Source organism: Corallococcus sp. AB032C, from assembly GCF_003668935.1.
GTDB classification, from domain to species: domain Bacteria; phylum Myxococcota; class Myxococcia; order Myxococcales; family Myxococcaceae; genus Corallococcus; species Corallococcus exiguus.
The window spans coordinates 1-56,626 of sequence record NZ_RAWP01000047.1 but is presented as its reverse complement, the minus strand read 5'-3'; the positions used below and the strand labels follow the sequence as shown (position 1 = coordinate 56,626).

General features: G+C 70.5%; 44 protein-coding genes and 1 pseudogene (1 of these 45 cut by a window edge). 26 read left to right on the top strand and 19 right to left on the bottom strand.

The genetic code is table 11. The features are described 5' to 3' along the window. The 3 genes in view from D7X99_RS44690 to D7X99_RS21415 are tightly spaced (at most 33 nt apart) and all read right to left on the bottom strand, a layout consistent with a single transcriptional unit that may run on beyond the window. Positions 1–199: the 5' portion of a hypothetical protein gene (locus D7X99_RS44690; protein ID WP_368667780.1), read on the bottom strand. 158 nt of this gene lie to the left of the window's left edge; only the first 199 of its 357 coding nucleotides appear in the window; it begins with the start codon at positions 197–199; its stop codon lies off the left edge, out of view. A 33-nt stretch (positions 200–232) separates the two neighbouring features. Beyond that, positions 233–1,345 (bottom strand): hypothetical protein, encoded by a 1,113-nt coding sequence (locus D7X99_RS21420; RefSeq protein WP_121779401.1) that lies wholly within the window; start codon positions 1,343–1,345, stop codon positions 233–235. Further along, entirely contained in the window at positions 1,342–3,195 is a 1,854-nt protein-coding gene (locus tag D7X99_RS21415; RefSeq protein ID WP_121779400.1) for an HSP90 family protein, read from the bottom strand. Before D7X99_RS21415 ends, D7X99_RS21420 begins: the two co-directional genes overlap by 4 nt. A 210-nt stretch (positions 3,196–3,405) precedes the next feature. Between D7X99_RS21415 and D7X99_RS21410 the strand changes: the two genes are divergently transcribed. Together D7X99_RS21410 and D7X99_RS21405 are read left to right on the top strand one after the other, a co-directional pair. Next, positions 3,406–4,266 carry a metal-dependent hydrolase gene (locus D7X99_RS21410; protein WP_121779388.1) on the top strand — a complete coding sequence of 287 codons (861 nt, stop codon included), beginning with the start codon at positions 3,406–3,408 and terminating at the stop codon, positions 4,264–4,266. Positions 4,267–4,464: 198 nt separating this feature from the next. Next, positions 4,465–5,856 carry a TerB family tellurite resistance protein gene (locus tag D7X99_RS21405; RefSeq protein WP_233613586.1) on the top strand — a complete coding sequence of 464 codons (1,392 nt, stop codon included), beginning with the start codon at positions 4,465–4,467 and terminating at the stop codon, positions 5,854–5,856. Between the two features lie 26 nt (positions 5,857–5,882). Here the strand turns inward: D7X99_RS21405 and D7X99_RS21400 are convergent, their stop codons facing one another. Beyond that, positions 5,883–7,256 (bottom strand): spondin domain-containing protein, encoded by a 1,374-nt coding sequence (locus D7X99_RS21400; RefSeq protein ID WP_121779387.1) that lies wholly within the window; start codon positions 7,254–7,256, stop codon positions 5,883–5,885. 55 nt (positions 7,257–7,311) lie between these two features. Then, positions 7,312–8,907, bottom strand: coding sequence for an FAD-dependent oxidoreductase (locus tag D7X99_RS21395; RefSeq protein WP_121779386.1), 1,596 nt, complete (start codon positions 8,905–8,907; stop codon positions 7,312–7,314). Between the two features lie 94 nt (positions 8,908–9,001). Between D7X99_RS21395 and D7X99_RS42385 the strand changes: the two genes are divergently transcribed. From D7X99_RS42385 to D7X99_RS21375, 3 genes are all read left to right on the top strand, one after another. Continuing rightward, positions 9,002–9,598 (top strand): TetR/AcrR family transcriptional regulator, encoded by a 597-nt coding sequence (locus tag D7X99_RS42385; RefSeq protein WP_158620601.1) that lies wholly within the window; start codon positions 9,002–9,004, stop codon positions 9,596–9,598. Positions 9,599–9,766: 168 nt separating this feature from the next. Further along, the gene (locus D7X99_RS21380) at positions 9,767–10,453 is read left to right on the top strand and encodes a hypothetical protein (protein WP_233613585.1); all 687 of its coding nucleotides are present in this window, start codon (positions 9,767–9,769) and stop codon (positions 10,451–10,453) included. Positions 10,454–10,558: 105 nt separating this feature from the next. After that, positions 10,559–10,996 carry a hypothetical protein gene (locus D7X99_RS21375; RefSeq protein WP_120577742.1) on the top strand — a complete coding sequence of 146 codons (438 nt, stop codon included), beginning with the start codon at positions 10,559–10,561 and terminating at the stop codon, positions 10,994–10,996. A 66-nt stretch (positions 10,997–11,062) separates the two neighbouring features. On the opposite strand, the gene D7X99_RS21370 is transcribed toward D7X99_RS21375, so the two are convergent. The 4 genes from D7X99_RS21370 to D7X99_RS21355 all read right to left on the bottom strand — a co-directional run bounded on the left by D7X99_RS21370 (position 11,063) and on the right by D7X99_RS21355 (position 16,566). Beyond that, a complete protein-coding gene (locus D7X99_RS21370; RefSeq protein WP_121779384.1) occupies positions 11,063–11,941 on the bottom strand; it encodes an aldo/keto reductase in 879 nt (292 codons plus the stop codon). Between the two features lie 57 nt (positions 11,942–11,998). Further along, positions 11,999–12,778: an SDR family oxidoreductase gene (locus D7X99_RS21365; RefSeq protein WP_121779383.1), complete on the bottom strand. Its 780-nt coding sequence runs from the start codon at positions 12,776–12,778 to the stop codon at positions 11,999–12,001. 195 nt (positions 12,779–12,973) lie between these two features. Further along, the gene (locus D7X99_RS21360) at positions 12,974–14,788 is read right to left on the bottom strand and encodes an ABC transporter ATP-binding protein (protein WP_169830631.1); all 1,815 of its coding nucleotides are present in this window, start codon (positions 14,786–14,788) and stop codon (positions 12,974–12,976) included. Then, entirely contained in the window at positions 14,785–16,566 is a 1,782-nt protein-coding gene (locus tag D7X99_RS21355; protein WP_121779381.1) for an ABC transporter ATP-binding protein, read from the bottom strand. Before D7X99_RS21355 ends, D7X99_RS21360 begins: the two co-directional genes overlap by 4 nt. 165 nt (positions 16,567–16,731) lie before the next feature. Here D7X99_RS21355 and D7X99_RS21350 point away from each other — a divergent pair, with 165 nt between their 5' ends. Beyond that, complete coding sequence (locus D7X99_RS21350) at positions 16,732–17,766, top strand: aldo/keto reductase (protein WP_121779397.1); 1,035 nt, start codon at positions 16,732–16,734, stop codon at positions 17,764–17,766. A gap of 132 nt (positions 17,767–17,898) precedes the next feature. Continuing rightward, on the top strand, positions 17,899–20,253 hold the full coding sequence (locus D7X99_RS21345) for an arylsulfatase (RefSeq protein WP_121779396.1): 2,355 nt from the start codon (positions 17,899–17,901) through the stop codon (positions 20,251–20,253). Between the two features lie 59 nt (positions 20,254–20,312). Here the strand turns inward: D7X99_RS21345 and D7X99_RS21340 are convergent, their stop codons facing one another. Next, positions 20,313–22,112, bottom strand: coding sequence for a M4 family metallopeptidase (locus tag D7X99_RS21340; RefSeq protein ID WP_121779380.1), 1,800 nt, complete (start codon positions 22,110–22,112; stop codon positions 20,313–20,315). A 348-nt stretch (positions 22,113–22,460) separates the two neighbouring features. On the opposite strand from D7X99_RS21340, the gene rpsD reads away from it, so the two are divergent. Both rpsD and D7X99_RS21330 read left to right on the top strand, forming a co-directional pair. Further along, complete coding sequence (rpsD, locus tag D7X99_RS21335) at positions 22,461–23,093, top strand: 30S ribosomal protein S4 (protein ID WP_121779379.1); 633 nt, start codon at positions 22,461–22,463, stop codon at positions 23,091–23,093. A 115-nt stretch (positions 23,094–23,208) separates the two neighbouring features. Beyond that, on the top strand, positions 23,209–25,407 hold the full coding sequence (locus D7X99_RS21330; protein ID WP_121779378.1) for an FUSC family protein: 2,199 nt from the start codon (positions 23,209–23,211) through the stop codon (positions 25,405–25,407). Positions 25,408–25,481: 74 nt separating this feature from the next. On the opposite strand, the gene D7X99_RS21325 is transcribed toward D7X99_RS21330, so the two are convergent. Then, positions 25,482–27,077, bottom strand: coding sequence for a HEAT repeat domain-containing protein (locus D7X99_RS21325; protein WP_120577751.1), 1,596 nt, complete (start codon positions 27,075–27,077; stop codon positions 25,482–25,484). A gap of 103 nt (positions 27,078–27,180) precedes the next feature. Here D7X99_RS21325 and D7X99_RS21320 point away from each other — a divergent pair, with 103 nt between their 5' ends. The 4 genes from D7X99_RS21320 to rsmB are packed head-to-tail and all read left to right on the top strand — an operon-like array spanning position 27,181 to position 31,066. After that, complete coding sequence (locus D7X99_RS21320; RefSeq protein ID WP_121779377.1) at positions 27,181–27,771, top strand: signal protein; 591 nt, start codon at positions 27,181–27,183, stop codon at positions 27,769–27,771. Positions 27,772–27,805: 34 nt separating this feature from the next. Next, positions 27,806–28,744 carry a methionyl-tRNA formyltransferase gene (gene fmt, locus D7X99_RS21315; RefSeq protein WP_121779376.1) on the top strand — a complete coding sequence of 313 codons (939 nt, stop codon included), beginning with the start codon at positions 27,806–27,808 and terminating at the stop codon, positions 28,742–28,744. A gap of 49 nt (positions 28,745–28,793) precedes the next feature. Next, on the top strand, positions 28,794–29,753 hold the full coding sequence (locus D7X99_RS21310) for a type II 3-dehydroquinate dehydratase (RefSeq protein ID WP_169826659.1): 960 nt from the start codon (positions 28,794–28,796) through the stop codon (positions 29,751–29,753). After that, the gene (rsmB, locus tag D7X99_RS21305) at positions 29,750–31,066 is read left to right on the top strand and encodes a 16S rRNA (cytosine(967)-C(5))-methyltransferase RsmB (RefSeq protein WP_121779375.1); all 1,317 of its coding nucleotides are present in this window, start codon (positions 29,750–29,752) and stop codon (positions 31,064–31,066) included. The genes D7X99_RS21310 and rsmB overlap by 4 nt, the downstream gene beginning before the upstream one ends. 4 nt (positions 31,067–31,070) lie before the next feature. Here rsmB and D7X99_RS21300 read toward each other — a convergent pair whose 3' ends face one another. Next, positions 31,071–31,970 carry a LysR family transcriptional regulator gene (locus D7X99_RS21300; protein ID WP_120577755.1) on the bottom strand — a complete coding sequence of 300 codons (900 nt, stop codon included), beginning with the start codon at positions 31,968–31,970 and terminating at the stop codon, positions 31,071–31,073. Between the two features lie 129 nt (positions 31,971–32,099). Beyond that, positions 32,100–32,387, bottom strand: coding sequence for a hypothetical protein (locus D7X99_RS21295; protein WP_121779374.1), 288 nt, complete (start codon positions 32,385–32,387; stop codon positions 32,100–32,102). 73 nt (positions 32,388–32,460) lie between these two features. On the opposite strand from D7X99_RS21295, the gene D7X99_RS21290 reads away from it, so the two are divergent. Next, positions 32,461–33,570 (top strand): MJ1255/VC2487 family glycosyltransferase, encoded by a 1,110-nt coding sequence (locus D7X99_RS21290; protein WP_121779373.1) that lies wholly within the window; start codon positions 32,461–32,463, stop codon positions 33,568–33,570. A gap of 26 nt (positions 33,571–33,596) precedes the next feature. Here D7X99_RS21290 and D7X99_RS21285 read toward each other — a convergent pair whose 3' ends face one another. Both D7X99_RS21285 and D7X99_RS21280 read right to left on the bottom strand, forming a co-directional pair. Continuing rightward, complete coding sequence (locus D7X99_RS21285; RefSeq protein ID WP_121779372.1) at positions 33,597–34,637, bottom strand: SDR family oxidoreductase; 1,041 nt, start codon at positions 34,635–34,637, stop codon at positions 33,597–33,599. Positions 34,638–34,682: 45 nt separating this feature from the next. Continuing rightward, entirely contained in the window at positions 34,683–35,192 is a 510-nt protein-coding gene (locus tag D7X99_RS21280; protein ID WP_120577759.1) for a peroxiredoxin, read from the bottom strand. 162 nt (positions 35,193–35,354) lie between these two features. Here D7X99_RS21280 and D7X99_RS21275 point away from each other — a divergent pair, with 162 nt between their 5' ends. From D7X99_RS21275 to D7X99_RS21265, 3 genes are all read left to right on the top strand, one after another. Beyond that, positions 35,355–36,488: an aminotransferase class I/II-fold pyridoxal phosphate-dependent enzyme gene (locus D7X99_RS21275; RefSeq protein WP_121779371.1), complete on the top strand. Its 1,134-nt coding sequence runs from the start codon at positions 35,355–35,357 to the stop codon at positions 36,486–36,488. A 159-nt stretch (positions 36,489–36,647) separates the two neighbouring features. Next, the gene (locus D7X99_RS21270; protein WP_121779370.1) at positions 36,648–37,532 is read left to right on the top strand and encodes a hypothetical protein; all 885 of its coding nucleotides are present in this window, start codon (positions 36,648–36,650) and stop codon (positions 37,530–37,532) included. A gap of 39 nt (positions 37,533–37,571) precedes the next feature. Next, positions 37,572–38,861: a hypothetical protein gene (locus D7X99_RS21265; RefSeq protein ID WP_121779369.1), complete on the top strand. Its 1,290-nt coding sequence runs from the start codon at positions 37,572–37,574 to the stop codon at positions 38,859–38,861. A gap of 36 nt (positions 38,862–38,897) precedes the next feature. Here the strand turns inward: D7X99_RS21265 and D7X99_RS21260 are convergent, their stop codons facing one another. Beyond that, positions 38,898–39,914 (bottom strand): hypothetical protein, encoded by a 1,017-nt coding sequence (locus D7X99_RS21260; protein WP_121779368.1) that lies wholly within the window; start codon positions 39,912–39,914, stop codon positions 38,898–38,900. A gap of 408 nt (positions 39,915–40,322) precedes the next feature. On the opposite strand from D7X99_RS21260, the gene D7X99_RS21255 reads away from it, so the two are divergent. Beyond that, a complete protein-coding gene (locus D7X99_RS21255) occupies positions 40,323–41,063 on the top strand; it encodes a PP2C family serine/threonine-protein phosphatase (RefSeq protein WP_121779367.1) in 741 nt (246 codons plus the stop codon). Positions 41,064–41,263: 200 nt separating this feature from the next. Further along, entirely contained in the window at positions 41,264–43,087 is a 1,824-nt protein-coding gene (locus tag D7X99_RS21250; protein WP_121779366.1) for a methyl-accepting chemotaxis protein, read from the top strand. A 27-nt stretch (positions 43,088–43,114) separates the two neighbouring features. Here the strand turns inward: D7X99_RS21250 and D7X99_RS21245 are convergent, their stop codons facing one another. Continuing rightward, on the bottom strand, positions 43,115–43,879 hold the full coding sequence (locus tag D7X99_RS21245; RefSeq protein WP_121779365.1) for an SDR family NAD(P)-dependent oxidoreductase: 765 nt from the start codon (positions 43,877–43,879) through the stop codon (positions 43,115–43,117). A gap of 116 nt (positions 43,880–43,995) precedes the next feature. On the opposite strand from D7X99_RS21245, the gene D7X99_RS21240 reads away from it, so the two are divergent. Beyond that, positions 43,996–45,000 carry a DUF1028 domain-containing protein gene (locus D7X99_RS21240; protein ID WP_121779364.1) on the top strand — a complete coding sequence of 335 codons (1,005 nt, stop codon included), beginning with the start codon at positions 43,996–43,998 and terminating at the stop codon, positions 44,998–45,000. 49 nt (positions 45,001–45,049) lie between these two features. Continuing rightward, complete coding sequence (locus D7X99_RS21235; RefSeq protein ID WP_121779363.1) at positions 45,050–46,231, top strand: acyl-CoA dehydrogenase family protein; 1,182 nt, start codon at positions 45,050–45,052, stop codon at positions 46,229–46,231. A 79-nt stretch (positions 46,232–46,310) separates the two neighbouring features. Here the strand turns inward: D7X99_RS21235 and D7X99_RS43790 are convergent, their stop codons facing one another. Further along, complete coding sequence (locus tag D7X99_RS43790; protein ID WP_233613584.1) at positions 46,311–46,844, bottom strand: DUF2058 family protein; 534 nt, start codon at positions 46,842–46,844, stop codon at positions 46,311–46,313. Between the two features lie 459 nt (positions 46,845–47,303). Between D7X99_RS43790 and D7X99_RS21225 the strand changes: the two genes are divergently transcribed. The 3 genes from D7X99_RS21225 to D7X99_RS21215 all read left to right on the top strand — a co-directional run bounded on the left by D7X99_RS21225 (position 47,304) and on the right by D7X99_RS21215 (position 49,580). Next, positions 47,304–48,341: a hypothetical protein gene (locus tag D7X99_RS21225; RefSeq protein ID WP_121779362.1), complete on the top strand. Its 1,038-nt coding sequence runs from the start codon at positions 47,304–47,306 to the stop codon at positions 48,339–48,341. A 203-nt stretch (positions 48,342–48,544) separates the two neighbouring features. Beyond that, entirely contained in the window at positions 48,545–49,090 is a 546-nt protein-coding gene (locus D7X99_RS21220; protein WP_120575911.1) for a hypothetical protein, read from the top strand. A 154-nt stretch (positions 49,091–49,244) separates the two neighbouring features. Then, positions 49,245–49,580 carry a hypothetical protein gene (locus tag D7X99_RS21215; RefSeq protein WP_120575912.1) on the top strand — a complete coding sequence of 112 codons (336 nt, stop codon included), beginning with the start codon at positions 49,245–49,247 and terminating at the stop codon, positions 49,578–49,580. Positions 49,581–49,593: 13 nt separating this feature from the next. Here the strand turns inward: D7X99_RS21215 and D7X99_RS21210 are convergent, their stop codons facing one another. After that, a complete protein-coding gene (locus D7X99_RS21210; protein WP_121779361.1) occupies positions 49,594–51,114 on the bottom strand; it encodes a peptidase M3 in 1,521 nt (506 codons plus the stop codon). Between the two features lie 133 nt (positions 51,115–51,247). Here D7X99_RS21210 and D7X99_RS21205 point away from each other — a divergent pair, with 133 nt between their 5' ends. Further along, positions 51,248–52,186: an RluA family pseudouridine synthase gene (locus D7X99_RS21205; RefSeq protein WP_121779360.1), complete on the top strand. Its 939-nt coding sequence runs from the start codon at positions 51,248–51,250 to the stop codon at positions 52,184–52,186. 77 nt (positions 52,187–52,263) lie between these two features. Next, positions 52,264–56,626: pseudogene (locus D7X99_RS21200) on the top strand (hypothetical protein); the annotation flags it as partial.

Here is a 56,626-nt window from a genome sequence, read left to right as displayed (position 1 = left end):
AGCGATTCCATTGAACCGTCAAGTCCACGCAAGACATTGTTGCGTTACAGCTCATGCTCTGAGTCTTGCATGCCGTGCCAACTGCTTTGCTCAAGTCGCGCCAGACGTCTTTGGTGCAGTCTCCCGGAGGAGGTAGCTCTGTTTCTTCAGCCCGGCCTTGGGGCGCGAGAAGGAGGAACCAGGTGATGGCGACAGGCATCCAGCTTGAGCCCTTCATGCTGATGCGCTCCCTTCAATCCAACGGGAACAACCGCGCTTCCTTCGCCAGCACCTCATTGCGCGCCAGCAATCCTGAGAACCGCTTCGTTCCATTGCGCGCATCGAACCGCGCCGCGATGTCTCTCGCCTGCGACTCCAGCCAGTCCTTCAGAGCCCGCGTCCCATAGCCCCCGTCCACCGCGTGCAACGCGAACGCGCGCGGCAGTCGCAGGCTCACCTCATCCCGGCCGTCCGCGACCACCTGCCCCAGCAGGAACGACGACGCCGTGTAGAAGCTGAACCGGTCCCGGTAGCTGGAGTGCTCCAGCGCCCAGCCCAGGTGCTTCTCCAAGAGCGTCAGTCCGCGCGACAGGTTGCCCGTCAGCGCCAGGAACTCCAGGTGCTCGCCCACTGTGGCCAGGAACTCGCGGTTCTTCGCCACCATCGCGTAGCCGCGCATGTGGCAGTCCCGCGCTTCCTTCATCCGCTCCAGCTTGAAGAACGGATACAGCAGCGTGCCCAGCGTCAGGTGCGGGATCTCCGCGCAGGACTGGCGCCCGTCCAGGATGGGCTTCGCCTTCTGGATGGCCTGCTCCCACTCGCCCTTGTCCACGTGGTGGTCCAGTTCGTCGTCCAATTCGCAGACGCGGCAGTCCGTCAGGTGGTCCCTGGGCGTGACGAGCCACGCCTCCCACAGGCGCTCTGCCTCCGCCGTGTCCCCCATGTCCCGAGCCATCTGGTAGCGCAGCTTCAGTGCCGCCCGCTTGCCCGCGTCCAGCTTCGCGAAGCTCTGCTCCACGTCATCCAGCGCGTCGGCAATCTGCTTGCGGCTGATGTGCGGGAACTCGTCCAGCCGGCCCACCACCCACTTCTGCTTCCAGAGCATGTCCTCCGGGTCGAACCGCTGCGGGTCCTTCTTCTGCTGCCCCCGGCACCATGCGAACGCCACCAGCGCCTTGTCCGGATAGCCCCCGAACGTCGCCGCGTCGATGAGCGAGTCCCGCAGCTCGTACCCCAGCGGCACGTCGCCGTGCGCGTCCGTCAGCCGCACCGCCTCCTCCAGCGCGCGCACCTTCGCGTCGCCTTCCGGCAGCTCCTCCGCCTGTGCGCGCAGGGCCTCCACCTGCTGATGCCAGTCCACCATCAGTGCATCCCCCGCGAGCCCGGACCCGACGAACCGCCCCCGCCGCCGCCTTCGTCCAGCCGCGCCGAGATGAGCCCCAGCAGTCCCTGGTTCAGCAGCGCCATCTCCTGCGCGTTCAGCGGGTGCTGACCCAACAGCAGTGCCTGCACGTAGAGCATCTCCACCGACAGCTTCAGCAACTCCCGCCCCTCCACCGCGGCCAGCTTGCGCACCACCGGGTTGTGCAGGTTGAGGCAGAGCAACGCGCGGTCCTGTCCACCCGTGCCCGCCATCACTCCGTCCAGCACGCCCGCGTACAGGTCGTCCGACTCCTCCCGCGCCCGCTCCGCGTCCCGCTTGAACGCGCCTTCCGCGTCCGAGCTGTAGAGCGTGGGCACCTCCGCCGGGAAGAACTTCTTCACCTCCACCCCGCAGCGGAACGGCGCCAGCACCCGCTCGGCCAGACGCAGCAGCGGGTAGACGGCTTCGCGCTCGTCCAGCGTCAGCTCCTCGAAGCTCTGCGGCAGGTCCGCCGACGAGAACGGCGCCACCTGCGCCTCCGGCACCACGTGCGGCAGCTTCTCCAGCAGCGCAGTGTCGTGCGTGTACGCCGCGTTCAGCACGCACAGCCCCTGCGCCGCCGCCACCCGCGCCACCTGCCGGAACCCGTCCAGCGTCGGCGTGTAGCGCACCACCGGCCATGACCGCCGGTAGTCCGCCAACGTCATCACCCCGAGCGACGTCTCGAACGGCAGCCAGTGGATGACCAGCCGGTAGAAGTCATCGTCGTCCAGCGCCAGCCCCTTCACCGACAGCCCGTGCAACGCAATCAGCCGCTGTAGCGCCCGGGGATCGTCGTGCGCCAGGTCCATCAGGTACTTGCGCAGGGACTGTCCCAGCGCCTCGCGCGCCTTCGCCAGGACCGTGTCTTCGTAGAAGGACTCGCGGCTCGCGGTGGGCCTCAGGCCGTTCGCGTTCACCACGCACTTCACGAAGAACGCCCACTCTGGCAGCAGGTTCTCCGCGCTCTCCGACAGCAGCATCTGCTTCAGGTACACGCGGTGCTTCTGCTTCGCGTTGAAGTGCGGCGACGCCGGCAACACATACGCCACGCCGTCCACGTCTCCCGCCTCTGAGCGCAGCGGAATCACATCCAGGAAGTCCGTGCCGAACACCTCGCGCCCGTACGCGAGCAGCGCCTGCCGCCGGTCTCCCGCCGTCTCGTAGAAGCGGCGCCAGGGCGGACCGTCCGGGTTGAGCGACTCCGTCTGTCCATTCACCGTGAGCCGCACGGGGAAGGGCAACAGGCCGCCGTAGTGCTTCGCCAGCTGGCGCACCCGCTCCGGCGTGAACCACTCCACCATGTCCGCGCGGGCCACCAGGTAGACGTGCGTGCCGGGGGCGTCCAGCGGGTGCTCGGAGACGCGCACGTCGTACGTGCCGTCGTGCCGGCCCCGCCACTCCAGCGTCCGCCCGTCGCCCTTCGCCGAGCGCGTCACCACCAGCAGTTCGTCGCACACCATGAAGCACGACAAGAGGCCGATGCCGAACTGGCCGATGAAGTCGTTGCGGCGGGCCTCCAACTGCTCGCGCTTGGAGGACTCGCCGATGGTGGCCAGGAAGCGGTGGATCTCCTCCTCTGTCAGCCCCACGCCTTCATCCGTGAAGAGCAGGGTGGGTGGCCCGCCGTCCTGCTTCTCCCGCAGCTCCAGCCCCACGGCTCCGGTGGCCTGGGGCTCCAGCAACTGGCGGGCGCGGATGGCGTCCGTGGCGTTCTGGAGCAGCTCCCGCACGTAGACCCCGGGCGAGCTGTACAGGTGGTGGGACAGGAGGTCGATGACCCCGCGGAGGCTGACTTGGAATCGATGGTCCACGCGACCATCGAGCGTAGCGCGCTGCATCCTCCCCGGGGCCACAATCCCCCGCCGTGGGTGGATGAAGGCATGTGTCCTTCCCAAGGCAACCGGACGCGCCAGCCCCCTTCCGCCTCCCTGGTGGGGTGGTATGTCGCGCCACGGCCGTGCGGTGCCCCCGGGCGGCACGGCGACATGTCGTCTCTTTCCTTCCTCCTGGAGCGGACAACGATGGGCAACAAGCTGAAGGCAGTGGTGGTGGGTGCGGTGCTGGGCGTCGCGGGCGCGGCCTTCGCGCAGGGCACGCCGACGACGCCGGCGGCTCCCAAGGCCGACGTGAAGGTGGCGGCCAAGGCGGCGGCGGGCAAGGCTGCGGCCACGGCGGGCAAGACGGAGGTGACGTGGTGGGGCCACGCCGCCTTCGTGGTGAAGACGCCGGGCGGCGCGACCATCGCCATCGATCCGTGGTTCACCAACCCCAAGGCGCCGCAGGGTGCCACCTGGCCGGAGGCGGTGGACGCCATCCTCGTGTCCCACGGCCACTTCGACCACGTGGGTGAGACGAAGGCCCTGGCCCAGAAGACGAGCGCCAAGGTGTACGGCTCCTTCGAGCTGGTGAACCTCCTGGGCCTGCCGGAGGCGCAGGGCATGGGCGCCAACGCGGGCGGGACGTTCACGGTGAAGGACGCCACCATCCACCTGGTGGAGGCGGTCCACTCCAGCAGCTACCAGGCGGACCCGAAGGGCGCGTCGCAGTACGCCGGTGCGCCCCTGGGCTTCGTCATCGAAATCGCCAACGGCCCCACGCTGTACCACGCGGGTGACACCGGGGCCTTCAGCTCCATGGCCCTCATCGCCGAGCAGTTCAAGCCCACCGTGGCCCTGCTCCCCATTGGCGGCCACTTCACCATGGACCCCGCGCAGGCCTCCGTCGCCGCGAAGCTGCTGAAGGTGAAGACCGTGGTGCCAATGCACTACGGCACCTTCCCCGCCCTGTCCGGCACCCCGGACGCGCTCACCACCGAGCTGAAGAAGACCCGGGCCACCACCAAGGTGCTCGCCCTGGAGCCGGGCAAGGCCACCGCGCTGTAGGCCTTCCTGGCCAGGTGTCTCCGCGCGCTCGTCCGCCCTGGGTGGACGGGCGCGCTGTTTTTTCCACCAGGCATCAGCATCTGTTGCCGGACGCCGCCGTGGGCCTGGGGCCGGGTGGCATCGCGGATGCGACTGGGTTATTCCCCGCTTCGTGTGCTTCCGGCGGGGTCCGGCCGCACGCTTTTGAGGGGTGTACCGGTGTCGGTGCTGGTTTTTGGAAGGGGGACCTGGCTGGCCGCGCTCCTGACGGACGTGGTCGCCGCGCATGCGCGCTCCCCCGCGCCCGTCCCGACATCGTCGCTTCCGGAAACCTCCTCCGGCCGGGCCCGGGGCCGCGCCTTCCTGCGCCGCACGCTGCGGGCCTCGGGGCTCATCTACGGCACGCCCGTGCCGCTGCCCTCGCCGGTGGACGGTGGTGAGCCCTTCGATGTCCCGGCGCGCGCGGTGGAGGACGAGCTGTTCCACGCCGTGGTGCGCACGCTGGCGCGCATGGCGCTGGACCTGGCGCGGGTGATGGACGCGCCGGAGGGCCCGCGGGTGGAGCAGCTGCTGGTGCTCTTCGCGGTGCTGGCGGGCGAGCTGGACCTGGCGATGGCGCTGGACGCGCGGCTCGCGGCGGGGCTGCCGGTGCCTCGGCGGATGGTGGGCCGGGTGGAGGACGCGCTCGACAAGCGGGCGCCGTCGCTGGCCGGGGACCCGGTGTACGGGCTGGTGCTGCACAACGGCGCGCAGTACGCGGACGCGCAGCTGTTCTGCCGGCAGGCCATCGACTTGTTCTCGACCGGGCGGCTGTCGCGCGCGATGGCGGAGCGGCGGCGGGACTTCGCGGCGAAGCAGAAGGCGCTGCTCGTGGACGTGCTCACCGCTCTTGCGTGCGTGGACCGCGAACCCAGCGCGCCCGCGCGCCGCGCCATCCTCCGGCAGGTGGAGGGACTGAAGCTGCCGCACTCGCTGGAGGGCGAGGTGAAGGCCGCGGTGCGCCAGTCCTTCGAGCGCAAGCGCGACGTGCGAGACGTGGTGCGCCGCGTGCGCAGCGTGGACATGCGGCACCTGCTGCTGGAGCAGGCGCTGCTGGCGGCGCTGGTGGACGGCCGGCGGACGCGGCGGGAGCGGGCCTTCATCGACACGCTGGCGGGTGCGCTGCACGTGCCTCACGCGGAGCTGCGCCGTCTGGAATTGGAGATGGCGGAGTTCTACGCGCGGCACCGCTCGCTGGTGGATGTCTTCACCGTGTCGGACGCGGCGGGCGCCATGGGCGAGGAGCTCATGGGCGGCATGCAGGAGACGCTGGAGAAGAACTTCCATCGGCTCATGCAGGAGGCGCGCGAGACGGGCGACCTGGCGGTGCTGCTCACCAAGGCGGCGCGGCGCCAGAAGCTCACCGCCGACGAGCGCCAGCGCATGCGCGCGCAGCTCATCGACGTGGCGAAGGCCATCCCCGCGCTGGCCATCTTCGCCGCGCCGGGCGGCATCCTGCTGTTGGCGGCGCTGGCGAAGGTGCTGCCCTTCAGCCTGCTGCCCAGCGCCTTTCAGGACGAGCCCGCGGTGGACTCCGACGACGAGGACACGCTGGAGCGCGAAGCCGTCTGAAGTCCCCGTGTGAAGCGCGGCGCGAACTACTCCGCCGTGAGGGTGACGCGCAGGTGCTGGGACAGGGGCGTGCCGTAGCGCGACGGGGGCACCCGGCGCACGGTCTTGTCGGTGTCCACGGTCCATTCGGGGGCACCCTGGTGCGGGCCCACGGCGGGCTCCTCGTCCAGCTCCGTGCCCGCGTCCCACAGGTACACCTTGGACGTGATGTCGCCCGTCACGGGGGCGTTGGCCTTGTCGAACAGCGCGATGCCCTGCTCATCGGGGCCGAAGAACCAGTCGTTGGACTGGCCGAACATGGTCGCGAAAGTCAGCCGGTCACCGGGGCTGGCGTTGACGGTGAACTCGTAGGCTCGGCCCGGCAGGAGGGGACCGGGGACGGACGCGTCCACGGGCGTGTTGAAGGTGCCTGACTTGCTCACGCCCGCGGGCGGAGTCGAAGAGAGGGCGTTGGCCAGCCGCGAGGCATCGCCCGTCTCCGCGAGCGCTTCCAACCCCAGGCCCCGGTCCTGCGCGCCTTCCGTGAACAACGGCGAGGCGGCGTTGTGCAGGGCGAAGACGCCCGGTGACAGAGGCGTGGCCACGCCGTTCAGCGGCTTGAGCCAGGTGTCCAGGACGGTGGCGTCGCCGTTTTCCGCGAGCGCCTCCAGGCCCTGGCCCCGGTCCGGCTGCCCTTCAGTGAAGAGGGGCTCATTGCCTGCGCTCACCACCCAGACTCCCGGGGAGATGCGCACGGGCTTGATGCCTTCGGAGGTGCTGAGGGTGTTGCGGTCGTCGGAGACGTTCTCGATGCGCACGGTGAAGCGCTGCGTGGCCGCGTCGTGGGCCAACTGCACGCGGATCATCGTCGCGAGCGGGGGCAGGTTGAACGGCAGGCCGCTGCTGAGCACGGGCTGCGTGCCCACGCGCCGCACGTTGTTGGAGTTGAAGTCGTTGATGCCCGGGCCGTCCGTGGAGGTGGCCTGCTTCGGAGCGGTGTGCGCGCCCACGGCGGGCTCCTCGTTCACCTCCGTGCCCGCGTCCCAGAGAACCACCTGGGAGGTGACGTTGCCGGTCACCGGCTGCCCGTCGGCGGAGTAGAGCGGGATGCCATTGGGCTCGGTGCCGAAGAACCAGTCGTTGGATGCGCCGAACATGGCGGCGAAGGACAGACGGTGGTTGCGGCCCGCGGTGAAGCTGAACTCGTAGGTGTCGCCCGGGGCCAGCGGGCCCGGTGAAGTGCCGCTTATCTTCGTGTCGAACCGGCCGGACTTGAGGTTCTGGAAGGGCGCCACGTTCTCGATGCGCACGCGGAAGCGCCGGGCGGACGGGTCGGTGTCGTCGCCGGAGCCGCAGGCGGACAGCGTCAGGAGGCCGAGCGCTGCGCAGGCGGCGCTTCCACGGAAGGAGCGAATGGACATGGGAGGAGTCTCCATGGGCCTCGCGAAAATGCGAAGCCCTGCGGCGTTGCTCCTCCTACGCAGGAAGGTTCACGGCGGTTACGTACGGCCCGGCCCGGGTGGAAGGGCGGGGCAGGAGCGGCGTCATGAATTGCTCCAGGGCCAAGAGGTCGCCGGGCCGGGACGCGTGGCCCACGTAGCCATCCGGACGCACCAGGATGAGCGCACCCGCGTTCGGGGGCACGTCGTAGGCCCGGTGCGCATGGCCGTCGGTGTCGAGCAATGCGTCGGTGCTGACCGTCGAGCCCTTGGGGAGGACACGGGCGACGCGCACGGTGTCACCGGAGCGTGAGCGAGCCCAGGCATCGACCTCCTGGAGCGCGGATCCGAAGGCGAGCAGCGTCCAGTGGGGACCTCGAAACCTGTCCGACAGTCGGACAGGTTCGCCGTGGGCATCCACGCAGGGCGCGTCCGGGGCGCGGTCTCCGGCCTGCACCCGGGACGTGTCGCCGGGGAGTTCCGGGGCGAGGGGGCCTCCGCGATAGCTCAAGCCCAATTGCCGCTCCTCGTCGCCCCGTTTCATGGCCTTCATGCGTCCCTGCCGCATTCCTTCGTACAGCTTCGAGGACAGCCCGAGCACACGCGCGGCGACGGGCAGTCGCTCCGCCTCGTAGGTGTCGAGCAGGGCCGGATCCGCGCCCTGGTGCACGTGGCCCAGCTTCCAGCCCAGGTTGTAGGCGTCCTGCACGCCGGTGTTGAGTCCCTGGCCGCCGGTGGGCGGGTGCACGTGCGCGGCGTCGCCCGCGATGAAGACGCGGCCCACGCGGTAGCGGTCCACCATGCGCGTGCTGGGGCGATACAAGGACAGCCAGCTCGCGTCGTGCAGGCGCAGCCTGGAGCCGGGGCGCGCGGTCTCCTGGATGCGCTGGTGGAGCGCGGCCTCGGTGAGCTCCGGCACGGTGTCGCCGGGCTTCACCTGGAGGACGAGCTGGAAGCGGTCCGCGCCGGGGAGGGGACACAGCGCCACCATGCCGCGCTTCGCGAAGGGCCACACGTGCCAGTGCGTGTGTGCCAGGCCCTCCACGCGCACGTCGCCCACGACCATGCGCTCCTCCTCATGGGTGACGCCATGGAGGACCAGCCCCAGTTCCTTGCGCACGCGGCTGTGTCCTCCGTCCGCGCCGACGAGGTACTCCGCGCGGACGGTCTCCTCCGTGCCGTCACGCGAGAGGGTGGCGGAGACGCTGGTGCCGTCCTGGGTGAAGCCGGTGAGCGCGGTGCCGAACTCCACCGTGACGCCCAGCGACGCCAGCCGGTCGCGCAGGATGCCCTCGGTGCGGGCCTGGGGCACGAGCCATCCATTGGGGTAGGGCACGTCCGGGGTCGCGGCGCGGGGAGTCATCATGGTCCAGCGCCCCACGACGAAGCGCCGCCAGTGGATGCGCATGCGGGGGTAGGTGGTGCCCGCGGCGAGCACGGCATCGATCACGCCCAGGTCGTCCAGCACCTCCAGCGTGCGAGGCTGAAGCCCCTTGCCGCGAGAGCCGACGAAGGGCCGCGGGGCCGCGTCCACGATGCGCACGCGAACGCCCCGGCGAGCGAGGTCACACGCGAGCGTCAGGCCGGTGGGGCCGGCGCCAATGACGAGCACCGGCAGGATGGAATCGGGCATGGAAGGTCTCCTGTCGCGGACCAGCGGCGACGGAGACAAGAATGTAAGGAAGCGCTTATGTTGTCAGCTTGCGTTCCCGTCCCAGGAGTCCGGCATGCCGCGCGCGAAGCTTTCCCCGCGGAAGACACCCACGCAGGAGCGCTCGCGAGCGACGGTGGACGCGTTGGTGCAGGCGACTGCTGACATTCTGGTGCGCGACGGCTACGCGAAGCTGACGACGAACCGCATCGCGGAGCGAGCGGGCGTGAACGTGGCGTCGCTGTATCAGTTCTTCCCAGGCAAGGAGGCACTGGTTGCGGAGGTGTCGCGCCGGCACGTGAAGGAGCAGCGCGCCGCCGCGCGAGAGGTGCTGGCGACGCGGAAGTTCAACACGCTGGAGGACCTCATCCGGACGCTGGTGACGCTGGGCTTCGCGGCGCACGCGGTGAATCCGAAGCTGCACCACGCGCTGACGGAGGAGCTGCCATCACGTCCCGCCCGGAAGTGGGACCCGGACGACGCGCCCATGCTGGAGGCCCTGAGTAGATTCCGCACGGACGTGCCGGACCCGGAGCTGGCCCTGTGGCTCATCGACACGGTGTCCCACGCGGTCATCCACCGAGCCGTGGTGGAGCGCCCCGAGTCCCTGTCCCAGGGGCTGCTCCAGGAGGAGCTGGTGACGCTCCTCCTGCGTTACGTGAAGCGGAAGTGACGGGTGTCAGACGCGTGAGTAGGCTTCACGCCTCATGACAGCAGTAGAGCTGTCATCTCCCTTCGCGACATGCCGGCACTGTGTCGGTGGTGGGCGCCTTGAACCCATTCCACTCGGCTGTCGGGAGCCGTTTGCGGGGCAGGATGAGGTGCGCATAGCCTTCATTCCATGAAGACGACATGGGTGGGGGCTGTCGTTGTTGCCGGTTTCGCTTCCGGATGCGCCACGCCGTACCAGCGTATGGGGATCGCCGGGGGCTACCGGGATACCGAGGTTGCGCCGGGCGTCATTCGCATCGAGGTGCGCGGGAACGCCATGACGAGCGTCGACACGCTGGTGAGCTATTTCCACCGCCGCGCCGGCGAAATTTGCGCGCCTCGTGAGTACGACTTCCGGCTCGGCCTGGGCGCGACGCGGGATCCGAGTACCTTCACGGCGACGGAGCGGAACAGCTTCATGGGCAAGCAGGTCACCGTCACGGAGCAACCTGGCTATTCGAAGGGCTGGGTAACAGGACTCATCGCGTGCATGGCCACTCCCGATAAAGCCTCCACTGCCGTCGCCGCGCAGACCTCACCTGCGGCACCACCGGAGGTCCCGGCAGATCGCGTCCTGGCGATTGACGTCGAGACGGGCGAACTTGGCTCCGTCTCGGAGGCGTCCGCGGTGCGGCTCTCCGAATCACGGAAGCTCGCTCCTGTCACAGATGGCAAAGTGATAGCGCTGACGCCCGAGGGGGCTCGGGTGAAGGTGGATGCGGTGAAGGCGGAGGCCGCACTGACGCTTGGCTATCACATCCTGTCTGGAGCGGAGTTGGCTGCGGAGCAGCGCGCGGCGATGGGGCAAGTGGAGTAGGAGGTAACGCGCTGCCCGTTGATTCGTTTGAAAGCTCGTGGGGCACTATGACGTGCTCAACGGCCCTCCGCAGTCCATCACCACGGTGCAGCAGGGAGGTCGTGAGTGGCTTCGCCAACGCCTCGGTCTGTAGTCCTGCTGCCCATCCAGCCCCGGTATGCGACGCCCATCCTGGAAGGGCTCAAGCGCGTCGAGTTCCGCAAGCGCGCCTTCCGCAGGGAGGTCTCACACGTCGTCGTCTACTCCTCCAGCCCGGTGAAGCAGGTCGTCGGCTTCTTCGACATCCTGGGCATCGACGAGGCCGCTCCCGAGCAGCTCTGGCGCCGCTACTCGAGGGTGGGGGGCATCCTGAAGGAGGACTACGACCGCTACTTCTCGCGATGCGAGGGGGGCGTCGCGATCCAGGTGGGAAAGGTCCACGTCTTCGCGAAGCCCTTCCCGCTGGGAGATATCTCCCCGGAGCTGCGCGCACCCCAGAGCTATGCCTATCTGAGCTCGCACGCGTTCACGAAGATTCGTGGCCGGCGGACGCTCGCCACGTGAAGTGCCGCGAGCACCCCATCCGCCCGTGGGCCGGTGGGGTGCTTCAAGCGAACCAGGGCTGATGCTTCAGCGCCCCGACGCCTGCGCGTCCACGGCGGCCAGCTCGTCCTTGTTGAGCTTCACCTCCGCGCCCGCGACGTTCTCCTCCAGGTGCTTCACGGAGGACGTGCCCGGGATGGGCAGCATCACCGGCGAGCGCTCCAGCAGCCAGGAGAGGGCAATCTGCGCGGGCGTCGCGTTGTGCTTCTTCGCCACGGAGTCGAGCGTGCTCCCCGGCTTCGCCAGACCGCCCGTCGCCAGCGGGAACCACGGGATGAAACCCAGGTTCTCCTTCTCGCAGTAGTCCAGCACCTTCTCGTGCACGCGGTCGGTCAGGTTGTACCGGTTCTGCACCGACACGATGTCCACCACCTTGCGCGCCCGCTCAATCTCCTCCACCGACACCTCCGACAGGCCGATGTGGCGGATCTTCCCTTCCTTCTGCAGCGCCTTCAGCTCGCCCAGTGACTCCTCCACCGGGACCTTCGGGTCGATGCGGTGCAACTGGTACAGGTCGATGCGCTCCAGCTTCAGCCGGCGCAGCGACATCTCCAACTGCTGGCGCAGGTACTTCGGCGCGGCCACCGGGTGCCACTCGTTGGGACCCGTGCGCACCAGGCCTGCCTTCGTCGCCACCACCACGCCCTTGGCGTAGGGGTGCAGGGCCTCCGCGATGATCTCCTCGCTGATGTAGGGGCCGTAGGAGTCCGCCGTGTCGATGAAGTCCACGCCCAGCTCCAGCGCGCGGCGCAACACGCGCACCGCCTCCGCCCGGTCCTTGGGCGGGCCCCAGATGCCAGGGCCCGTGAGCTGCATGGCGCCGTAGCCCAGCCGGTGGACGGGCAAATCTCCGCCCAGCTTGAAGGTGCCGCTCTTCTCCGCGGGTCGCGTCGAGGTTCCGCTCATGAGTGCTTCCTCCGTGCAGATGAATGCCTGAATGGATGCATGTGCAGCAAATGCGTTTCAGGCCGTCCGGTACCGCCCGGCCAATGCATGGGTCGCCCCACGCAGCAGTCCTGCCTCCGCCTTCTCCAGGGCCACGAGGGCCTCCGCGGCCTCCAGTCCGGGGACGCAGACCGTCTCACCGCGCTCCAGCGCGACGAGCGACGCGGTGACGACGTCCTCCGGCGACATGGTGCCGGGATAGCCGCCGTTGAACTCCGTGAAGGTCATGCCCGGGCAGACGACCTGCGCCACCACGGGCGTGCCGCGCAGCTCTCCCGCGAGCGTGCGGGTGAAGTGGACGAGGAACGCCTTCGCGCCCGCGTAGGTGGCCCGGTGGGGCAGGGGGCCCGGTGGCATCGCGCCGGAGAAGGCGAGCAGGGAAGCGACGTTGATGATCGCGCCCTTTCCCCGCGCCAGCATGCCGGGTAGCGCCGCGCGCGTGGCCAGCATCGGCGCCATCATGTGCAGGTTCGCCAGGCCTTCCAGCGCCGCGGGCTCCACCTGCGCGAAGGGGCCATAGCCACCCACGCCCGCGTTGTTGATGACCAGGGTGAGGTCCTCGCCCGCCGCGCGCCCGGCCACCCGCTGGAGGTCCGCGTGCACCGTGAGGTCCGCCCGCAGCACCTCCGCGCGGATGCCATGCGCCGCCGTCAGCTCCGCCGCCATCGCCTTCAGCCGCTCCTCCCGCCGAGCGACCAGGACCAGGTCATACCCGAGCGCCGCCAGCCTCCGGGCATACACCGCGCCAATTCCCGCGGACGTGCCCGTCACCAACGCTGTCCCTCGACTGCCTGCCATGCCTGCTCCCGGAAGAGGTGGAAGGGGTGCGCGCCCGTCCCCGCCGCAATGAATGCTGGAGATGGGGGCCGCCGCCGCGAAGCGCATGCCGCCAACGCCGCACCCTCGGCCGCTGGGTAACGGCGGCCGAGCAACCATGCAAGCCCGATGCACTTCGCTCGGGAATCAAAGCGCCGGAGCCGGTCCGGCGCGCGCTCAGCCCAGCGCCTTGACCGTCGGCTCCGGCGCGTCGCGGAACTGCTGGTGGTACAGCTCCGCGTAGTGCCCGCCCTTCGCGAGCAGCTCTTCGTGGTTGCCGCGCTCCACCACGGTGCCGTGCTCCAGCACCAGGATGAGGTCCGCGTGGCGGATGGTGTTGAGCCGGTGCGCGATGACGATGCTCGTGCGGCCGGACAACAGCTGCCCCAGCGCCAGCTGGATGAGCGCCTCCGTGCGCGTGTCGATGTTCGCCGTCGCCTCGTCCAGGATGAGCACCCGCGGATTGGCGATGACCGCGCGAGCGAACGCGAGCAACTGCCGCTGCCCCTGACTGAGCGTCGCGCCGCCCTCGCCCAGCACGGTGTCGTAGCCCTGCGGCAGTTGGGTGATGAAGTCGTGCGCGTGCACCGCCTTCGCCGCCGCCTCTACGTCCTCGCGGGTGGCGTCCGCCTTCCCATAGGCGATGTTGTCCGCCACCTTGCCGCTGAAGAGGAACGGCTCCTGGAGCACCATGGCCATCTGCCGGCGCAGACTCGCGCGCGTCACCTGGCGCACGTCGTGCCCGTCCACGCGCACCGTGCCCCCCGTCACGTCGTAGAAGCGCGGCACCAGGCTGGCCACCGTCGTCTTGCCCGCGCCCGTGCGCCCCACCAGCGCCAGCGTCTGGCCGGGCTCCAGGTGGAAGGACACATCGCGCAGCACGGGCCGCGCGGCGTCGTAGCCGAAGGACACGCCCTCGAACACCACCTGGCCCTGGAGCGGCCCCAGCTCCATCGCGCCCGCCACGTCCGGCGGCTCCGTGGTCTCGTCGAGGATGGAGAAGATGCGCTCCGCCCCCGCCAGCGCGGACTGCATCAGCGCGGCCACGGACGCGGCCAGCTGCACCGGCCGGAAGAACTGCTGCACGTAGATGAGGAAGGCCGCCACGCCGCCCACCGTGAGCTGCCCGCTCAGCGCCAGCGCGCCGCCGTAGCCAATCACCAGCGCCGTGGACAGCGTGGAGAGCAGGTCGATGGCCGGCGAGAACGCGGACGTGATGCCCACCGCCGCCACGTTCGCGTCGCGGTTGGCCGCGTTCCGGTCGCGGAAGCGCTCGATGTTCTTCTCCGTGCGGTTGAAGGCCTGCGCCTGCCGCACGCCTCCAATCTCCTCCTGGAGGTTCGCCGTCACGTCGCCCACCGTCTGCCGCGTCTTGCGGTAGGCATTGCGCGCCCGCGACGCGAAGAACCACGTGGTGAGCACGATGGCGGGGATGAGGGAGAAGCACGCCAGCGCCAGGCGCCAGTTGAGCGCGAACATCGCGACGAGCACGCCCACCAGCCCCAGCAGCGACCCCAACAGCTGCGTCAGCCCCTGCGCGAAGAGCTGGTTGAGCGTGTCCACATCGCTGAGCATCCGGCTCATCAGGTCGCCCAGCGGCCGCCGGTCGAACCACGACAGCGGCAGCTGCTGGAGCCGCGCGAAGAGGCGCAGGCGCAGGTCCGACAGGACGTGCTGCCCCGTGTGGCCCACCCGCCGCGTCTGCGCCTGCTGCGTCAGCAAGCCCACGACGTAGACGACGAACAGCACCGCCAGCGTCCGCAACAGCCCCCAGCCGTCCCCCGAGCCGATGTCGTGGTCGATGGCCCGGCTCATCAGGTACGGCCCCAGCGCCTGGCACGCCGCGCCCACCAGGATGAAGGCCATCGCCACGGTGAGCGTGCCCGCGTGCGGACGCAGCTCGCCCAGCAGCCGGCGCAGCACCTTCCCGCGCTGCTTCGCGCGGCCCGTCTCCAGCTCCGCCATCGCCTCGATGCTTCCAGGCCGCCTCATGCCACCTCCTCCTGACGCGGCGGCTGCAGCTGCGACCCGAGGATGTCGTTGTACAGCTCGCTGGAGGCCTTCAGCTCCTCGTGGCGCCCCTTCGCGGCGATGCGCCCCTCGTCCAGCACCAGGATGAGGTCCGCGTCCCGCACGGTGCTGATGCGCTGGGCGATGACGATGGCCGTCCTGCGCTTGTCCCGCATCAGCGCGTCCAGCGCGCCCTGGATGGCGGTCTCCGTGCGCGCGTCCACCGCGGACGTGCTGTCGTCCAGGATGAGCAGCCGTGGATCCGTGAGCAGCGCCCGCGCGATGGCCAGCCGCTGCCGCTGCCCACCGGAGAGCCCCACGCCGCGCTCGCCCACCAGCGTGTCGTAGCCCTGGGGCAACTCGCGGATGAACTCCGCCGCCTGGGCCGCCTCCGCCGCGGCCTCCACCTGGGCCTGCGTCGCCTCCGGGCGCCCGTAGGCGATGTTCTCCCGCACCGTTCCGGAGAACAGCAGCGCGTCCTGGAGCACCACGCCCATCTGCGAGCGCAGGCTCGCGAGCGTCACGTCCCGCACGTCATGTCCGTCCAGCAGCACCGCGCCCCCGGTGACGTCGTAGAAGCGCGGCAGCAGGTTGATGAGCGTGCTCTTGCCGGAGCCGGTGGTGCCCAGCACCGCCACCAGCTGCCCGGGCTCCAACGTCACGCTCACGCCGCGCAGGATTTCGCGGTCGCTGCCCGCGTAGCGGAAGCGCACGTCGCGCAGCTCGATGCGGCCCTGCAATGGAGGCAGTAGCACCGCGCCCGGACGGTCCGCCACCTCCACCGCCGTGTCGAGCAGCTCGAAGAGGCGCTGCGCGGACGCGCTCGCTCGCGACATGCTGGCCGCGAAGAAGCCCAGCGTCATCAGGGGCATCAGCAGGAAGGCCAGGTAGCTGGTGAAGGCCACCAGCTCTCCCAGCGTCAGCTTCTGATGGAGGATGCGCCAGCCGCCCACGCCCACCACCATCAGCGTGCCCAGGTTGGCGAAGAAGGCGACGAGGGGGAAGTTGCCGGCCAGCGCGTCCACCACCCGCAGGTTCTTCTCCTTCAGCTCCGCGTTGGTCTTCCCGTAGCGCTCCAGCTCCCGCGCCTCGCCGGAGAAGGCGCGCACCACGCGCAGCCCGCGCAGGTCCTCCTGCAGCGTGGTGTTGAGCGAGCCCAGCAGCGCCTGCAGCTGGCCGAACAGCGGACGCATCCGCTGCATGAACCGGCGCAGCACCCACAGGATGGGCGGCACGGTGCTCAGCGCCGCCAGCGCCAGCACCGGATCCAGGTACAGCAGCAGCCCCGCGCAGCCCACCAGCATCGCCGCCGCCGCGGCGAACTGCACCACGCCGCTGCCCACGAAGGTGCGCACCGCCTCCACGTCGCTCGTCAGCCGCGTGAGCAGTTGCCCCGTCTGCGCCTGGTCGTAGTAGCTGAAGGACAGCCGCTGGATGCGCGCGAAGAGCGCGTCGCGCAGGTCGAACGCCACGCCCTGCGACGCGCGCTCCGCCAGGTAGCCCTGCAGGAAGTTGAACAGGCCGCGCCCCAGCGCGATGGCGACCAGCCCGCCCACCGCCAGCCACACAGGCCGTATCTCCCCGCGCGCGAGCCCGTGGTCGATGGCGATGCGGATCATCTGCGGCGCGCCCAGATTCGCCACGGAGACGAGCAGCAGGGACAGCAGCGCGCCCAGCGCCTCCAGGCGATAGCGGCGCAGATAGCCCAACGCCCGCAGGATGGGCGGACGGCCGGATGCGGGTGTCGCGGATGTGCTCACGTGGGACCTGGACCCCTGCCTCCCCGCCCGGGAAGGCGCGCGCATGATGGGCGCCCCCACGCGCCGCTTCAAGCATCACGCGCGTCGCGAAACGACGGTTGCGCGCCGCGCCACGGCCCGTTACGTGGGCCGCCTTTCCTCCCGCTTCGTCACGAGGTGAACGTCATGGAATACCGGCAGCTGGGTGGTTCTGGTTTCAAGGTCCCCGTCCTCAGCCTGGGCACGGGCACGTTCGGTGGCTCGGGTGATTTCTTCAAGGGCTTCGGCTCCAGCGACGTGAAGGAGGCCACGCGGCTCGTGGACATCGCGCTGGACGCGGGCGTGAACATGTTCGACTCCGCGGACGGCTACTCCGCGGGGCTCGCGGAAGAGATTCTCGGCAAGGCGCTGGAGGGCCGGCGCGACAAGGCCATCATCTCCACCAAGGCCACCTTCCGCGCGGGCGCGGGGCCCAATGACGTGGGCTCCTCGCGCTTCCACCTCACGCGCGCCGTGGAGGCCGCGCTGCGCCGGCTGAAGACGGACTACATCGACCTGTTCCAGCTCCACGCCTTCGACGCGGTGACGCCCGTGGAGGAGGTCCTCAACACGCTGGACGGCTTCGTGCGCGCGGGGAAGATCCGCTACATCGGCTGCTCCAACTTCTCCGGCTGGCACCTGATGAAGTCGCTGGCCGTGTCGGAGCGCTACAACCTGGCGCGCTACGTGGCCCACCAGGCCTACTACTCGCTCGTGGGCCGCGACTACGAGTGGGAGCTGATGCCGCTCGCGCAGGACCAGAAGGTGGGCGCGGTGGTGTGGAGCCCGCTGGGCTGGGGCCGGCTCACCGGCAAGCTGCGCCGGGGCGCGCCGAAGCCGGAGACCAGCCGCCTCAACAACCCCGCCACCGCGGCCGGCGGCCCGCAGGTGCCGGAGGAGTACCTCTTCCAGGTCGTGGACGCGCTCGACGCCGTGGCCCAGGAGACGGGCAAGACGGTGCCGCAGGTGGCGCTCAACTGGCTGCTCCAGCGGCCCACCGTGTCCAACGTCATCATCGGCGCGCGCACGGAGGAGCAGCTGCGCCAGAACCTGGGCGCCATCGGCTGGAACCTCACGCCCGCGCAGGTGGCCACGCTGGACGCCGCCAGCACCACGCCCTGGCCGTACCCGTACTTCCACCAGCGCCAGTTCCACGAACGCAACCCGTTCCCCGTGACGTGAGCAGGGTGTGAAGCAGGAGGCGGCCAGGGCCTGGGTCCGGCCGCCTCCGTCCTGGGGGCAGATTCGCTGCCTCCCGGGACGATGCACCTCACGCACGAGAACGTTCTGGTTCGCGTGGAGGCGCGCTCGCTCATGTCCCTCAAGGAATACAAGCCCGGCAGTCCCTTCCCTGGCGTCATCGGCCGCACCTGGGAGCAGTCGTCTCCTGCGTGGCCTTCGCCCCTGCGCTCGAAGCCCGGCGCGCCCAACGTCCTGTTCATCATCCTGGATGACATGGGCTTCGGGCACCTGGGCTGCTACGGCTCGCCCATCCGCACGCCGAACCTGGACCGGCTGGCGCAAGGCGGGCTGCTCTACAACAACATGCACACCACCGCGCTGTGCTCGCCCACGCGCTCGTGCGTCCTCACCGGCCGCAACCACCACTCCAACGGGATGGGCACCATCACCGAAACGTCGCTGGGCTACCCCGGCTACAACGGCACCATCCCCTTCGAGAACGGCTTCCTCTCCGAGATGCTGATGGAGGCCGGCTACAACACGTATGCCATTGGCAAGTGGCACCTGACCCCCGCGGAGCAGACGAGCGCCGCGGGGCCGTACTCGCGCTGGCCGCTGGGCCGCGGCTTCGAGCGCTTCTACGGCTTCCTGGGCGGGGACACGCACCAGTACTACCCGGACCTCGTTCACGACAACCACGCCATCCGCCCGCCCGGCACTCCCGAGGAGGGCTACCACCTCACCCCGGACCTGGTGGACCGCGCCATGGACTGCATCGCGGACACCAAGCAGGTCGCGCCGGACAAGCCCTTCTTCCTCTACTTCGCCACGGGCGCCATGCATGCGCCCCACCACGTCCCCCGCGAGTGGGCGGACGCCTACGCGGGCCAGTTCGACGACGGCTGGGACGCCTACCGCCAGAAGGTGTTCCAGAAGCAGCTGGAGCTGGGCGTGATTCCCCGGGGCACGCAGCTGTCCCGGCATGACCCGGACGTGCAGGACTGGGGCTCGCTGCCGCCGGAGGAGAAGCACCTCTACTCACGCATGATGGAGGTCTTCGCGGGCTTCCTGGAGCACACGGACCACCACATCGGCCGGCTGCTGAAGTTCCTGGAGGACACCGGCGAGTTGGACAACACGCTCATCATGGTGCTGTCCGACAACGGGGCCAGCGCGGAGGGCGGACCGCACGGCTCCGTGAACGAGCTGAAGTTCTTCAACAACGCTCCGGAGTCCCTGGAGCAGAACCTGGCGGCGCTGGAGGACCTGGGCGGCCCGAAGCACTTCAACCACTACCCGTGGGGCTGGGCCTGGGCGGGGGACACGCCGTTCCGCCGCTGGAAGCGGGAGACGTACCGCGGCGGCACCACCGATCCGTTCCTCGTCCACTGGCCCCAGGGCATCCAGGCGAAGGGCGAGGTGCGCACGCAGTACGCGCACGCCATCGACATGGTGCCCACGGTGCTGGACTGCCTGGGGCTGGAGCCGCTGGCGGAGATCCGCGGCGTCACCCAGTCACCCATTGAAGGCGTCAGCTTCAAGCACACGTTCAACGACGGGAACGCGCCTGGCCGACACCGCACGCAGTACTTCGAGATGTTCAGCTCGCGCGCCATCTACCACGACGGCTGGCGCGCGGTGTGCCCGTTCCCCGGCCCGTCCTTCGCGGAGGCCGGAGAGGGCTTCGGTGAGTCGCTGCTCGACGAGGACCGGCTGCGCGAGCTGGATGCGCACGGCTGGGAGCTGTACCACGTGGCGGAGGACTGCTCCGAGACGCGGAACGTGGCGGAAGAGAACCGGGGCAAGCTCATCGAGATGATCGCCCTCTGGTACGCGGAAGCCGGGCGCTACCAGGTGCTGCCGCTCGCGTCGCCCACCCGCGCGGTGTTCGCCCTGGAGCGCCCGCAGCTCACGAAGGACCGCACGCGCTACGTGTACCGCCCGCACACGTCGCCCGCGCCGGAGAACGCGGCGGTGCACGTGCTCAACCGGCCCCACACCATCACCGCGGACGCGGAGGTGACGCGGGACACGGAGGGCGTGCTGCTCAGCCACGGCGGCCTCACCGGCGGCTACTCACTCTTCATCCAGGACCACAAGCTGCACTACGCCTACAACTACCTCGGCGAGCAGGAGTTCCACATCGAGTCGGCGGTGGATGTGCCGGAGGGGCGCTCGCAGCTGAGGTTCGAGTTCGAGCCCACCGGCAAGCCAGACCTGAAGGTGGGGCGGGGCACTCCCGGTCGCGGCCGGCTCTACATCAACGGCGACCTGGTGGCGCAGAGCACCATCGACGCGACCATGCCGGTGGCCATCAGCCTGGGAGAGGGGCTCACCTGCGGCCGGGACGAGAACTCGCCCGTCAGCCAGCGCTACACCGCGCCCTTCGAGTTCACCGGCACGCTCCACGAGGTGACGGTCGACGTCTCCGGGGAGCACGTCCGGGATACCGCGGGCGAACAGAAGGCCGCCATGGCGAAGCAGTGAAATGAAAAAGGCCCGGACGGGAGCGCAGGGCTCCCATCCGGGCCTGGAACCTCAAGCGACTACTTGGTCACGCCGACGGCGGTCCAGGCCTCGGCGACCTTCTTCGCCTCGGTGGAGTCCTTGCCGTACAGGTCCGTGGCGGCCTTGATGGTGGCGGCGCGGGCCTGGGAGAAGTTCGTCTGCGGCGTCATGTACGTGGTGAGCGCGCGGCCGAAGACCTTCAGGCTCTTCTCCATGCCAATGCCGTCCTTCACCTCGATGCCGGACGTCTTGTTCTTGCCGCCCTCGGTGAGGAGGAAGAAGGCGTTGTTCGCGATGCCGCTGGAGCCGTGAACCTCCGTCATCTTCGGGAAGTTCTTGTAGTTGTCGATGGAGTAGCCGTCCGCCGTCGGGTCGTTCATGTAGCGGAGGGCGTCCGTGTTGTCGCCGTTCTTGGGCGTCCACGCGTCCTCGCCCACGGCCCAGTCGAACTTCACCGCGCTGTTCTTCTGGCTGGCGAACCACTCCACGCCGGTGCCCATGATGTCGCTGAAGGACTCGTTGAGGCCGCCGGACTCGCCCTCGTACTCCAGGCCCGCGGTGCGCTCCGTGAGGCCGTGGGTGATTTCGTGGCCGGCGATGTCCAGCGTGGTGAGCGGGCCGGAGTCCTTCCCGTCGCCGTCGCCGTACTGCATCTTCTCGCCGTCCCAGAACGCGTTCACCAGGTTCACGTCGGTGTGCACGTAGGAGACCAGCTTCTCACCCTTGCCGTCGATGGAGTCGCGGCCGAGGATCTCCTTGTAGAAGTCGTAGGTCATCTCCGCGCCGTAGTGCGCGTCCACCGCGGTGGCGGCGCGCGACGGGTCGGTCTTCTCGCCCCAGACGTCGTTGTTGTCGGTGAAGCCCGTGGTGCCGGACGCTTCCTCGCGGTTCTTCGCGTCGTACGTCACGATGCCCTTGCCGCGCGTCTTGTCGTCCAGGGAGAACGTGCCGTCCTTGTTCTTCGTGGTCTGGATGTCGACCTTGCCGCTGTACATCGTCTGGTCGTCCGCCACGCGGCCCGTGCCCGTGCCCGGAGTCGTGGGCGTCGTCGGGGTGGTGGGCGTCTGCGCGGGCGTGCCCGAGGTGCCATCGGCGCGCCTGGCGTTGGTCGTGCGGTCCAGGTGGCTCAGCGTGTTGTACTGCTTGAGGGACTCGCCGGTGTTCGCGTCGATGAAGTAGTTCATCGAGCGCGGGTCCTTGCCGCTGGACACCTTCGTGTCGGTGAGCGTCACGTGGTAGGCGGCGTGGTACTGGCCGTCCTTGCCCTTGACGATGACCTTCTCCGCGGTGGGCGCCTTGGACGTCTCGCCGTTGAAGTCCTTCTGCGCCACGGCCAGCGCGTCCTTCGCGGTCAGCTTCGTGGGCGCCTTGCCAATGCCCACCGGGATGTTGGACACGTCGCCCGTCAGGCTGTCGAACTGACCCTTCGCGTCCAGGTGGCCGATGATCTGCTCACCGGCGACCTTCACGCCCTCGTGCATGCGGTCCATGCGCACGTGCGTCATGCCCAGCTGGTCGCGCTCCACCGAGCGCGGCGAGAACGACGTGCCGCCCGTGATGCCGCTCAGCTGCGGGTTCTTCTGGTTCACGTACGACACCGTCTGCTGCACGGCCTGCTGCGCCTGGGGGCTGGTGAGGTCCACCGGGCCCGGCGTCAGCTTCTGGCCCACGCCGTTCAGCGCCACCGTGGCCTTCGCCTTGGAGGGCGCGCCCGTGCTGAAGCTGGACTGCGAGCTCATGCCCACCGGGCCCTGGGGCTTCACGGTGTTCGCCGGCTTCGTGTCGGTGCGGTTCTGGGTGGCGACAACGGGCTTCGACAGGTCGGTGCGCAGGGCCATGGGGGCGGGCTTTCGGGGGGCAGGTGAAGCGGACAAATTGATTCTCGTGTCAGCCGTTCCAATGTTGCGTGTGGGCTGTTGCTTACACGGTCATGAGTGGGTCCAAGCTCATGAATTCACAGGTGAAGTTTTCGTCCTACATCCGCCCCAAAAGCACATTCCGACCGGTAGGTAAGCCGGCGCGCGGGGTTGTATTTCCGTTCATTTTCACCCTGCCTGTGCCCGGCCGTCCACCCACACCCCGTGTCTGGAAGCTTGACCGGCCGCTCCCTTTGTGGGTATTGAAATTGATAGTGATTATCAACTTCAACTTGGCTCGACTCAACAGGAAGGCCGGAGGAACGCACCGTGGCTCGTGAACTGGGACCTCGTGGAAAGATGTGTCGGCGGCTTGGCATCCCCCTGTCGCGCATCACCGCGAAGGACCCTGACAAGGATCCGGTGCTGCGCCGGCCGTATCCGCCGGGCCAGCACGGGGCGACGGCGCGCGTGTCGGTGAGCGACTTCGCGCAGCGGCTGCGGGAGAAGCAGAAGTTGAAGCTGTACTACGGCCTGCTGGAGAAGCAGTGCCGCAGCGCCTTCCTGGAAGCGCGCCGGTCGCCGGGCAACACGGGCAAGGTGTTGATGCAGTTGTTGGAGAGCCGGCTGGACGCGCTGGTGCTGCGCGCGGGGCTGGCCACGAGCATCCGCCAGGCGCGCCAGTTCGTGCGCCACGGCTACTTCCAGGTGAACGGCAAGCGCGCGGACATCCCGAGCATCCGGCTCAAGCCGGGCAACGAGGTGCGCTTCCATGCGGAGCACCTGAAGCTCGCGGCGGTGCAGGACGCCTTCGGACGGATGAAGTCCCGCCAGGTGCCCGCGTACGTGCAGGTCCTAGGGGCAGGGGAGGGCATGCGCTACGTGCGGCTGCCCGAGCGTGAGGAGATCCCCGTGGACGTGAACGAGCCGTTCATCGTCGAGTACTACGCGCAGCGCAGCTGACCGCCTGGCCGCCTTTTGCCCGTTCGCCGCGCATGCGAGCGGGCAGGGGCGGAATCCGGCGCTCGCGCACCCCATCTTCTTCCTCTGGGGACGTTCACCCGGGGAAGGAGCGGGGATGCGCGGGGACGGAGGCGAGACGGTGGCGGACGGCTGGGTGGCGCCCCGAGGGCGTGCGGCCCGGGGACACCTGCCCCGTCATGTCGCGGGCCTCTTCCGCTTCCAGCCGGGCCGGCCCGCGGTGTCGGCGGGGCTGCGCACGGGGCTGGCGCTGGGGGTTCCGCTGCTCATCTCCGCGCTCATGTCGCAGCCGGCGGTGTCGTGGGCGGGCATGGCCGGGCTCTTCGTCGCGCTGGTGGACAAGGGCGGGCCGTACCGCACGCGCGCTCGGGCCATGGGGGCGATGACGGTGCTGGGCGCGCTGGTGGGGTTCATCATCGCGCTGCCGAGTCCCTTCTGGGTGGACGTGGCGCTGACGTTCTTCTGGGTGACGGCGTGCGGCTTCGCGCGCAGCTTCGGGGACACGCCGGGCATCGTGGGCATGCTGCTGGCGAACCTGTTCGTGGTGTCGCTGGCCCTGCCGCAGCGTGGGCCGGAAGCCGTGCTGTCGCAGGCGGCGTACTTCGTCGCGGGCGGCCTGTGGTCCATGTTCCTGTCGCTGGTGCTGTGGCCGCTCAGGCCCTACCGCCCGGCGCGGCTGGCCATCGCGGCTTGTTACGAGGAGCTGGCGGACGTCGCGGACGCGGTCGCGGGCTGGCCCATGGAGGGGCCCTCGCGCGTGGGGACGTGGGAGGCGGTGCAGCGGGCCGCGCGCATGCGGCAGTCGCTGGAGACGGCGCGCGCGACGCTGGGTGCCACGCGCCAGGGACGGCAGGAGGAGAGTGGCCGGGGCGAGCACCTGCTGGTGCTGCTGGAGGACGCGGACGCGCTGTCGCTCCTGCTCACGGCGATGTCGGAGGCGCTGGACGAGGCGCCACGTCAGGGCGCGTGCCGCACGGCCCGCATCGAGGCGCAGCACGCGCTGGGCGCGTTGGCGGTGGACCTGCGGGGCGTGGTGGGCTCGCTGGTGCGGGGCACGGTGCCGGTGCCGTCGTCGTGGGACGCGGAGCGGGTGACGCGGGTGCTCCAGGCGGACGGGGGACTGCCGGAGCCGGCGCGCGCTCAGTACTCGCACGTGGCGGGGCTCCTGGGGCGGCTGCGGGAGTACAGCGCGGTGGCGCTGGATGTGGCGTCCCGGCTGGAGAGCGGCGAGCCGCTGCCGGAGCGGGACACGAAGCCGCTGGGGTTGGAGCCGGGGCGGACGCGCTCGTGGTGGAAGGTGCTGCGCGACCACCTGACGCCGGAGTCGGTGGTCTTCCGGCACGCGCTGCGGCTGGGGCTCACCGCGACGGTGGCGACGGCGCTGGCGGAGGGGCTGGGGCTCAATCACTGGTACTGGGTGACCATCACGGTGATTGTCGTGTTGCAGCCGTACTCGGGGCTCACCACGGAGAAGGGGCTGCAGCGTGTGGCGGGCACGTTCGTGGGCAGCGTGTTGGCCATGGGGCTGGTGCACGTGCTGCCAGCGCATGGGCTGATGCTCGCGGCCATCGTGCTGCTGGTCTGCGTGTCGGTGAGCGTGCGGCCGCTGAACTTCACGGTGTACCAGGTGCTGCTGGCGCCGGCGCTGGTGCTGCTCGCGGAGATGCAGACAGGGGACTGGCGGCTCGCGGGGGTGCGCATCCTCAACACGCTGATGGGAGGCGTGCTGGCGCTGGTGGGCATCCGGCTGCTCTGGCCGAGCCCCGAGCACGCGCGCTTCGCCGAGGAGGTGGCGTGCGTGCTGAAGGCGGACCAGCACTACCTGCGCGAGGTGTCGCGCACGCCTGTGTCCACGGAGGCGGCGCTGCGAGAGGCCCGGCGCAAGGTGGGCGTGGCGCTGTTGTCCGCGGAGGCGTCGTTCCAGCGGTTGCTGAGTGAGTGGAAGGGGCCGGCGAAGGAGCTGGAGCCGGGGATGGCGTTGATCACCTATGCGCGCCGCTTCACCGCGGCCGTGACGGCGTTGGCGGCGAGCCGCGCGTGGCATCAGGAGTCAGACCTGGGGCCGGTGGTGCGCTACGCGTCGGACGCGCTGGAGGAGTTGTCCTCGGCGCTGGTCGCTCGCCGCGTGCCGTCTGCGCTCAAGCGTGAGGCGCCGGGCCTGGAGGGCGCGGACGCGCTGGCTCGCACGCAGCTGTCGCGGCTGGTGCGTCAGTTGGGCGTGCTCCACCATGCGGTGGAGCGAATGCCGCCCGCGCTGCGTGCTTCGGAGGATGGGGCTACTCCCGTCCCCGCGTGACAAGTGACCTGCGGGGATACTGCCCGCGCGCGGAGGACCCAATGCGTGCCCTCCGCGCACTTTCAGGATGCGCGCTACGCCCGTTCCAGCTTGACCATCAGCCGGCGCAGGTCCTCGTTCACGCGCACGAAGTTGGAGTTGCCCTTCTCGTCCTCCAGCTGCTTCTTCAGCGCGGGCAGGGACGCCTCGCGCAGCTTCTTCGCCGCGCCGGGCGCGTCCGCCAGCCAGTCCACCGCCTGGATGACCGTGGCGCGCGCCTCGGTGTCGCGTTCGGTGAGCCGGGACGCCAGCGTCGGGCCCTGGTCCGCCGCCCCGGAGCGCCCCACCTCCAGCGCCGCGCGCTGCAACAGCACCGCGTCCGCCTTGGGCAGCCGCTGCGACCAGCAGCCCGCGTTGCCACTGCACGCCTGCGCCGCCTCCAGCACCGCCCCATACCCCTGCACCTGATCCGCGCGCTTCTTGCCCAGCGCCGCGGCATCCTGGCACCCGTCCTCGCCCGTCTCCTGGCAATCCGCCGCCGTGCGCGCGGGCTCCGCCGCCGCCAGCTTCGCGAGCATCGGCTGCTCCCGCGCATCCCCCAGCAGCGCGATGCCCTTCATGGCGATCTCCCTCGAGTACCAGTCCCCGGTGCCCGCCGCCTTCTCCAGCGCGGGGAGCGCGTCCCGGCTGCCCAGCAGCGCCAGCGCCCGCACATACGCATCCCGCACCGTCGGGTCCGGCTCACCCACGAGCCCCGCGAGCGGCTTCACCGCCTCCTGCGCACGCATCCTCCCGAGCGCGTCCGCCGCCTGCATCCGCACCAGCGCCTGAATCTGCGGATCCGAATGCGTGAACGACAGCTGCTTCAACAGCGTGGGCACCGCGCGCTTCTCCCGGAGGTCGCCCAGCACCTGCGCGGCCTTCATCGGGTAGCTGGCGGGGTTCACCCCTTGCGCCTTCGCCCACGTGAGCAGCTCCGCGTCCTTGCCCTCCAGCACCGGCAAGAGCGCGTCCGCCGCGGGCGCGCCCAGCTGGAACAGCGCGAAGCTGCTCTCCACGTAGAACGACATGCCCCGGCGCTCCTTGGTCAGCGTGCGCATCAGCGCCGGCACCGCGCGCGGATCCCCAATCTGCCCCAGCGCCTCGATGGCCTTCTTGTTGAGGAACGGCTCCGCGGACTCGTCCGTCGCCAGCTGGATGAGCGGCTCCACCGCCGGCTTCGCCTTCAGCGCGCCCAGCACCTGGATGGCCTCGATGCGCGTATAGTTGTCCTTGCTGCGCAACAGCGGGACCAGCGACGGCACCGCGCGCTCATCCCCAATCCGCCCCAGCGCGCCCACCACCGCCTTGTTCACCTGCTGCGCCGGCACATCCGAAGCCCCGGGGTCCAGCGCCGCCGTCAGCGGCTCCAGCGACGTCGGGTGGTGCAAATCCCCCAGCGTCCGGGCCACCGCCGCCTTCACCTCCGGCCGGCGCTCCGAGGACAGCCGCCCGTGCAGGAAGGGCAGGAACTGTTCATTGACGTTGCCCGACGTGCGCAGCGACTCAATCACTCGCACCTTGTCGTCGGGGCGTTTGGCCCCCTCCAGACTGGACTGCCAGTACTCCGGCGTCTTGGGGTCCTCCTTCTTGCAACCCCCCAGGGCAAGGCAGGAAACGGCCAGGGACAGGGCGACGAATGAGCGGGACATGGGGCTCCTTTACGTCCGAACGTCTGGGCTTCCGTCGGGTGTAGACCTGTCCTGACGAAGGACGCAAACCTCCCCCACCTCCTGGGGTACGCTGGTCAACGACATGCCCCATGCCGAAGACAGTCGTAACGCGTCGCGTCCGACCATCATCCGCCGGACGTACCTGCTCGACCGAGAATTCCAGCTCAAATACATCTTGCTGCTCACCGGCATGGGCGCCGGGAGCATGTTGCTGTTCGGCGTGCTCGCCCAGCAGGTGCACCGCATGTCCGCCGAAGGGGGCCTGTCCGGCGAGGAGACGCTCTGGTGGCTCACCGGCGTGGCCACCGTGGGCCTGGGCATCGCGCTCGGGTTGTTCGGGTTGCTCTTCACGCACCGTGTGGCGGGCCCCGTCCATGTCATGAGCCTCTACGTCGCGGCGCTCGCGGCGGGCCGCTATCCGCGCCTGCGTCCCCTGCGGCGCAAGGACGAGCTGCGCGCCTTCTTCGCGCGCTTCAGCGAAGCGGTGGACCGCATCCGTCAGCGCGAGGCGGACGAAGCATTCGCGCTGGAGAAGGCGCTGGACGCGCTCAAGGACGTGGCCACCACCCCGGAAACGCGCGAGGCCCTGTCCACGCTGGAGGCGCTGCGCGCGCGCAAGCGTCAGGCGGTGGACACCTCCGCGCCGCCCGCCGCCTTCAAGTCCGTGGCCTGACCCCATCCCTTTTTCCACACGAGATTTCCCTCACATGAGCAGCCGACCCCGCATCGTCTTCATGGGTACGCCCGAGTTCGCCGTGGCCTCGCTGGAGGCCTGCTTCGACGTGGGCGACGTCGTGGCCGTCGTCACCCAGCCGGACAAGCCCAAGGGCCGGGGCAACGCCGTCACCGCGCCGCCCGTGAAGGAGCGCGCGCTGGAGAAGGGCATCCCCGTGCTCCAGCCGCAGAAGCTGCGCACGCCGCCGTTCTCCGAGGAGCTGCGCCAGTACGCCCCCGACGTCTGCGTGGTGACGGCCTACGGAAAGATTCTCCCCAAGGACCTGCTGGCGCTTCCGGTGAAAGGCTGCGTGAACGTGCACGCGTCGCTGCTGCCTCGCTTCCGGGGCGCCGCGCCCATCCAGTGGGCCATCGAGCACGGCGACAGCGAGACGGGCGTGTCGCTGATGGTGATGGATGAAGGCCTGGACACCGGCCCCGTGCTGGCGATGAAGCGGCTGCCCATCGCGCCGGACGAGACGAGCGCCACGCTGCACGCGAAGCTGTCCGCGCTGGGCGGCGACATCCTGCGCGAGTCCCTGCCGCGCTACCTCCGCGGCGAGCTGACGCCCCAACCCCAGCCCTCCGAAGGCATGGTGCTGGCGCCCATCATCGACAAGGAGAACGGCAAGCTGGACTTCGCGAAGCCCGCGGTGGAGCTGGACCGCCGCCTGCGCGCCTTCACGCCGTGGCCCGGTGCGTACACGCTGCTGGGTGGCAAGGTCTTCAAGGTGCACCGGATGCGGCCCGCGGAAGGGAAGGGTGCACCCGGCACCGTGCTGTCCGCGGGGCCGGAGGGCATCGAGGTCGCTTGTGGAGAGGGCTCGCTCGTCCTCCTGGAGGTCCAGCCAGAGGGCAAGCGGGTGATGCGCGCGGCGGACTTCCTCTCTGGAAACAGATTGCAGCCGGGCAGTCAGCCGTTCACGTCTTGAGCGCGCCGCCGAGCGCCATGTGGAATTCTCGCGTCATGGAGTCGCACGGATGGGCATGAAGCTGCTGGTGTTGCACGGACCGAACCTCAACCTCCTGGGCGAGCGTGAGGACGTCGTGGGGGGCCGCCTGACGGACCTCGACGCGGCCCTGCGCGCGAAGGCGAAGGAGCTGGGACTGACGCTGACCATCGTCCAGTCCAACCACGAGGGCGTCCTCATCGACACGATCCACGCCGAGCGCAAGAACGTGGAGGGCATCCTCATCAACCCGGCGGGCTACTTCACGTCCTACGCGCTGAAGGAGGCGCTGGAGGCGGTGGGGCTGCCCGCCATCGAGGTGCTGCTCAAGCCGCCCGCCCGCGAGTCCATGGTGGCGGAGGCGTGCGCCATGCAGGTGCTGGGGCTGCACGGCTTCGACCCGTACATCCAGGCCCTGGAGACCTTCGCGAGCGGCATCTTCCACCCCGCCATCCCCGGGCCGGTGAAGTCGCTGGGCCGCCGCAAGAAGGGCGCCGGGCCCGAGGACGAAGACTCGCGTCCGAAGCCCAAGCTGGTGGGCCGCGTGCACCCGCTCAAGAAGGACGACGCGCCGGAGCTCACGCCGCTGGCCACGCCCGCGCGGTCGCTGCGGCGCACGGCGGAGGCCGGGGGCCCGCTGAAGACGCTGGGCCGCAAGTCCGTGCCCACGGTCGTGAAGACGGACGGCAAGCCGGGCAAGTCCCTGGGCCGCGCGGCGAGGGGTGGATCCACGCCCGCGTCGGACCTGCTCACCCGGGCGCTCGTGCGCCAGAAGATCGCGGACCGGCTGGCCGGACGGCTCAGTGAAGCGGAGCTGGCCACCTGGGCCCGCGCGAAGTATCAGCAGGTCCAACGTGGTGAACCGGCGGAGAGCGGCCACCGCGAGCTCCTGGAGGACAGCCTCCAGAGCCTCACCCTGTCCCATCTGCCCGCGACGCGGATGTCGGACGAGCAACTGGTGGACCTGATGACCCGGCTGGAAGAAGGATGAGCGCCCGTATCCTCGCCATCAACATCCTCGCGCGCGTGCGCGCGACGGATGCCTACCTCAACGTGGTGCTGGACACGGTCCTGTCGGAGACGCCTCCGAAGGACCCCCGCGACGCGGCGCTCGTCACCGAATTGACCTACGGCACGACCCGGCGGCAGCTCGCGCTGGACTACGCCATCACCCGCTTCGCGGACCGCAAGCTGGACGCGCTGGAGGACAAGGTCCTGGCCGCCCTGCGCGTGGGCGCCTACCAGCTCTTCCACACCCGCGTGCCCGCGCGCGCCGCCGTGGCGGAGACGGTCCAGGCCCTCAAGGACGTGGGGCTCGGGCGCGCGGCGGGCTTCACCAACGCCATCCTGCGCAAGCTGTCGGAGCTGCCCTCGCCGCCGCTGCCTTCGCAGAAGGACCCGGTGGAGTACCTGTCCGTGCGCGAGAGCCACCCGCGCTGGCTGGTGGAGCGGTGGATCCGCCAGTTCGGCCGCGAGCGCGCGGAGGCGATGCTCGTCGCCAACAACCTGCCGCCCGCCGTCGTCATCCGCGCCAACACCTCCAAGGTGACGCGCGACGCGCTGCTCGCGCAGCTGAAGGACGTGGGCGTGGAGGCGCGCGCCACGGAAGCCTCGCCCGTGGGCATCATCCTGCCGCCGGTGGGCCGCGTGGAGGACGTGTACGGCTACTCGGAAGGGCTGTGGCAGGTGCAGGACGAGGCCGCGCAGTTGGTGGGCGTCTACGGCGCCATCCCGGAGACCGCGCGCGTGCTGGACGCCTGCGCGGCGCCGGGCGGCAAGGCCTGTCACCAGGCGGAGACGCACGACGTCGTCGCGGTGGACCTGCACGCCAACAAGCTGCGGAAGATTGAAGCGGAGGCCCACCGCCTGGGGCTGTCCGGGCGCCTGAAGGCCTACGCGCACGACGCGTCCGAGCCGTTCCCCGAAAGCTGGGGCGAGTTCCACGCGCTGGTGGTGGACGCGCCTTGCACTGGACTGGGCACGCTGCGCCGGCACCCGGAGCTGCGCTACCGCCGCAAGGAGGAGGACGTGGCCCGGCTGGCGACGCTCCAGCGGCGCATCCTGGAGAACTGCCAGGAGGCGGTGCCGGCGGGCGGCCTGCTCGTCTATGCCGTCTGCACGCCGGAGCCGCAGGAGGGGCAGGACCAGGTGGACATGTTCCTGCGCAGCCACCCGGAGTGGACGGCCGAGCCGCCCGTGCTGCCCGGCCTCAAGCTGCCGCTCGCCCAGGCCTGGCTGCGCACGCTGCCCGGGCCGGAGGGCTACGACGGCTTCTTCGCGGCCCGGCTGCGCAAGCTCTACTGAGGCTTCAGTCGTCCTGCGGAAGCAGGGAGGCCTGCTTGAAGGCCTCCAGCACCGCGGCGGACGCGCGGTCCAGGTACTTGCCCTTGCGGATGAGCAGTCCAATGGGGCGCGACACCGGCCCCTCCGCGAAGGGCTTCGCCACCAGCGAGCTGTTCTTGATTTCGGCGTGGGCCGTGGCGAGCGGGAGGATGGCCACGCCCAGGCCCATCTCCACCGCGCGCTTGATGGTCTCCACGTTGTCCATCTCCATCACCGGATTGATGTCGATGTTCTTCTCGCGGAACAGGCGGTCCAATGCCTTGCGCGTGGGGGCCTCCCGGTCGAAGGCGATGAAGGGCACGCCTGACAGCGCGGTGACGCTCACCTTCGTCTTGCTGGCGAACGGGTGGTTGGGCGCGCAGACCACCGCCAGCTTGTCGTCGCGGAACGGCAGGATGTCCACGCCCGCGCGCGGCTGCGGATAGGCCACGATGCCAATCTCCGCGGCGCCCAGAATCACGTCGTCGTAGACCTGATCATTGCGCCGGTAGTTCAGGCGCATGTTGACCTTGGGGTGCGTCTTCAACAGCTGCTTCTGCACCACGTTCAGCTCGTGCAGACCCACCGAGTAGATGGTGGACACGGTGGTCGCGCCCTGGACCTCCGTGGCCTGCTCGCGGATCTCCTGCTCCACCTCCGCGAAGCGCGCCAGGATTTCCTTGCAGCCCCGGAACAGGCGCTCGCCCGCGGGCGTGGGCGTCACCTGCCGCGCGCTGCGCGAGAGCAGCTTCTGCTCGTAGCGGTTCTCCAGCGCGCGAATCTGCTGGCTCACCGCCGACTGCGTCACGTGATTGAGCTGCGCCGCGCGCGAGAACGAGCCTGTCTCGACCACGTCACAGAACATCTTCAACGATTCGAGCTGCATGGGCCGTCTCCTACCCTCAAACCTAATGGCCGGGCCAGTGGTAATTAGTTGACCTACCCCGCGCGCGAAAATGACCTACAGGCACAATGTGCCTGGCTGCTTGCGCGGCGCGGCGAAATCCTTGGGCTCTCAAACGTTGGAGTCATGGGGCGGGCGCGGGCGGGTGAGGGCAAAGAGGGCGGCGCCCAGGGCGACGAGCGCCCCGCCGGAGAGCGTCTGCACGCGGCCCAGGTCGCGGTCCGTCTCGTGGAGGAGCTGGCACTCCTGCGGGGACAGCCTGGCGCAGTCGGCGGGGGCGAAGACGGCCCTCACGCCCAGCCCGAGCAGCCCCACGCCGCCCAGCATGAGGCCGGCGATGCCCCCGAACGCCGCGGCGCGCAGGACAGAGGCACCCCGGGGCGAGGGCAGGGAGGTCATGGACCGGGAGGCGTAGCACCGTCCCGGGCCGGAAGGGACAGGGGAGGGTGTCCCGGGCGTATGCTTCCGGACCATGCGAATCCTGTATGGGGTCGTCGGCGAAGGGATGGGCCACGCCACGCGCTCGCGCGTGTTGCTGGAGGCGCTGACGAAGGAGCACGAGGTCCACATCGTGGTGTCCGGGCGGGCGCAGAACTACCTGGCCCAGCGCTTCCAGAACGTGCACGGCATCTGGGGGCTGACCATCGCCTACGAAGGCAACTCGGTGAAGAAGTGGCAGACGGTGCTGCAGAACCTGAAGGGCGCCGTGACGGGCTGGCCGCAGAACGTGCGCCAGTACTTCGACCTGGTGGAGGGCTTCAAGCCGGACGTGGTGGTGAGCGACTTCGAGACGTTCAGCTACCTGTTCGCGAAGAACCACCGGTTGCCCGTCATCAGCGTGGACAACATGCAGGTCATCAACCGCTGTCAGCACGACCCGGCGCTGCTCGCGGGCCACGAGGAGAGCTTCGAGGCCACGCGCGCCATCGTGAAGGCGAAGCTGCCCGGGGCCTTCCACTACCTGGCCACGACGTTCTTCTACCCGCCCGTGCGCAAGCGCCGCACCACGCTGGCGCCGTCCATCCTCCGGCCCGAAATCCTGGCGGCGAAGCCGGAGGCCGGTGAGCACCTGCTCGTGTACCAGACGTCGACGACGAACACGCAGCTGCCCGAAATCCTCAAGCAGTCCGGCGTGCCGTGCCGCGTGTATGGCCTGCGCCGTGACCTCAAGGAGGACGTGGTGGAGGGCAACCTCACCTACCGGCCCTTCAGCGAGGCGGGCTTCATCGACGACCTGCGCACCGCGCGCGCGGTGGTGGCGGGCGGCGGCTATACGCTGATGAGCGAGGCCGTGTACCTGCACAAACCGCTGCTCAGCATCCCCGTGGGAGGCCAGTTCGAACAGGTGCTCAATGCCCTCTACCTGGAGCGGCTGGGGTACGGGATGTATGTGAAGGAATTGAGCCTGGACGCGCTGAAGACGTTCCTCTCACGCGTGCCCGCCTGCGCGGAGTCCCTCAAGGGCTACGAGCAGGACGGGAACGTGAAGATTCTCGCCGCGCTGAATGATCAGCTGGCGCAGGCGTACGAGCACCGCGGCCACTGGCGCATGGAGCTGGCGGAGATGGACGGCAAGGTTTAAGCCCCCGTCCACCGGGTGTCCCCGCGTCAGTGCAGGGACACCTCGTTCTCGTTGTTGCGCTCCGCCGCGCGGCGGCTCATCTCCGTGAGCCAGGAGCGGGTGAGGGGCGTCTCGCTCTCGCTGCCCTTGTAGCGCTCCGGGGTGCTGTCCTGGGGCAGCCGCCGGTTGACGGCGTCCAGCACGCGCGCGGTGAGGTTGGGCGCCAACGCTCGTCCCACCGCGCCCAGCTTCGCGGGCATGCCCACCAGCACCTCCGCGTCACCCCGGCGGCACGCCTCGATGATTTTGCGCGCCACGCGCTCGGCGCTCATGGACACGCCCATCATCGAGTTGCTCACGTGGAACCACGCGTACTCCTTCTCGTGGTCGCCCTTGAAGTTCGCGTTGCGCGGGCTGCCTGTGCGGATGAGGGACGGGCAAGCCGTCGTCACGCGGATGCCGTCCTGGGCCAGCTCCGTGCGCAGCCCGTCCGACAGGCCCACCAGCGCGAACTTGCTGGCGGAGTACGGCACCAGGTGCGGGATGCTCAGCTTGCCGCCCATGGAGGCCACGTTGACGATGCGGCCCTCGCCGCGCGCCTTCATGGCCGGCGCCACCGCGAGCGTCGTGTACAGCGGCCCCCACAGGTGGACGTCCACCGCCTCCTCGAAGTCCTCCAGCGTCATGGACTCCAGCGGGCCCACCATGATGACGCCCGCGTTGTTGATGAGCACGTCCACCGCGCCCCAGTGCTCGTGGACGGCGCCCACCATCGCGTCCACCTGCACCTGGTCGCGCACGTCGCAGCGCAGGGTGAGCACCTCGCCGCCCATGCGCTCCAGGTCCGCGTGGGCGCGCTGGAGCGACTCGACGTCGCGTCCGCAGATGGCCACGCGCGCGCCCTCCTTCAGGAACGTGCGCGCCATCACCAGTCCCAGCCCCCGGGAGCCTCCGGTGATGACGACCGTCTTGCCCTGGAAGCTGTAGCGCGGACGCAGCACGCGCTTCAGCCCCACGACGGCCCCCACCCCGGCGGCCAGCGCGCCCAGGGAGAAGCCCCTTCGCTCGGTGTGTCGTCGGTCAGCCATGGTGCGACTCTCCTGGGGAGGGAAGGGTGGGGGACGCGGGAGCGCTCAGGGATTGGAGGCCGCGACCTGGTCCTCCTGCTCGCGGGACACCTCGCCGTGGAGCGCGGGCGGCTCCTGGCCGGGCAGGTCCTTGAGCAGCGTGCGCACGCGGCGCACGGCGTCCTTGCCGCCGATGCGGTTCTTCAGCCGCCCATCCGTACCGAAGAGGAGGAAGGCGGGGTGCTTGTCCACGCCGTAGGCCTTGGCCATGGACCCGTCGTCCATGGCGATGGGGTAGCGCAGGCCGTGCTCGCGCGCGAAGCCCTCCACCTTGTTGGTGTCCCGGAGCTCCGTCTCGTTGTGGGTGACGTCCACGCCAATGACCTTCAGGCCCTTGGGCCCGTAGTCGACCACCCACTGGTTCACGGCCTCGAACTGCTTCGCGCAGTCCTCGCAGTCCATGGTCCAGAAGTGGAGGAGGACGGGCAGTCCGTCGAGCTCCGAGACGTGGACGGGGGCGTTCACCCACCCGCCATCCGGGTCCAGCAGCGTGAGCGGGATTTTCGTCGAGGCCATGCGAGCTCCCAATGCGAAGTGGAAAGCGCTTCAACGGGACGTGACTCAAGCTATGCATGCGCCACCGGTTGCTCCCGGCTGCGCGCCCGTCCGCTCGCCTGTCCGGCAAGGGCTGTTGGCCCGCTCCGCCCTCCGGTGGGCAGGCGGGCATGGAGGCCGTGAATGCGCATCCCAGACTTCGAACTGGAGCGGTACTTCGCGCGGTGGGAGTTCGCCGCGCCCTACCTCCTGTGCTCCTCCGACATCGAGGGCTGGCGCATGGCGGACCTGCTGGCGCTCGCGTCGCCGGAGGACCGCGCGCGCTGGGACGGGCTGACGCTCGGCTACACGGAGACGCCCGGCCTGCCCGCGCTGCGCGAGGCCATCGCCGGCATGTACCCGGGCCTCATCTCCGAGGATGTCCTCACCTTCGCGGGCGCGCAGGAGGCGCTGTTCGTCGCGATGAACGCCCATTTGGGGCCCGGCACACACGCCGTCGTCACCTGGCCGGGCTACCAGTCGCTCTACGAAGTCGCGCGCTCCGTGGGCGCGGACGTGACGCTGCTGCCCCTGCGGGAAGAGGACGGCTGGGCCCTGGACCTGGACGCGCTCACGGCGGCGCTGCGTCCGGACACGCGCATGGTCGTGGTGAACTTCCCGCACAACCCCACGGGCTCGCTGCCGGACCGCGCCACCTTCCAGAAGCTGTGCGCGCTGTGCGAGGCGCGCGGCATCCACCTCTTCTCCGACGAGGTGTACCGACTGCTGGAGTACGACGCGAACGACACGCTGCCGCCCGCCGCGTCGTGCTTCACGAAGGGCGTGAGCCTGGGCGTGATGTCCAAGGCGTTCGGCCTCGCAGGCCTGCGCGTGGGCTGGCTCGCCACCCGGGACGCGGAGCTGCTCGCGCGCTGCCGCGCCTTCAAGGACTACACCTCGCTCTGCAACAGCGCCCCCAGCGAGCTGCTGTCCCTCATCGCGCTGCGCGCCCGTGAACGCGTGCTGGAGCGCAGCCGCGGCCTGCTCACCGCGAACCTCGCGCGGCTGGATGACTTCTTCGCGCGCCACGCGGACACCTTCCACTGGGTGCGCCCGCGCGCCGGCAGCGTGGCCTTCCCCCGTCTGCTGCGAAACATCCCGGTGGCTCGTTTCACTGAGTCACTGATTACCCGTGAGGGTGTGTTGCTGTTGCCGGGTGACGTGTATGGCTTTCCGGGCAATCACTTCCGGTTGGGTCTGGGGCGCGCCAACCTGCCGGAAGCACTGGAGCGGCTGGAACGCTTCGTGCGGGACGGTGCCCTGGACGCGCTGGGGTGACTTCCAGAGCCAGCGCGGTGCGTCAGGGTTTTCACTGACGGCCCGACTTTCGGCTTATCGCCTTCATCTGAAACAACCCCTAGAGTGGTTGTCCCCTCGCCCGGCCTGGGGCCGTGCGGAAGCCCTCTCATCCCCCGAGAGGCCAGGAGACACACCCCGATGAAGATGCTGATTGGCGCGGCCGTGACCGCCGCGACGCTGTTGGTGGGTACCGAAGCCGCCGCGACGAACTACACGCTGTGGATCCACGGCAAGAACGGCAACAAGACGCAGGCGGGCAACTACGCCGACTTCAGCTACTGGGGGCCGTCCACCACCGCGGCGGGCGTGAACAAGAAGGCCGTCAACTGGAACGGCACGCAGCGCGTGGGCTCGGAGAACTACCGCATCCGCAACGCGCTGGACTGCTTCTGCACGGGCACCAACTCCTGTTACATCGCGGTGCACAGCGCCGGTGACCTGCAGATCGGCTACGCGCTGTCGCTGTACGGCACCAGCACGCGGCCGGTGACGAACGCCACGCCCAACGCCAACGGTGAATGCGGCAAGGTGAGCACCTCCACGAAGCCGGGCTGGAACATCAAGTGGGTGGCCGTGGCGTCCGGCGCGGGCGGCGGCAGCGAGCTGGCGGACTACGGTGAATGGGCGGTGAGCGAGCCCCTGGTGAGCGACCTGGTCACCACCACGGCGCGCTCCATGTACAACCACAACGCCACGGCCAACGTGGAGTTCCTCATGTTCGCCGGCTCCAAGGGGACGCTGTACTCCGGCATCCTCCCGGGCCAGGACGACGAGGCGGTGGCCTACCACTCCACGGGCGGTGTCTCCGGCAGCAGCGGTGGGTCCTACTGCAACCCGGGCGACTGGTTCTGCGGCGGCACGCTCAACCTGCTCAAGAACGCGTGCAGCGACGGCCGGGCGAAGTGGAGCTACCACTCCGTGTACCTCCGCGACGACGGTGAATCTTTCAACCACCACGCCAATGGTAACTGGGGAGGCATCGTCTCCAAGGTGCGCGAGTACATGGTCCAGTACGCGTACTAGAATGACGGCTTCCCCCGCCCCCTCCGGCGAAGCCCGCTCATGACACGCGAAGACGGCCCAATCCCCTCCGCCTCCCGGCTGCGCCACGGCCGGTGGTTGCTCGCCCTCGTGCCCCTGGTGCTCGTGGGCGGGGCGTTCTTCTGGTGGCAGGGAAGCGAAGGGGCCGTAGCGCCGGAGGGCGCACCGAAGCCCACCTCCGCCCCGGTGTCCGACCCCCGCGAGGGGGCGCGGGCACCGGCGGAGCGCTCCAGCGCGGCCATGGCGGCCGAGTCCGCCCCGCCGTCACTGCTCAGCCCGGAGGCCCGCGAACGCGAGGCCCGCCGTGAGCTGTGGCAGAAGCGGTTGGAGCGCGCGAAGCGCTCGTTGGAGTCCTACGTGGCGGCCACGCGCTATCCGCCCGAGTCGCGGCCTGGCCGCGAGCATCCGGATCAGCTGGAGCTGGCGGAGCCGGAGCGCACCCGGCCGCTGAGCCCCAAGGCCGCGGAGGACGGCACCTCCGACGTGCAGCTGCGGCTCAAGCAGGACAAGGTCTTCGTCGTCGGTGATGAGACGGTGCTCTTCACCGTGGCGTGCGAGGACTCGCGCCGCGCGCCGCGCCCGTGCGAGGTGGTGTCCGCGCTGGCGCACGAGGCGGACCACCTGGCGGACGCGGGCGGCATGCCGGGTGTGCCCGTGATGTTCGTGGATTCGGGCCAGGGCGGCGACGCGGTGGCGGGTGACGGGATGCTCACCGGGCGCTTCCAGCCGTCGAAGCAGGGCTTCGCGATGTTCTCCGGCACGCTGCGCGTGGTCATCCGCGTGCGCTCGGGTTCGCTGGAGGACTCGGCGTTCTTCGACGTGCTCTACACCTCCGCGCCGCCGGCCACGTTCACCGGCCGGGTGCGCGAGGTGCTGGAGGGTGGGTCGCTGGACCTGTACCTGCCCGTCCAGGTCCGCAAGGCGGGGCGGTACGTGGTGTCCGGCCGGCTGGACGACGAAGGCGGCGTGCCGTTCGCGGTGCTGTCGTTCAACGAGGAGCTGCAGGAGGGCTCGCAAGAGGTGAAGCTCAACGTCTTCGGCAAGGTCATCCGGGACGACAAGCCCACGTTCCCGCTGACGCTGCGCGACGTGGATGGCTTCCTGCTCAAGGAGATGGGTGACCCGGACCGCGAGCTGATGGTCACGCTGCGCGGGCCCGTGCACACCACGCGCGAGTACGCGCTCGAGCAGTTCTCGGATGCGGAGTGGAGGAGCCCCGAGCGCGACCTCTACACCCGCGAGCTGGAGAAGGACGTCACGGAGGCGCAGAAGCAGCTCGACGCCGCGCTCGCCGACAAGCCCGAGCCCTGAGCGTCAGGGCCCGCTCCCCGGGGCTCGGGATTCGGCTCAGGACTCGAGCGGAGGCGGCGGAGGCGTCTGGGCCGCGTCGACCTCCACGAGGTCGGCGTCCTGCACGTCTTCAATGAGGTCCGGGAGGTCCGCCGTCGCATCAGCGGGCTCGGCGGCCACCACCACGCCAGGCTCCGGTTCGGAAGCCGAGTTCTTGCGGGCCTCGGCATACGCGGCGGCGTAGGCGGCCTCGGCCTGGACGGCCTCCATCGTGAAGTCGTCCGCGTCCGCGAGGAAGTCATTCGACGACGGGGCGCTCGGCGGCGCATCCGGTGACAGCGCCTCCGGCCCGCTGTCCTCCAGCGTGGCCAGGAACCCGCCCGAATCCTCCGGCGCACCGGACACCTCCAGGCCGTCCGCGTCTCCAGACGCATCCGGAGCCGCGTCGTCCATGTCCAGGTCGTCGCTCAGCGCGGCCAGCTCCTCGTCGCTGAGGCCGGACAGGTCACCGGACTCCAGGAGGAAGAGCAGGTCCTCCGCCTCCTTCGAGGAGGCGGTGCTCGGCATGGTGTCCAGGTTCTGGAGCTCCCACTCGGCCGCGTCGGGCGACAGGATGTCGGAGGGGTCCAGGGTCGGATCCTCCGGCGAGGCCTCCGCGCGGCGCTCCGCCTGCTGGAAGTGGCGCGCCTGCATGAGCGGCGTGGACATCTGCGGCGTGCCCAGCCGCTGGGCGTACGCGGGCGCGGCGGCCTCGAAGGTGCTCTCACCCGCGAAGGTGCGCAGGTGGGGGTTCTCCAGCAGCGCGGTCCGGGCCTCCGGGGCCTCCAGGCCCGACGCGCGCCCCCCGGCCTCAGAGCCCGGGTCCGACGTCAGCCCCAGGTCCTCGAGCAGGGCGCCGGCCAGGTCGCCGTCGGCGTCCGCCCGGAAGTCGCTCGAGTCGGAGAAGCCCCGCCGCACCGGCTCCACCGGCGTCATGGGCTGCTGCTGCACCGGGGCGGTGACCTCCAGCTCGGAGGAGATGGACCAGGCCCGGGACGTCGAGATGCCAGAACCCACTCGGCGGATGGATGTCATGGTTCTCCTCGGGTGATGGCCCGCAGGTCGGGCAGCTCCTGCATTGTCCGCTGGGGCCGGCAGGAGTTGCTAGGGGGATGCGAGTGGATCCCCATTGGCCACAATGCCCGATATCCTACCGGCGCCCATGACTCCCACCCTTGCTCCACACGTGGACGCCGGTCCCGCGTCCTCCCACGAGGTCCGCCCGGGCCTTCGGGGTGTCACGCCCGTTGAGAAGTCGGGGCGGGACGGGGTGGAGACGACCGCAACGTCGGTCCTCGGACAGGGGAGTGCGGGTGCGCGGAGAGAACGCGCACCCGGGCGTTCTCCAGAGGCGAGAACCCCATGGGGGAACCCCGGGCATGAAGCGACCGGGCCGTTGGCCTCCCGTTTGCTCACCGGGAGCCCAGCCAGGAGGCAGTGGTGATGAGATTCGAGTGCGCGGGGCAGACCCACATCGGGCGGCGCCCGCACAATGAAGATGCGTACTGCGTGCTGCCCGAACGCGGGTTGTTCGTCGTGGCGGACGGCTTGGGGGGACAGGAGGGCGGGGAGGTCGCCAGCCAGTGCGTGGTGGACACCTTCGCGGGGTTCAGCGACCGGCTGGACCGCGACCGCGACGGCACCTGGCCGGACGCGGTGGACCCCGCGCGAAGCCGCGAGGAGAACTACCTGGCCGCGTGCACGGCGCTCGCCCAGCGCACGTTGCGCGTGCGCCGCGTGGGCAAGCTCAAGGAGATGGCCTCCACGGTGGTGGCGCTCGCGGTGGGAGAGCGCAGCGCGGCGGTGGCCCACGTGGGCGACAGCCGCCTGTACCGCCTGCGCGAGGGCCAGCTGGAGTCGCTCACACGCGACCACTCGCTCATCGAGGAGCTGCGCGCCGCGGGGCGCGAGCCGCCCGGCAATCCGGCCAACCTGCGCCACCTCATCACCCGCGCCCTGGGCACGGAGAACGCGGAGCCCACCGTGCAGTGGCTGGAGACGCAGCCCGGGGATGTCTTCCTCCTGTGCTCGGACGGCCTGTATGAGCCCCTGGGTCCAGAGGTGATGAAGGAGCAGCTGCACGCTCCCTCCGCCCAGGCCGCGTGTGACGCGCTCGTGACCGCCGCGTACGAGGCCGGTGGCCGCGACAACATCACCGCTGTCGTACTGCGCGTGGCGGTCTGAACGTCTACCCAGCGCGTCACGTGCTGGGAGTGCGGGGATGATGAACCCCACAGGTCGGTCCTGACCGCCGACCCGACGCGATGGGTCCGCCCGGACGGAGGGGGAGTCACCCTGAACAGGGACTTCAATCCTTCGCATCTTCCAGGTTAATCTGGGGGCTCCCCTCGCGTCTCCCTCCCCCCTCCGAGCACCCGTTGCGTATGACGCTCAGCCTTGCCGCGCGCCTGACCGCGGCCCTTACCGCCGTTGTCATCACCCTCACGCTGTTGACCGTGACGTTGATGGGGTTGTCGCTGCGCTCGCGCGTGGAGTCCGAAATGGCCTCCGCCCTGACGCGGGACGCGACCCGCTGGCAGGCGTTGAAGGACCAGGAGTTGCGCGTGCTGACGGAGCTGGGGCGCGTGGCGGCGGCCAACCCCGCGTTCACGGCGGCCTTCGCGGAGGACCATTCGGAGACGGACGCCCTGCTGAACGAGCACCGCACGGTGCTGGGCGTGGACCTGATGGCGCTGGTGGGCGTGGACGGGACGGTGCTCGCCTCCTCCGGTGAGCGGGCCCTGCCGGGCATCGAGAAGGTGGTGCGCCAGAAGGGACAGGTGGTGCTGCCGGCCACGGGCGTGCCCCTGTTCGCGGTGGCGCAGCCGCTCCAGTCCAACGGCGTACCGGTGGGCTTCCTGGTGGTGGGCGCGGAGCTGGGCGGAGAGGACCTGCGCCGCCTGGGCGAGGGGAGCGAGGACCTGGAGGCGCTGCTGCACGCGGGGCCTCGGCTGGTGGCGAGGTCGGTGCACGCGGTCCAGGCGAAGACGCTGCTGGCCGCGGCGGGCGCGGGCGGAGCGAACGGCGCCGAGGTGGACGTGGGCGGCGTGTCGCTGCACGTGTCGCGGGTGGAGGTGGGCGAGGGCCTGGAGCTGGTGCTGGCGCGCGGCGCTCAGGCGGAGTGGGCGCGGATGCGCGCCACGCTGATGGAGGTGCTGGGGCTGGGGCTATTCGTGGCGCTGGTGGCGGGCGGGGGCGTGTTCCTGCTGGTGCGTCGGATGATGGCGCCCCTGGGCGCGCTGACGGCGGCGGCGGCGCGGGTGGTGGCGGAAGGAGACTTCAGCAGCACGTTGGACATCCACTCCAAGGATGAGATTGGCCAGCTGGCCTTGTCCTTCGGGGACATGATGGCGCGGCTGCGCGCGGTGCTGATGGCGCTGAAGAACTCCGCGCACGAGCTGGAGGCGACGGCGCTGGAGCTGGCGAACTCCGCGTCGGACCAGAACCTGGCGGTGACGCGGCAGGCGGCGGCGCTGCACCAGACGCAGATCGCCGCGCGGCAGCTTCAGGAGAGCTCGCGGGCGGCGGCGCAGCGGGCCACGGGCGTGCTGCGCGACGCGGAGAAGGCGGGCGCGGTGGGGCAGGCGGGCGAGTCCGCGGTGGCGGGCAGCGTGGGCGGGCTCACGCACATCCGTTCGCAGGTGGAGCGCATCTCCAACACGGTGTCGGAGCTGCGGCAGAGCACGCGGCAGGTGGGCGACATCACCGGCACGGTGAAGGACCTGGCGGACCAGTCCAACGTGCTCGCGTTGAACGCGGCCATCGAGGCGGCGCGCAGCGGCGAGGCGGGCCGGGCGTTCGCGGTGGTGGCTCGGCAGATGCGCTCCCTGGCGGACCAGTCCGCGACGGCGACAGCGCGCGTGCAGTCCATCCTGGCGGACATCGGCCGCGCCATCTCCGAGGCGGTGCAGACGAGCGAGGGCGGCACGCGCGAGGTGGAGGGCGGATTGGAGCAGGCGCGCGCGGCGGGAGAGAGCCTGCGCGCGCTGGCCGAGGTCATCCAGAAGAACAGCGTGTCCGTGAAGAGCATCGCGGACATGGTGAGCCAGCAGGACGCGGGCATCGCGGAGCTGTTCGCCGCGCTGAGCGACCTGACGCGGCTGGCGGACGAGACGGTGGAGCGCGTGGCCACCAGCGCCGTGGCCGCCGCGCGCCTCACCACCGCGTCCCACGAGGTCAGCAACATCGTGGAGCAGTACCGCCTGTGACTCCGTGACGAAGGCGTCGGGCCCGCGCTACGCCGCCTCGCCGCCGTCGATGGCGTAGGCCGCGCCGGTGATGGGCGCCGCCGCCTCCGACGCGAGGAAGAGGCACATCGCGGCCACCTCCTCCGGCTGGATGATGCGGCCCATGGCGCTCATCGCGGCCAGGGCCTCGCGGGCCTGTTCGTCACTGCGGCCCGTTGTCTTGCTGATGGCGGCCGTCGCGCCCGCGAACATGTCCGTCTCCACCCAGCCCGGGTTCACGATGTTCACGGTGACGTTCTTGCGCGCGTACTCCACCGACAGCGCGCGCGTCAGCCCCAGCAGCGCGTGCTTGGACGCGCAGTACGCGGACGTGTACTTCGCCCCGCGCGTCGCGGTGATGGAGCCGATGTTGATGACCCGGCCTCCGCCCGCGGACGCCATCGCTGGCATCAGCTCGCGGCACAGCAGGAAGGGTGCCGTCACGTTCACGGCCATCACCTTCGCCAGGTCCGCCGTGGACGTCTTCGTCAGCGGCGCGGACACGGTGATGCCCGCGTTGTTCACCAGCACCCGGGGCGTGCCCGCAGCCAGCAAGGTCTTGCACGCCGCGAGCAACGCGGACTCATCCGCCACGTCCACCGTGAGCGTGTGGATGCGCTCGCCGCCTTCCTTGCGCAGCGCCTCCAGCGACTCCGCCGAGCGCGCCATCGCCCAGACGTCGTAGCCCTCGCGCGCGAACGCCAGGGACACCGCGCGGCCAATGCCCCGGCTGGCGCCCGTCACCACCACGCTCTTCGTCGTCTCGTTCGTCATGGCCGGGCAGCATATCCCCGCGCGTGGATCCGGGCTGACGCTGCACGGCGAAATGCATCAATCGCGCTGTCGGGGACTCTTCAAGACATCCCTCACCGCATCGAGGTCCATTGCATATGAAGACCTTCCATCGTGGCCTGCTGGCCGCCTCCTGGCTGATGTTCGCGTCCACGTCCGCCCTCGCGGCGGCGCCCACTGGCCGCGCCAACCCGCGCCTCCTGGGCACGCGCGCCATCGTCGCGTGCGACGCGGTGGAGAAGTCGTGCGGCGTGGCCAGCATCTCCTTCCCCGCGGGCATCAGCGGCCTGGTGCCCTACGGCCGCCCGGACGTGGCGGTGGCCTCCATGTTCTACCCCTCGGTGGATGACGCCGAGGCGATCATCGCCCGCACCGACGCGGGCGACACGGCCCAGGCCGCCATCGATTACGTGTTCACCGTGGATCCGTACGCGGACTATCGCCAGCTCGCCGCGGTGAAGCTCAACCCCGACGGCACCATCACCGTGGGCCAGCAGACCGGCGCGGAGAGCGCCTCGCAGCGCTGCGCGGTGAAGGGCGCCACCTTCGTGGTGCAGGCCAACAACCAGACCACCGCCGCCATCTGCGAGGCCATGGCGAAGGGCTTCCAGCAGGCCACGGGCAGCCTGCCGCAGCGGCTGCTCGCGTCGCTCAAGGCGGGGGCCAGGGTGGGCGGCGACAACAACGGAGAGCGCTCCGGCGTCATCCGCGTCTGGAGCTCGGAGAACGAAGCGGTCTTCTACACGAAGGTGCTGGCGGACGCCGTCGTGCACAGCAGCAAGCACGCGCTGAAGGAGCTGGACGTGGAGATGAACCGCTACCAGGCGGGGGTCGCGGCGCCGTACGCGTCGGACCTCATCCCGCTCGACACGGAGACCGCGAAGGCCGTGAAGCGCGTGCTGCACAAGCTCGGGTACTACGACGGCCGCATGGATGGGAGCTGGAACGACACCGCCGAACAGGCGCTGTATGACTTCAACTGGAACAACCTCTTCTTCCTCAAGCCCACGGTGATGGTGGGCCGCCAGCGGAAGATCGACGGTCCGCTGGTCAACTCCATGCGTGACGCGGACCTGGAAGCGCTCGCGCCCGCGACGCACTGAGGCTCCGGTGGTTTGACGGCTCCCGCATGGCGACGTCAAGCTCGCCGCCATGCCCCGCGCCGAAATCACCGACCTGTTCCGCATCGACGATCTGCTGTCCGCCGAGGAGAAGGCCGCTCGCGACGCGGTGGCCCGCTTCGTGGACGCGGAGGTGCTGCCCATCATCGGCAAGCACTTCCGCGACGGCACCTTCCCCGCGCACCTCATCCCGGGCCTCGCGGAGCTGGGTGTGCTGGGCGCGAACCTCCAGGGCTACGGCTGCGCGGGCATGAGCACCGTCAGCTACGGCCTGGTGTTGCAGGAGCTGGAGCGCGGTGACTCCGGCCTGCGCAGCTTCGCGTCCGTGCAGGGCTCGCTGTGCATGTTCCCCATCCACGCCTTCGGCAGCGAGGAGCAGAAGACGCGCTTCCTTCCGGGCATGGCGAAGGGACAGCTCATCGGCTGCTTCGGCCTCACCGAGCCCGACTTCGGCTCCAACCCCGGCGGCATGCGCGCCCGCGCCCGGAAGGACGGAGACACCTGGGTGCTCAACGGCACCAAGGCGTGGATTACCAACGGCAGCATCGCGGACGTCGCGGTGGTGTGGGCGAAGACGGACGACGGCGGCCCGGAGTCCGTGCGCGGCTTCCTGGTGGAGAAGGGGATGCCCGGCTTCAGCGCGCGGGAGATTCCCGGCAAGTTCTCCCTGCGCGCGTCACGCACCAGCGAGCTGTCCTTCCAGGACGTGCGCGTGCCGGACCGCAACGTGCTGCCCGGCGTCGTGGGCCTCCGGGGGCCGCTGTCGTGCCTCAACAACGCGAGAGCAGGCATCGCGTTCGCGGTGACGGGCGCGGCCATCGCGTGCTTCGAGGGCGCGCGCGAATACGCGCTGTCCCGCACGCAGTTCGACGGCAAGTCCATCGCCGGCTACCAGCTCACGCAGGAGAAGCTGGCGGACATGCTCCAGGAGATCGTCAAGGCGCAGCTGTTGGGCCTGCGGCTCGCGCGCCTCAAGGACGAGGGCAAGAGCAACCCCGTGATGGTGAGCCTGGCCAAGCGCAACAACGTGAAGAGCGCGCTCGACATCGCCCGCGTGGCCCGGAGCATCTACGGCGCCAACGGCATCACGGACGACTACCCGCCCGTGCGCCACATGCTGAATCTGGAGAGTGTCTTCACCTACGAGGGCACCCACGAGGTGCACACGCTGGTGCTGGGCAAGGCCATCACCGGCATCGACGCGTTCGGCTGAGGCGAGCGCGGACGTCCGGTGGAAGCCGCGCCTCCCCTCGCCCCCGGATGGGAAGGAGGGGAGGGCACGGGAAGGAACATCAGGACTGGGGGTTGCCTTCGCCGTTCGGCTCGGAGGCAGGCTCGCCAGGGGACTCGGACGACGGCTCGGACGCGGTGGCCTCGGCGGACGCCTCGCCCTCCTCGGCACCTTCCGCGGAGGCTTCGGGCTCGTCGGCGACTTCCGGCGCGGTGCCGGAGGCCTCGGCGGCCTGCTGCGCCTTGAGCTCCTCGTCGTTCATGAAGCCGACGGGGTTCTCCTTGCGGTTGAAGAAGCGCACGGCCTTGGCGGACAGCGCGTACATCTGCTCGGCCGCGGCGGAGGGCACCAGCGAGTGCTCAATCTGCGCGGGCTCCGGACGCTCCACCACGCCCAGCTCGCCGTCCTCCAACTGCTTGGCCTGGGCGGGGCTCAGCTCCATTCGGCGCAGCTTTCCCTTGCGCGTCATGAAGTAGAAGGCCGTCTCGCCCTGCTCCTGGGGCACCTGGGCGCCGAGCACCAGCTCGCGCAGGGCGCGGTCCAGCTCCACCTGCTTCTTGGACTCGGCGCGCTGGTAGGCCTTGGAGCCCGGCATGGGCGGCAGCTTGGGGATGGGCTTCTCCGTGGGCGTGCCCGGACGCGCGTTCGCGCCGAACCCTCCCTGGGGACCGCCTCGGAAGCCTCCGCCGCCCTGACGCGGCGGACCGCCCGCACCGTGGCGCGGGGGACCTCCGGCGCCTCGCGGCGCGGCGGACCTCCGCGGTCATCACGGCGCGGCGGGCCTCCGGCTGTCCGATTCTCATCACGTCCGCGAGGGGCCGGGGCGCGTGGAGCGCTCCCCCGGCTGTCCTCCTGGCGCCTTGGCGCCGAGGGCGTGGAGTCGGACTTCTTGGCCTCCTCCTCGGAGACGAGGCCCGCTTTCAACAACTTGTCTCGCAGGTTCTGCATGGGTTGGGCGTTCTATCCCTTGCACGGCCGCACGCAAGCCACCGCTTGCCGCTCCTGTCCCCCCCACGTAACTTGCCGCCCCCGCCGTCGTGGTCGTGGAGGTTCCGTGAGAAGTCTGTCGAAGTCCGCCGCCCTCGCCCTGGTCCTGGCAGCCACTGGCTGCTCCGACCCCGTCGACAAGGCGGCCAAGGCCCGCATCTTCTCTGCGGAGGACCCGCCGAAGGTGGTGGCCTCGGCGAAGGAGAAGCTGCCGCCGGAGGACGTCGCGGACAACCCCCAGGTCTCCCGCCGCATCCTGGGCATGGACGCCGCGGAGGTGACCGAGCGGCTGGGCCCGCACTTCTTCCAGTCCACCCTCAGCTACGAGTGGGCCGGCCCCAACGGGAACAACCCCGTGAAGCTCACGGAGACGCGCTCCTTCCGCGCGGGCCCCGGGGGCGTCAACGGCGACTTCCACGGCGTCCTGGAGAACTCCCGGGACCAGGGCCTGGAGGTGATGCGCGTGAAGGGGCAGGTGTTCGCCCGCAACCGCTACGGCCCGTACCGCCAGCGCCTGCGCGACCGAGGCATGGCCGAGCGCACCCGCACGGAGCTGACGGGCGCCATCCGCGACTTCGACGGCCTCTTCCAGGGCCGCATCAAGCTCACCCCCGCGGGCACCGTCACCCACGAGGGGCGCACCGCGTGGAAGTACAACGTGTCCCTGGGCTCGCCCCTGGAGGGCGGCACGCCGAAGAAGCTGCCCGCCGCCTTCACGCCCAAGAACGCGGACGAGACGACGAAGCGCCGCGCCAGCTTCTTCTCGCACCGGCTGCCGCGCTCGCTGGAGGGCGAGGTGCTGGTGGACTCGGTGACCTCCGTCGTCCTCAAGGCCCGGCTGGACGGGCGCATCGGCGTGCCCCAGGAGAAGACCCCGGAGGCCGCGGAGCTGCGCATGACGCTGGAGTCCTCCCTGACGGAGATTGGCAAGGACCCCGCGCTGCAGCCGCCCCAGGACTTCCTGCCGGACGCGGACAAGCCCCAGGGCATCGCGGACGCCATGGACCACTTCGGCATCCCGCGCACCAAGCCCGGGGACTCGCCCGCCACCCCAGGCGCCGCGGCCGGCGCCCCCGAGCCGGAAGACGAGGGCGAGGGCAACTGACGCACCCCGCTGCGCTCATCCGAGCCTCCAGGTCGTTGGAAGCCCTACGGTTTCCGGCCCAGAGGCTCGGAGGGTGCGCGCGGCCTTCGGGGGCTGTGACGGCCGTGTCCTGCACGGGCCGCCGCCCCCGCCCGGGCCTTCCCGCAAGTGCCTGACGCGGCTGGGGAATCCCCCTGGCCCTGGCCTTGCTGTCACGGGAGGCCATGTTCCGCTCCGCCCTCCCCCTGGCATGTGCCGGGCTCGCACTCCTGGCGACCCCGGCCCTCGCCGAACCCGTCCGCAACCTGGGCATCACCGTCGCACCGCTGGGGGCCTACGTGCTCCAGGGCGACGCGGAAAAGGTGCGCACGGTGGGCTACAGCGCGGGCCTGGGCTGGGCGTACCGCAAGCCGGGGGCGGTGCTGGAGGTGGGCGGCCACCTGGCGTCCAGCCGGCACCTGACGGAGGTGACCCCCATGTCCGTGCGCGTCGTGCCCCTGGGGGACACCCGGGTGCGGCCCTTCCTGGGAGTGGGGGCCAGCATGCTGGTGCCGCACTCACGCCCCCAGCCGGTGGCCCCGGACGCGCTGGGCAGCCGGGTGCTCCAGCTGGGCTTCGAGCTGTGCGGCGGCGTGGGGGTGGAGCTGGGGGAGAACCTCTTCCTCTCCGCCGAGGCCCGCTACCAGAACTTCTCCGCCAGGGGCTCCCCTTTCTCCGGGGAGCGACAGAGCTTGCGCTCCACTTTCCTGGGTCTGGGGATGCACCTGTAGCTGTAGCGGGTGGGGCGGGTCGCTACAGACTGGCAGCGGCCTGTTGGAAGAAATTTTGACGGCCCTCTTGCGTCCTCTACAATCCTCGTCGGTTGCGGCCCAGACGCATCTGACATGCTCGGGTGTTCAGGCGTGCACAACGAAGGGAGCGGAGATGGAGCGCAAGGTCGGAAGTAGCACGTTGACCGCGAAAGAGGTCAAGGCGGCGCTGGAGAAGTCCACCACGCTGACTGCCGAGGAGGAGAAGGCCCTGCGCATGCGCCATGGCGCGGGCGCTCCCAGCAAGAGCGCGCCGCTGCCCCGCGCCGCGGGTGCGAACGCGGAGCTGGCGGATGAGCTGCTCGTCATCGAGATGCAGCTGATGAAGGCGATGCGCGCGCGCACGGCGGCCAAGGCCACCAAGGCGCCCGCCGCGGTCCCCACCCGCGAGGCTCCGGCCAACGCGGCGAAGGACAAGATCGTCCGCGCGCTGCGCGCCAAGAAGAAGTAGGGGGCCGTACTCCCTACTGGTTGAGGATGGCCACGAGGCGCGCTCCCGCCTCGGGCAGCGCCAGCGGCGTGCCCGAGATCTCCGTGGCCAGTCCCTCCGCGTCGGTGGCACCGCCGCGCGCGAAAAGCCCCTTGAGCCATGTGAAGGCGGAGGGGTTGCGCCAGAAGTCCTCGTTGAACCGCTCCAGCAGGTGCGCGGTGAGCCGGGTCTCCAGGGCCCACGCCCGCAGGTAGCGGGTGACGTAGAGCTGCGAATCCACGTCGTGCAGGAAGAAGCCCGGGTGCGGCTGCGCGAAGAGTGCGCGGCGCTGGCCGTCGGCGTACTCGTCCGCGCGGTCGGCGGAGGCGCCCTTGGTGCTGAGCGACAGCTCGTAGGACAGCTTCGCGCAGTGGCGGCGCAGCACGGCCAGGGCCTGGAATGCGCCCATGCGCACGACGTCCTTCGTCGTGCCGGACGGCAGGCCCAGGTAGCGCTTGAGCCAGGGCGGGGACAACAGCAGCCGCTCGAAGGTGGTGGCGTAGGCCTCCGTCACGGAGGCGTCGCCCAGGCGGCGCAGCTCCATGGGTGCGTCCTCGTCCACGTGGGCCAGGTGCCACGCGTGGCCCAGTTCGTGGAGCAGGTCGCCCAGCGCGTCCATGCCGCCGCGGGGCTGGATGACCAGCCGGATTTCGTTGGGCACGCGCACGGCGGCGACGAAGGGGCGTGACGCCTTGCCGGGGCGGGCCTCGTCGTCCAGGCGGATGCGGCCGCCGGCCTCGGGGTGGAGGCCCCAGTCGGACAGCCAGCGCATCACGGCGGGGACGGTGTCCTCGCGGCGGAAGTGCGCGTCCATCCAAGGGGCGCGCAGGGCGTGCTGCACGTCGTGGCGCCGCGCCTCGCCGCCGGGCAGCGGGCGCAGGGTGGGCTCCAGCTTGCGCAGCACGTAGGCCAGCACGTCGCGGTAGGCGTCCTCGGTGCGCTTGAGGGTCTCCTCGGCGGCCTCGGCCAGCTTGCCCGCGTCGATGCCGGTGACGTCCTGGCGCAGCGAGGGGTAGTCGGGGAAGCCCAGCACCTCCGCGGCCTGGAGGGTGGCGTCGCGCCGGTCGCCATACGGACCCCGGTGGTCCCAGAGGAAGTTGCCGGCGCCGCGCTCCATGAGGGCGCGGCGGGAGCGGTTGGACTCGCGCGGAATCTGGGACAGGGCCTGGGCCAGGGACAGCGTCGTGTCGTCCGCGGGGATGTGGGAGCGGGCCTCCAACGCGACGACGGCGTCCGCCGCGGGCAGGGCGAGCGACTCCTCCACCTGGGTGGCGATGAGCTCTCGCACCAGCCGGATGCGGCGGACGACGACGGGGTCGTCCTTTCCTTGAGCGCGAGCGAGCGCCTCGTTGGCTGCGGCGAAGGTCTCCGGCGAGGACAGCTCCGGAAAGGATGCGTAGAGGCGCGCGACAGGGAGGTCCGGGGAGAGTCCGGCGCCGTAGCGGTACTGGAGGGTGGCCAGCTCGGCGAGGAAATCATCCAGCCGCGACCGGACGGAGAGCAGGGGGCGGTCCATGGCGGCGCGGAAGGTAACAGGAAGCCCGCGTCACGGCAGGGAGCACGCGCATAGAGTGTCGCGCCATGTCCTTCGCCTCCGTTGCCCGGCCGCTTGCCCCCCTGGAGTCCCTCCTCGAAAGGGGCGGCGCGCGATGAAGCGCCGGACGTTCCGGGCGGAAGGGGCGCACGTGGGGCGTGCCCTGGTGGAGGCGGTGGCGGCGGAGCTGGCGCTGCCGGTGGCGGACGTGCGGCGGCTGGTGGACGTGGGCGCCGTATACGTGGCGGGGCGGCGCGCGCGGGACGGGGCGGTGAAGCTCCAGGCCGCGCAGGTGGTGACGGTGGTGCTGGAGGAGGCAGGGCAGAGCCCGCTGGAGGACTCGAAGCCCGCGGCTGCCTTGCGCGTGCTGTTCGAGGACGCGGACGTCATCGCGGTGGACAAGCCCGCGGGCCTGAACGCGCAGCCCACGGAAGGCCGCGTGGGCGGAAGCCTGGTGGACCTGGTGAGTGAGTACCTGGGTCGGCAGGCGGGGTTGGTGCACCGGTTGGACCGGGAGACCTCCGGGGTGACGGTGTTCGGTAAGACGCCCGCCGCCACCTCCGCGCTGGCCGAGGCGTTCCGGGAGGGCACCGCGCGCAAGCGGTACCTCGCGGCGACGGGGCCGGGGCTTCCGGCGGGCGGCACGGTGGACCTGCCCCTGTCGAAGGACCCGTCGAGGCCGGGGCGCTGGCGGGCGACCCGCGCGGCCAATGGCGTGCCCGCGTGGACGGACTACCGGACGCTGTTCGCGGGGGAGGCGTTCAGCCTGGTGGAGCTGCTGCCCCGCACGGGCCGCACGCACCAGCTCCGGGCGCACCTGACGGCGCTGGAGCACCCCATCCTGGGGGACTCGCGCTATGGCGGCGAGGGGAGCGCGAGGGGCCTGATGGCGTCGCGTTGCCTGCTGCACGCGCATGCGCTGGAGCTGGGGCATCCGCGCACGGGCCAGCCGCTGCGGCTGGAGGCGCCGGTGCCGGACGACCTGCGGGCGTTCTTCGAGTCGGCGGGCGTGCGCGTTCCGGAGGGGCCCATCGTGGCCGCGGACGCGTCCTGAGAACCTGGAAAACCCGGGCCCTGTGCTCGCGGACAGGATGCCCCCGTCGCGCGCATCGTGTGTAGACTGGGGGCTTCATGGGTGGCGGGAGACACGGCAAGGGCCCACGGACGCCGGAGCCCTCCCTTCGCGGACCGGAGCTGGGCTCGCGAGGAGAGGACGTGCGAGGCGCGGTGGCCCGGATCTGCCGGGACGCTGCTCGGCTGCTCCAGGAGGGGCAGGCGGCGCGGGCGTATTCCGGCCTGGTGTCCGCCAGCCGTTCTCTTCCGATGACGCCCCGGCTCGCGGCGGTGCTGGTGCGGTGCGCGCTGAAGGCGGGCACGGAGCGCGCGGTCATCACCCTGCTGGACGCGGCGATGGTGACGGAGCGGGGCGAGGTGCGCCGCGAGGTCCGCCGCCAGCTGTCGCGGGTGTTGCGGCGCACGGGACAGGAAGCGCGCGCCGCGGCGGTGCTCAACGGGTTGTTGATGGACGCGCCCGACGACGCCAGGGCCCGCTTCGTGCTCGACGTGCTGCGCGAGCGGGTGGCGAAGGCGAAGTCGGTGCCGTCGCCGCCGCCCCCAGCGGAGGACGAGGAGTCCCGGACGAAGACCGTGGAGGTGTCCGCGCTGGCGCTGTCGGATCCGGAGCTGGGCAACACGGTGGTGGAGATGCCGGTGGTTTCGGTGCCGGCCACGCCCGCGTGGGCTCCCCGGGCCGCCACGGTGCAGGTCCCGCTGGGTGAGTGGGCGGAACAGGCACGGACGGCGTCGCGAGGGCCGGAGTTCCCCTGGGATGACGAAGGGCCGGGCAAGGCCCGGGTGGTGACGCCGCCGAGGGGCGCGAGGACCGTTCCGGATCCGGTGGTCGTCGCGCAGGAGGCTGGAGAGAAGGCCCCGGACACGGTGCGCCCTGAAGCCGCGGCGCAGGTTCCGGGCGACATGGGCTCCGCGGTAGTGAGGGGGGCTGACATTCCGGCGTCAGCCGCTGAGGCCTCGGGGGCATCGTCGTCCGTGGATGAAGCGCCTCGGGTGGAGAGCGCTGCTGGCGAATCGAATGCTTCGTCGTCAGGGAACGCCTCGGATGCGCCCGCGTCAGTCGTCGCACCGTCAAGCGCATCGCCGTCCGCGACCGTGCCTGACCACGTCCTCGCGGCGTTGAGCGCATTGATGCTGTCGGGCTCGGCAAAGGCGCCTGAGCGCGTCGAAGCCGCATCGTCGTCAGCGGAGGCGGCCGACCAGGTTGGTGGAACATCGCCCGCGAGTGCGACGCAGACGCCACTGCTCCCGGACACGGCGGCAGCGTCCGAAGTGAAGGCTGTTGCGACGACGACCGAGTCGGCGCCGTCGGATGCGGCGCGGACACCCGACGAGAAGGTTGATGCGTCGACGCCTGCTGCCGCGCCACCCGCCTCGCCGGTATTCGAGTCGACGCAGGTCTTCGGCAAGAAGCTCGAGGAAGCGCCTCCTGCTGATGCCGCACTCGACGAAAAGCCCGCGTCGCTGAATCCATCCGAGGAGACCCCGGCCGCGATAACGGCGGCACCCTCGAAGACCTCCGCTCCTGACGCTTTGGCATCGGAGCGGATGGAGTCGCGTTCGCCTGGCGCGGTGCTGGTACCGGGTGCACCTTCCAAGGCCTTCGACGAAGACGAATCGACGTCGGAGATCGTCCCGCCACGTCCTTCCGAACCGGCCGCTGAAGCGCGAGCCAAGGCATCCAGCGAGAACGCATCGGCCTCGAAGAAGCCGTCCCCCCGCCCGCCGGATGCGGACGAAGCGACGTCGGAAGTGATCCCTCCGCGCCCGTCCAGCGCGGTGCTGGTGCCGGGTGCGCCAGCGATGGCGTTCGACGACGACGAGGCGACCTCGGAGATCATCCCGCCCGAGCGTGCCGAAGCGGAGAAGGGCGCTTCCGCGTCAACGCAGTCCCGTGACGGGAAGCCATCCGCTCCGCGACGGGCCTCGGTGCTGGTCCCCGCCACCTCGAAGCCCGCGTTCGACGAGGAGGAATCGACTTCGGAGGTCGTCTTCCCGCAGGCGGATTCCGCCGCGCCGGCCGCCCCCGCCGCGCCCCGGCGCGACTCCACGCGCGTCCCCTCTGTGAAGCCCTCCGAGCCACCGGCTTCGGATGCACCTGCTTCGGCACGCACCGCGGACGAGGGCTCGGAGCGGGCCCAGTCCCAGCGTCAGGAGGCCCAGCTCATCGCGCGCAGTGCCTGGCGCGAGCTGGCCCAGCTGTACCTCAAGCGCGCGGACCGCGCGAAGGACGCACCCGAGCGCGCCGAAGCCCTGACGCGGCTCGCGGAGGTGATGGAGAACGAGCTCCAGGACTCCGCGGGCGCAGCGCGCATGTACCGGGAGATCGTCGAGCTGACCGGTGAGCGCACCGCGTTGCGTGAACAGGTCCGGCTGTTGTCGCAGCGGGAGGACGCCTCGCTCGTGCGCCGTGCGCTCGATGACGCGATCTCCCGGGCGAGGACCTCGCGGGCCCGCGCCGTGGCCTTGCTGACGCGAGGCGAGCGGCAGCTGAACATGGGCAACCCCGCGAAGGCGCGCGAGGACTTCGAGGCGGCGGATGCGCTCGTGTCCGGAATGCTGCCCGTGCTCGCGGGGCTGGTGCGCAGCGTCTCCGACGACGAGCGCTTCGCCCAGGTCGAGCGCCTGCGCGCCGCCTGTGCCGCCGCGCCGCGCCGCGCGCCGGATCGCCTGGAGGCGCTGCGGGTGCTCGCGAAGACCGCGGAGGAGTCCCTGGGCGACCTGCGCATCGCGCAGTGGGCCTGGGCGGAGGTGCTCGCGGAGAGCCCGGACAATGAGCAACCCCGGGAGCACCTGCTGGCGCTCGCGCGCCGCCTGGGCGACCTGCCCGCGCTGAGTGCGCTGCTGCACGCGCAGCTCGCCCGCGAGCCTCGGGGGCCGGCCGCGCGCAAGGCGCACCTGGAGCGCATCGCCACGCTGGAGGCGATGGGCGACGCGGGCGCGGCCCTGGCGGAGCTGCGCCAGGCCGTGCGCTTCGAGCCGGGGCACAAGGAAGCCTGGCTGCTGCTCGCCGACCGCTGCACCGAGCGCGAGCAATTTGGCGAAGCGGCCTGGGCGCTGGAGAACGCGGCCACCGCGACGGAGGACGACGAGGAGCGACAGCACACGTGGGAGCGGCTCGCGCTCTTCTGCCGCGAGGTGCTGAACAACACCGAGAAGGCCCGCCTCTACGCGCGCCGCGCCGACAGTCTGCGCAAGTCCCGCGAGCAGCGCGCCCGTCCGCCATCGCCGGAGCCCACGCGTCCGGCGTCCTCGCAGGCTGGCGGGGTGCCGCCGCCGTCGGTGCTCGTCGCTCCGCCGGTCGCCACGGGCCGGGTACCCGCGGCGAAACAGCGCAAGGACCTGTCCGACGAGGTGACGTCCAACACGGATGTCCCGTCGCTGCTCCAGGCGGAGGAGGCCGCGTCCGCCAACGCACCGGAGAAGCGTTCGCCCGGGGCTTCGGGAGCCAGCGCGACTTCGCGCAAGGGACGCGGCAACGCGGCAGCGCAAGTCGACTCGACGAACACGGCAGGCGAGGAACTCGAAGCGGCTCCTGGTAACAAGAAGCGAGGGCGCGCGGGGGCTCGGAGTGACACGGCTGAGCGCGCGTCGCGGAAGGAGTCAGAGCGAGGCGCGGGAGCGTCTCCATCCGCATCGCAGCCTGGGACGGCCCCCTCGGGAAGCCATGCTCCGGTCGCGAGCGCCGCCAAGGCCCCGTCAGGACGGCACGCGTCGGTAGGAGACACCGCCCAGGGAACAGAAGCGCCGCGCCGCCCCGCATCCGGGAAGGCTCCGGTGGGAAGCCCTGTCTCCCTCGCGGACACCGTGCCGGGCGCGGAGGTCGACCTCCCGCCCAAGGCCCCTTCGGGACGTCACGCTCCAGCGAGCGCCGCATCGCCTTCCGCGGAAGCACCTCGGCAACCCAAGGCGCCCTCGGGACGTCATGCGCCGGTAGGAACCGCATCGGTCCCCACGGAAGCACCGCGCCAGCCGAAGGCCCCGTCCGGCCGTCATGCCTCGGTCGCGAGCACGTCGCCCGAAGCGGAGCCCCCCCGTCGCGCAGCGAAGGCGCCAGCGGAGAGCCCTGTCTCCCTCGCGGAGTCCGCCCCCGCTCCCAGCGGCATGTCTCGGGCCGCGAAGCCGTCTCGCGGCGGCTCGGCCCAGGACCCCGGCCCGACACCGGACGCCGCAGCCTCCGCGCCCGACCGCAAGCCGAGAGCCGCCGCAGCGCCTCCGCGCGAAATGACCACGGCCTTCGGAGCATCGCTCCCGCCGGACGCGGAGCCCGAAGCCCCAGCGTCGCGCAAGGCCGCCACCGCCGCGCCCACCCCCGAGGACAACGCCCGCTCCTCCAAGAACGCGGGCACGCAGGTTCGCGAAGCCCCGTCCCGCGTGGAACGCGCCCCGCGCGCCGGACACGCGCCCCGGGTCCCTCTATCCG

What these genes read in the sequence shown, in the direction of transcription:
- D7X99_RS21410 (WP_121779388.1), top strand. Translation starts at nt 3,406, where the DNA reads ATGGGCAACAAGCTGAAGGCAGTGGTGGTGGGTGCGGTGCTGGGCGTC.
- D7X99_RS21400 (WP_121779387.1), bottom strand. Translation starts at nt 7,256, where the DNA reads ATGTCCATTCGCTCCTTCCGTGGAAGCGCCGCCTGCGCAGCGCTCGGC.
- D7X99_RS21395 (WP_121779386.1), bottom strand. Translation starts at nt 8,907, where the DNA reads ATGCCCGATTCCATCCTGCCGGTGCTCGTCATTGGCGCCGGCCCCACC.
- D7X99_RS42385 (WP_158620601.1), top strand. Translation starts at nt 9,002, where the DNA reads ATGCCGCGCGCGAAGCTTTCCCCGCGGAAGACACCCACGCAGGAGCGC.
- D7X99_RS21380 (WP_233613585.1), top strand. Translation starts at nt 9,767, where the DNA reads ATGAAGACGACATGGGTGGGGGCTGTCGTTGTTGCCGGTTTCGCTTCC.
- D7X99_RS21370 (WP_121779384.1), bottom strand. Translation starts at nt 11,941, where the DNA reads ATGAGCGGAACCTCGACGCGACCCGCGGAGAAGAGCGGCACCTTCAAG.
- D7X99_RS21365 (WP_121779383.1), bottom strand. Translation starts at nt 12,778, where the DNA reads ATGGCAGGCAGTCGAGGGACAGCGTTGGTGACGGGCACGTCCGCGGGA.
- D7X99_RS21360 (WP_169830631.1), bottom strand. Translation starts at nt 14,788, where the DNA reads ATGAGGCGGCCTGGAAGCATCGAGGCGATGGCGGAGCTGGAGACGGGC.
- D7X99_RS21350 (WP_121779397.1), top strand. Translation starts at nt 16,732, where the DNA reads ATGGAATACCGGCAGCTGGGTGGTTCTGGTTTCAAGGTCCCCGTCCTC.
- D7X99_RS21345 (WP_121779396.1), top strand. Translation starts at nt 17,899, where the DNA reads ATGTCCCTCAAGGAATACAAGCCCGGCAGTCCCTTCCCTGGCGTCATC.
- D7X99_RS21340 (WP_121779380.1), bottom strand. Translation starts at nt 22,112, where the DNA reads ATGGCCCTGCGCACCGACCTGTCGAAGCCCGTTGTCGCCACCCAGAAC.
- D7X99_RS21330 (WP_121779378.1), top strand. Translation starts at nt 23,209, where the DNA reads ATGCGCGGGGACGGAGGCGAGACGGTGGCGGACGGCTGGGTGGCGCCC.
- D7X99_RS21325 (WP_120577751.1), bottom strand. Translation starts at nt 27,077, where the DNA reads ATGTCCCGCTCATTCGTCGCCCTGTCCCTGGCCGTTTCCTGCCTTGCC.
- D7X99_RS21320 (WP_121779377.1), top strand. Translation starts at nt 27,181, where the DNA reads ATGCCCCATGCCGAAGACAGTCGTAACGCGTCGCGTCCGACCATCATC.
- fmt (WP_121779376.1), top strand. Translation starts at nt 27,806, where the DNA reads ATGAGCAGCCGACCCCGCATCGTCTTCATGGGTACGCCCGAGTTCGCC.
- D7X99_RS21310 (WP_169826659.1), top strand. Translation starts at nt 28,794, where the DNA reads ATGGGCATGAAGCTGCTGGTGTTGCACGGACCGAACCTCAACCTCCTG.
- rsmB (WP_121779375.1), top strand. Translation starts at nt 29,750, where the DNA reads ATGAGCGCCCGTATCCTCGCCATCAACATCCTCGCGCGCGTGCGCGCG.
- D7X99_RS21300 (WP_120577755.1), bottom strand. Translation starts at nt 31,970, where the DNA reads ATGCAGCTCGAATCGTTGAAGATGTTCTGTGACGTGGTCGAGACAGGC.
- D7X99_RS21295 (WP_121779374.1), bottom strand. Translation starts at nt 32,387, where the DNA reads ATGACCTCCCTGCCCTCGCCCCGGGGTGCCTCTGTCCTGCGCGCCGCG.
- D7X99_RS21290 (WP_121779373.1), top strand. Translation starts at nt 32,461, where the DNA reads ATGCGAATCCTGTATGGGGTCGTCGGCGAAGGGATGGGCCACGCCACG.
- D7X99_RS21285 (WP_121779372.1), bottom strand. Translation starts at nt 34,637, where the DNA reads ATGGCTGACCGACGACACACCGAGCGAAGGGGCTTCTCCCTGGGCGCG.
- D7X99_RS21280 (WP_120577759.1), bottom strand. Translation starts at nt 35,192, where the DNA reads ATGGCCTCGACGAAAATCCCGCTCACGCTGCTGGACCCGGATGGCGGG.
- D7X99_RS21275 (WP_121779371.1), top strand. Translation starts at nt 35,355, where the DNA reads ATGCGCATCCCAGACTTCGAACTGGAGCGGTACTTCGCGCGGTGGGAG.
- D7X99_RS21270 (WP_121779370.1), top strand. Translation starts at nt 36,648, where the DNA reads ATGAAGATGCTGATTGGCGCGGCCGTGACCGCCGCGACGCTGTTGGTG.
- D7X99_RS21265 (WP_121779369.1), top strand. Translation starts at nt 37,572, where the DNA reads ATGACACGCGAAGACGGCCCAATCCCCTCCGCCTCCCGGCTGCGCCAC.
- D7X99_RS21260 (WP_121779368.1), bottom strand. Translation starts at nt 39,914, where the DNA reads ATGACATCCATCCGCCGAGTGGGTTCTGGCATCTCGACGTCCCGGGCC.
- D7X99_RS21255 (WP_121779367.1), top strand. Translation starts at nt 40,323, where the DNA reads ATGAGATTCGAGTGCGCGGGGCAGACCCACATCGGGCGGCGCCCGCAC.
- D7X99_RS21250 (WP_121779366.1), top strand. Translation starts at nt 41,264, where the DNA reads ATGACGCTCAGCCTTGCCGCGCGCCTGACCGCGGCCCTTACCGCCGTT.
- D7X99_RS21245 (WP_121779365.1), bottom strand. Translation starts at nt 43,879, where the DNA reads ATGACGAACGAGACGACGAAGAGCGTGGTGGTGACGGGCGCCAGCCGG.
- D7X99_RS21240 (WP_121779364.1), top strand. Translation starts at nt 43,996, where the DNA reads ATGAAGACCTTCCATCGTGGCCTGCTGGCCGCCTCCTGGCTGATGTTC.
- D7X99_RS21235 (WP_121779363.1), top strand. Translation starts at nt 45,050, where the DNA reads ATGCCCCGCGCCGAAATCACCGACCTGTTCCGCATCGACGATCTGCTG.
- D7X99_RS43790 (WP_233613584.1), bottom strand. Translation starts at nt 46,844, where the DNA reads ATGCCGGGCTCCAAGGCCTACCAGCGCGCCGAGTCCAAGAAGCAGGTG.
- D7X99_RS21220 (WP_120575911.1), top strand. Translation starts at nt 48,545, where the DNA reads ATGTTCCGCTCCGCCCTCCCCCTGGCATGTGCCGGGCTCGCACTCCTG.
- D7X99_RS21215 (WP_120575912.1), top strand. Translation starts at nt 49,245, where the DNA reads ATGGAGCGCAAGGTCGGAAGTAGCACGTTGACCGCGAAAGAGGTCAAG.
- D7X99_RS21210 (WP_121779361.1), bottom strand. Translation starts at nt 51,114, where the DNA reads ATGGACCGCCCCCTGCTCTCCGTCCGGTCGCGGCTGGATGATTTCCTC.
- D7X99_RS21205 (WP_121779360.1), top strand. Translation starts at nt 51,248, where the DNA reads ATGAAGCGCCGGACGTTCCGGGCGGAAGGGGCGCACGTGGGGCGTGCC.